The following is a 52,688-nucleotide window of genomic DNA, read 5'->3' as shown; positions in this document are numbered from 1 at the left end:
GGCCCGTCACTGCTGTCGGGGCTGCTCGGCACCGGGAACCGGATCGTCGCCGGCGGCATGGCGTTCGTCATGTTCGCCGCCGCCACCGGCGTGCACCGCGGCCAGCAGGGTGCGGAGGGACTTGTGTCTCATCGCTGGTTCTGCTCCCTGTTCGGTGATGCGGGGGTGGGACACCTGCCTGGGAGGAGCGGCAGAGGATCGGCGGCCGGCCGCCGGCGCGAGGAACCGGTCAGCGCGTCCAGACGGCCGTGTCGGGCGGCAGCAGGCCGTCCGGCAGGGGCCCGCTCGCCAGCAGGACGTCGCCGGACGGGAGCGGGACGGGAGCCGGGCCGAGGTTGACCACACAGGTCAGGCCCGAGTCGCGGGTGAAGGCGAGCACGTTCTCCTCCGACGGCAGCCACGTCATGGCGCCGTCGCCGAGGTGCTCGCGGCGGGCGGCGAGCGCGGCGCGGTACAGGTTGAGCATCGAGCCCGGGTCGGGCTCCTGCGCCTCGACGGTCAGGTCCTTCCAGTCGGCGGGCTGCGGCAGCCACGGGTCGCCGCCGAACCCGAACGGCGGCCGGTCGCCCGACCACGGCAGCGGGACGCGGCACCCGTCGCGGCCCGGGTCGGTGTGCCCGGACCGGTGCCAGATCGGGTCCTGGCGCAGCTCGTCCGGGAGGTCCTCGACCTCGGGGAGGCCGAGCTCCTCGCCCTGGTAGATGTAGACGGCGCCGGGCAGCGCCATCGCCAGCAGCGCCGCCGCCCGCGCCCGGCGGACCCCGAGCGCCCGGTCGGTGGGCGCGCCGTGCCGGCGGTCCTGCAGGTCGAACGAGGTGTCGGCGCGGCCGTAGCGGGTGACGGGCCGGACGACGTCGTGGTTCGCCAGCACCCAGGTCGGGGGCGCGCCGAGCGGGGCGTGCGTCGCGAGCGTCGTGTCGATCACCTTGCGGAGCGCGTGCGGCTCGAACGCGCAGTTCAGGAAGTCGAAGTTGAACGCGGTGTGCATCTCGTCGGGGCGCAGGTAGCGGGCGAAGCGCTCCTGGTCGGGCAGCCACACCTCGCCGACGAGCATCCGGCCCGGGTACTCGTCGGTGACCTTCCGCCAGCCCCGGTAGATGTCGTGGACGCCGTCGCGGTCGGTGTAGGGGTCGCTGCCGTCCGGTTCGGCGTCGGGGTCCTTGACCAGCAGGGCCGCCGAGTCGATCCGGATGCCGTCGACGCCGCGGTCGTACCAGAACCGCAGCACGTCGTGGAACTCGCGGACGACGTCGGGGCTGTTCCAGTTGAAGTCGGGCTGCTCGGGGGCGAACAGGTGCAGGTACCACTCGCCGTCCGGGACGCGGGTCCAGGCGGGCCCGCCGAAGATCGACTGCCAGTCGTTGGGCGGCCCGTCGCCGCGTCCGGGACGGAACCAGAAACGCTCCCGCTCGGGCGAGCCGGGCCCGGCGGCGAGCGCCTCGCGGAACCAGTCCGACCGGTCCGAGGCGTGGTTGGGCACCACGTCCAGGATGATCCGCAGGCCCGCGGCGTGCGCCTCGCCGATGAACGCCTCCGCCTCGGCGAGCGTGCCGAACACCGCCTCGACGTCGCGGTAGTCGGCGACGTCGTAGCCGCCGTCCGCCATCGGGGACGGGTACCACGGGTTCAGCCACAGCGCGTCGACGCCGAGCCCGGCGAGGTAGGGCAGCCGGTCGCGCAGGCCGGCGAGGTCGCCGACGCCGTCGCCGTTCCCGTCGGCGAAGCTGCGCGGGTACACCTGGTAGATCGCCGCGCCACGCCACCATGCTTCGGGCATGCGAGTACTCCTTGCTCGTTAAGAAGCGGATCGTGAAAAGAAGGGACGGCCGGGCCGGGTCAGCCCTTCAGGCCGCCCGCCGTGAGGCCGGCCATGATGTGCCGCTGGAAGACGAAGAAGACGACGATGGTGGGCACGCTGGCGATGACCAGCGACCCGATCAGCACGTTCTGCGGCACCTGCACCGCCAGCGAGGAGATCGCGACACTGATCGTCTTGCGCTGCGAGTCGGGCAGCACCAGCAGCGGCCAGACGAAGTCGCGCCACACGTTGACGATCGTGAAGATCGACACGACGCCGAGGATCGGCCGCGACACCGGCAGCACCACCGACCACAGGATCCGCGCGGGCGAGGCGCCGTCCACCTCCGCGGCCTGGAGCAGCTCGGTCGGGATCGAGTCGAAGAACCGCTTGAGCAGGAAGATGTTGAAGGCGTTCGCGGCGGCCGGCAGCCAGATCGCCCACGGCGTGTTCAGCAGGTTGACGTGGAAGAGCGGCAGGTCCTTCACGGTCAGGTAGGCGGGCAGCAGGATCACCATCGGCGGGATCATCAGCGTCGCCAGCATCAGCCCGAGGACGGCCCGGCCGAACATCGGCCGCAGCTTCGACAGCGCGTACGCGGCGGTGACGTCGACGCCCATCGTGAACAGCCACGCGCCGAACGCGTAGACGAGCGTGTTGCGCAGGTACAGGCCGAGGTCGAGCTGCCGCCACGCCTCCCGGTACCCGGACAGGTCGAAGTGGCGCGGGAACACGCCCGGCGGGACGTCGGCGAGCTCGTCCGGCGACTTCATCGCGCCGGTGACCATCCAGTACAGCGGGAACACGAACACGAACGTGAACACGACGACGATCGAGACGAGGGTCGTCCAGTAGATCGCCTTACCGCGCCGGGTGCCGAGCGTGTGCGGCGAGACGAGGGTGCGCGTCTCGTTCATCGGCTACCTCGCTTCCTCGCGCGAGACGCGCAGGTAGATGGCGGAGAACACCATCAGGACGAGCATCAGCATCAGCCCGAGCGCCCCGCCGCCGCCGAAGTTGGTGAAGTTGAACGCGTACTGGTACATCAGGTACGCGACGGTGACGGTGGAGCCCTCCGGGCCGCCGCCGGTCAGCAGGTACGGCTCGATGAACACCTGCATCGTCGCGATGATCTGCAGGAGCAGCATCACCAGCAGGATCAGCCGGGTCTGCGGGATCGTGATGTGCCGGATCCGGCGGAACAGCCCGGCCCCGTCCAGCTCCGCCGCCTCGTACAGCTCGCCGGGGATGGACTGCAGCGCGGCCAGGTAGATGAGCGTCCCGCTGCCGAGGTTCATCCACGTCGACACGATCACCAGCGAGATCAGCGCGGTGCTCGTCGAGTCGAGCCAGCTGAGCCCCGGCAGGCGGGCGGCGTGCAGGAGCTGGTTGAACAGGCCGGGTCCCGGGTCGTAGAACCACTTGAACAGCAGCACCGCGACCGCCGGGGGCAGCATCACCGGCAGGTACACGACGAACCGCAGGTAGGCGCGGGCGTGCTTCAGCTCGTTCAGCACGATCGCGATGGCGAACGGGATGACGTACCCGACGACGAGCGCGAGCAGCGTGAACTCCGCCGTGTTGACCCACGCGTCCGTGAATCCCGGGTCGGCGAGCACGGTGCGGAAGTTGTCGAACCCGACCCAGCGGGCCTCGCCGACGAAGTTGGTCTTCTGGAAGCTGAGCAGCACCTCGCGGACGATCGGGTACCAGGAGAAGAACGCGAAGCAGATCAGCGCCCCGCACAGGAACCCGTACGCGGTCAGGTTGCGCTTCACGGTGCGCCGGGTGCGCGACGGGCGCCGCCGCGAGCGGGCCGCGGCGGGGCGGACGAGCGTCCGCGCTGTGGTCATCTGTCACTCCAGGTGTGGGACGGCGGTTCCGGGGCGCCGGCGCGGTGCGCCGGGGCCGGCGCCCCGGAGGCGGCGGACGTCAGCTCCCCGACCGCGCGAGGGCGGCGTCGGCCTTCTTCTGCGCGTCCGCGAGCAGCTGGTCGATGTTCGCGTCGCGCCTGGTCAGCACGGCCTGGACGACCGAGTCGAGGATCGTGTACAGCTGCTGGGCCTGCGGCGGCTCCAGCTTTCCGGGCACCTTGCTGTAGGCGTCCTCGTACGGCTTGAAGTTCGCGACGGGCAGGTTCGCGGCGTCCGCGCGCAGCTGCCGGTCCTTCTCCCCCACCGCGTTCTGGCCGAACAGCTTCGGCTGCGGGATGCCGACGGGACGGCCGTCCTTGGCGGCCCGCGCGTAGTTCAGCTGCCCCTGGCCGGGGGTGAGCGCGTAGTAGTCGAGCCACATCAGCCCGGCCTTGATCTTCTCCGGGGACGCCTTCGGGCTGAACAGGTAGCCGTCGCCGCCCATCAGCGTCCCCGCCGAGCCGGGGATCGGCGCCATCCCGTAGTCCTCGTACTTGCCCTTGAACTGGTCGACCAGCGCGGTCGCGTTGTCGGGGGCGCCGAGGTACATGCCGAGCTTGCCGGCCGCCATCATCCGCTGCACGTCGGCGTCGACGAGCAGCTGCTTGCTGCCCATCGAGTCGTCGGTCCAGCGCATGTCCTTGAGGTTCTGCAGGACGGCCTTGCCCTGCGGGCTGTTGAACGCCGCCTTCTTGCCACTGGCGTCGACCATGTCGCCGCCCTGGCTGTAGATCGACGTGGCGAAGTGCCAGCCGCCCTGGTTCTTGGCGCTGAACTCGGCGTACCCGACGGTCCCGCCGCCGAGGGCGCTGATCTTCTTGGCGTCCTCGCGGACCTCGGCCCAGGTCGTGGGCGGCCGGTCGGGGTCGAGGCCGGCCTTCTTGAACAGGGTCCGGTTGTAGAACAGGCCCATCGAGTAGTTCTGCCGGGGCAGGCCGTAGACCTTCCCGCCGTCCTTGAAGACCTTCTCGACGGCCGGGTCGAGGTTCGGGTACTGCTTCGACTGCCCGATGTAGGGGGTGATGTCGGCGGCCTGGCCGTTGGCGATGATGCCGCGCACGTCGGTGAAGTAGACGTAGTAGACGTCCTCCATCTGCCCGCCCGCCAGCTTCGCCTGGAAGGTGTTCGGGTCGATGCAGGGGAAGGCGTCCTTGCCGTCGATCGTGATGTTGGGGTGCAGCTTCTGGAACGCCGCGACGTCCTCGAGCCACTCCTTGCGCTGCGCGGCCTGGCTCTTGGCCGGCATGCAGCCGACCGTGATCGACACCTTGGTGCCGGCGTCCAGGGGCGCGGTGTCCTTGCCACCGGAGCCGTCCCCGCCGCAGCCGGCGACGGTCGCGCCGAGGGCCGCGGCGAGCGCGGTGGCGAGAATCCGGGATCTCATGGGGGTTCCCTCCTGGGCCGTTGGGTCGGCCGATTGCGAGGAACATACAGAGACCAACATCACAGTGCAATAGATGAATGAATATTCGCAAGAACCCAACATTCTGGAACGTTCACGACGCAAAGCAGCACAGAACGACGAAAGCCGCCCTGCGTGAGGGCGGCTTTCGGACGGTCCGGATCGGGTGCGGATCAGGCGCGCGCGGTCCTGACCCGCGCCGTGGACGCGCGCACGACCAGCTCCGGCTCGTAGAGCAGTTCCTCGGCCGCGACCGGGCCGCCCTCCACCTGGCTCACCAGCAGCGTCACGGCGGCGCGCCCGATCGACTCGATGGGCTGCCGGACGGTGGTGAGCGGCGGGTTCACGCAATTCATGAACGCCGAGTCGTCATAGCCCACGACCGAAACGTCCTCCGGCACCGACATCCCCAGCCGCCGCACCGCGCGGATGACGCCGAGGGCGAGGGGGTCGCTGGCGCAGATGACGCCGGTGACGCCGTCGCGGATCAGCCGTCCCGTGACGGCCTGGCCGCCCTCCAGCGAGAACATGCTGCGCCGCACCCACGCGGCGGGCAGCTCGACGCCGGCGCGCTCGGCCGCGGCGCGGGCCGCGGCGAGCTTGCGGTTGGACGGCACGTGGTCCTCGGGGCCGAGGACCATGCCGATCCGCTCGTGGCCCAGCGACAGCAGGTGCGCGAACGCCTGCTCGGCGGCGACGGCGTCGTCGGTCGACGCCTGCGGGAAGCTGAGCTTCTCGCTGGCCGCGTTGACCAGCGCGACGGGCAGCCGCACGTCCCGCAGCCGGTGGTAGTGGTCGTGCGGGGCGTCCGCCTCGGCGTACAGCCCGCCCGCGAAGATCACCCCGGACGCCTGCTGCTGCAGCAGCATCTCCACGTAGTCGGCCTCCGACAGGCCGCCCGGCGTCAGCGTGCACAGCACCGGCGTGAACCCGCGCTGCGCCAGCGCGCCGCCGACCACCTCGGCCAGCGCGGGGAAGATCGGGTTGCCGAGCTCCGGCAGCACCAGGCCGACCAGCCGGGCCCGCTCGCCGCGCAGCTGGGTCGGGCGCTCGTAGCCGAGCACGTCCAGCGCGGTCAGCACGGCGGCGCGGGTCGCGTCGGAGACGCCCGGCTTGTCGTTCAGCACCCGGCTGACGGTGGCCTCGCTGACCCCGACCTTCTTGGCGACCTCGGCCAGTCGACGTGTCATGCCGCAACTATACGACGCCGCTTTGCAAACCGCTTGCGTTCCGTTGCGAAGCGGTGGGATCCGCCGGACATGGCCGTGCCCCGGCCCGTGAGATCGTCACGGCCGGGGCACGGCGAGGACGGTTCGGCGGCACGTGAGATCGTCACGGCCGGTTCGTCCGGAAGTCTCGATCCCCGCCCGGGATGGCCGGACGGCGGAACGGGTCTTTGGGGCGGCGAGCCCGAGGGCGGCACCGCCGGAGATCAGGCTCGGGCGACGCGGTTGACCGCGGAGAGCATGGCCTTCAGGGAGGCGGTGACGATGTTGCCGTCGATGCCGACGCCCCACACCGTCGTGCCGTTGACGTCGCACTCCACGTACGCGGCGGCGCGCGCGTCGCCGCCCGCGCTCATCGCGTGCTCGGCGTAGTCCAGCACCCGCACGCCGACCCCGACGGACGCGAGCGCGTCCTCGAACGCCGACACCGGGCCGTTGCCGACGCCCTCGATCTCGCGGATCTCGCCGTCCACCCGGACGTCGCAGCTGAGCACGTCCTTCTCGTGCACGCGGGACGTCGCGCGGTGCGCCAGCAGGCCGACGCGGGGGCCGTTGGCGAGGAACTCCGCCTCGAAGATCTCCCACATCCGCTCGGGCGTGACCTCGCCGCCCTGGTCGTCGGTGTGCTCCTGGACGACCCGGGAGAACTCGATCTGCAGCCGGCGCGGCAGCTCCAGGGAGTGCTCGGTCTTCATGATGTAGGCGACGCCGCCCTTGCCGGACTGGCTGTTGACCCGGATGACGGCCTCGTACGTCCGGCCGACGTCGTGCGGGTCGATCGGCAGGTACGGGACCTCCCAGGTGTAGTCGTCCACCGGCGTCCCGGCGGCCTCGGCGTCCCGCCGCAGGTGGTCGAAGCCCTTGTTGATGGCGTCCTGGTGGGAGCCGGAGAAGGCGGTGTAGACCAGGTCGCCGCCGTAGGGGTGCCGCTCGTGCACGGGCAGCTGGTTGCAGTACTCGACCGTGCGGCGGATCTCGTCGATGTCGGAGAAGTCGATCTGCGGGTCGACGCCCTGGGTGAACAGGTTCAGGCCCAGGGTGACCAGGCACACGTTGCCGGTGCGCTCGCCGTTGCCGAACAGGCAGCCCTCGATCCGGTCGGCGCCCGCCATGTAGCCGAGCTCGGCGGCGGCGACGGCGGTGCCGCGGTCGTTGTGCGGGTGCAGCGACAGCACGACCGAGTCGCGGTAGGCCAGGTTCCGGTTCATCCACTCGATCTGGTCGGCGTAGATGTTCGGGGTCGCCATCTCGACCGTCGCCGGCAGGTTGACGATGACCTTCTTCTCCGGCGTGGGCTTCCACACGTCGTTGACGGCGTTGCAGACCTCGACCGCGTACTCCAGCTCGGTGCCGGTGAACGACTCCGGCGAGTACTCGAAGAAGATCTCGGTGTCGCCCATGTCCTCGGCGAGCTTGGCGCACAGCTTCGCGCCCTCCACCGCGATCGCGGTGATGCCGTCCTTGTCCTGCCCGAACACCACGCGGCGCTGCAGCGTGCTGGTCGAGTTGTACAGGTGGACGATGGCCTGCTTCGCGCCGCGCACCGCCTCGAAGGTCTTCTCGATCAGCTCGGGACGGGCCTGCGTCAGCACCTGGATCACCACGTCGTCGGGGATCCGGCCCTCGTCGATGATCTGCCGGACGAAGTCGTAGTCGGTCTGGCTGGCCGCCGGGAAGCCGACCTCGATCTCCTTGTAGCCCATCCGTACCAGCAGCTCGAACATCTTGAGCTTGCGGTGCGCGTCCATCGGGTCGATCAGCGCCTGGTTGCCGTCCCGCAGGTCGACCGCGCACCAGCGCGGGGCCTCGGTGATGACCTTGTCGGGCCAGGTCCGGTCGGTCAGCTTGATCGGGGTGAACGGCCGGTAGCGCTCGAACGGCATGCCGGAAGACTGCTGTTGCGGATACATCCGATGTGATCTCTCTGCTCGAACCTCACGGCCGACGTCCATAACGAAGTCCCGCAGCGAGGGAGCCGACCTTGTTACAGGCCCCCGCTGCGGCCGCTAAGGAGGAGCAGCTCACGCAACACGCCTGCCAACGTAACAGACGACGTCCCAGTTACGGAAACCGACGTCCGGATACTGAGACAACAGGGGCCTCTGCCGTCTCCTCCAACGGCGTCCGGCCCGCCGCGCATTCCCGGCCCGCCGCGTCAGGGGACGAGCACGGACAGGCAGGTCACACAGCCCTCCAGGGCCTCGAACTCGCTGATGTCGACGCTGGTCACGCGCAGCCCGTCCGCGGCGAACCGCGCCGCGGTGCGCGGCGCGGACGCCGACATCAGCACGTGGTCCGGGCCGAGCAGCACCACGTGGGCGCCCGCCGGCTCCGGGACGACCCGGATGAACGGCAGCACCGCGGTGTCCACCAGCTCCGGCACCCCGACCAGGCTGCCGTCCGGCAGCGCCGTCATCGCCGACTTCAGGTGCAGGCAGCCGCGCGTGTCGACCGGCACCACCCGCCGCCCGCCCAGCAGGTGCGCGAGCTGGCAGATGCCCTCCTCGTTGGTGCGCGCGCCGCGCCCCACGTACACGGTGTCGCCGACGCACAGCACGTCCCCGCCGTCCAGGGTGCCCGGCGCCTTGATCCGCTCGACCCGCAGCCCCAGCTCGCGGACGGCCTGCTCGGTTCCGGACGTCTCGCCCCGCCGGCGCGTCTCCCCCGACCTGCCGAGCACCGCCAGGTCCCCGCACACCACCACCGTGTCCTCGACGAACACCGCGTCCGGATGGTCGTCGGCGGGCGGCACCGCCCGCACCCGCCGGCCGGACGCCCGCAGCGCCGCGACGTAGGCTTCGTGCTGCCGCGCGGCGAGCGCCGTGTCGACCGGGCGGCGCCCGATGTGGGTGACGATCCCCTCGGCGAGCCGCGGCCCCGGCGGCCGCACCAGGGCGGTGCCTGGGTCCGGACGGGCGTGGGCGGGGTCCGGGCGGGCGTGGGCGGGGTCCATGTCAGCGGGACGCCCCCTCGGTGGTGACGATCACGCCCAGCGCGTACGCGCGGGACATGCCGAGCAGCTCGGCGACGGCGTGCAGCGCCTGCCGCTCCCCCTCGTCGAGCGGGCCGTCCGCCAGCGCGATGCGGACGGCCTCGGCCAGGAACCACTCCTTGGCCTCCACGGCGAGGTGGGCGCCCGCCCGCTCGACCTCCTGGCCCAGGAACACCGGCGCCACCACCAGATCGGCGTCGATGGCGTCGTCGTCGTAGTCCGGCTCCCCGTAGCGGGTGACGGTCTCGATCGCGCGGTAGCGGGCCGCCGCGTCCTCCGGCGCGCCCGAGCGCAGCACGAGGGCCGCGGCGGCGCGCATGCCGGCCGGCAGCGCCGCCGCCATCTGCTGCGCGGTCGGCGCCCGCAGCGCCGACACCGGGAACCGGCCGCGGCACGAACGGCACTCCACCGCGTGCCCGAGCCGCCACAGCGGCACCAGCGGCACGAAGAACAGGCTGAACCAGCGCCGCGCGGCCCGCCGCCGGTAGGCGCGGTCGCCGCCGCACTGCGGGCAGTGGAACGTGCCCTCCCCGACCGTGCGGAAGACGACCGTCAGCCCGAAAACGAGCAACACCGGGGCTCTCCTCCCAAAACGGACTTCGCTCCAAAGTACCGACCCGGCGCCGCCGACGTGGCCGTCCCGGCGAACCCGGCCGCTCCGTTTACGCTGGGTCCATGACCGGTGACCTGGGTTCCGACGCCGGCCGCGCGCGGCCGCGGCCGTCCTTCCTGCCGCCCGAGGGGGCTCCGCCGGACCCGGTGCCCGCCGAGCCCGGCCCGCCGCCCGCGCCCGCGCCGGGCCCGCGCCGCGCCGGCTGGGACTTCGCCGTGATCGCCGCCTCCGCCGTGCTGGTGGTGTCGGCGTTCCTGCCGTGGGCGCACGCCCAGACCGTCCTCGACCTGTTCGGCCGGTCCCTCGTCCGCGACCAGGGCAGCGTCGCCGGCATCGACGCCGACAACATCGTCCTCGCGGTCCCCGTGCTGGCGGTGGTGGCGATCGTCATGGCGTTCTGGAACCTCGTCGCCCGCGACCCCCGGATCGGCGCGCTCGCCGCCGTCCCGGCCATCCTGTCACTGGTGACCTGCGGCATCTTCGTGCTGCGGCTCGGCGACGTGCCGAACCGCCTGCCGGACTACGGGCTGAACCTCACCTACCAGGTCAGCCTCCGGTACGGCTGGTTCCTGGCGGTCGCGATGAGCCTGCTGCTGGCCGTGTTCAGCCTCGTCCGCCCCATCTCCGACCGGCTGGCGGCCAAGGACGGGGGACGGCCGGGCACCGAGGAGGAGTACGCCGCCCAGCAGTACGCGGCGGCGCAGCAGTACGCGGAGCAGCAGCGCTACTGGGCCGAGCAGGGCGCCGCGTGGCCCGAGGAGGCGCAGGCGTGGGGCCAAGCGCCCGAGCAGGCGCAGGCCTGGGGCCAGGCCCCTGAGCAGGCGCAATCCTGGAGCCGGACTCCTGAGCGGGCGGAGGCCGCGAGCAACGGCCCCGAGGAGCCGCAGTCCGGGGAACGCGGTGCCGAGGAGGCGCAGGCCTCGGAGCGCGGCGCCGAGGAGCCGCACGCCGACCAGCGGGCCTCCGGCGGGCCCGTCCGCCCGTCACCGCAGCCGGAACAGGAGTGATCCACCGCCCGGGCCGGTCGCTGGAACGGCCGGTCGCGGGAACGGTCAGTCGTAGAAGCCGAGCCGCCGCAGCTGCTTCGGGTCGCGCTGCCAGTCCTTCAGGACGCTGACCCGCAGGTCGAGGAAGACCTTGGTGCCGAGCAGCGCCTCGATCTGCCGCCGCGCCGCCGCGCCCACCTCGCGCAGCCGCGCGCCCTTGTGACCGATGATGATGCCCTTCTGGCTGGGCCGCTCCACGAACAGGTGCGCGTAGACGTCGATCAGGTCGTCGCGGCCCTCGCGCGGGTTCATCTCGTCCACGACGACGGCGATCGAGTGCGGCAGCTCGTCGCGGACGCCCTCCAGCGCGGCCTCGCGGATCAGCTCGCCGATGAGGACCTGCTCGGGCTCGTCGGTGAGGTCGCCCTCCGGATACAGCGGCATGCCCTCGGGCAGCCGCGAGATCAGCAGGTCGCCGACGAGGCCGACCTGGAAGCCGTCCGCCGCCGAGCACGGCACGATGTCGGCGAACTCGCCGAGCCGCCCCACCGCGAGCAGCTGCTCGGCGACCTGCTCCGGCGCGGCCAGGTCGGTCTTGGTGACGATCGCCACGACCGGCGTCCGCTTCACCGCCGCCAGCTCCCGCGCGATGTACTTGTCGCCGGGCCCGACGGGCTGGTCCGCCGGGACGCAGAACCCGATCACGTCGACCTCGGTGAGGGTGGAGCGGACGAGGCTGTCCAGCCGCTCCCCCAGCAGCGTGCGGGGCTTGTGCAGGCCGGGCGTGTCGACGACGACGAGCTGCGCGTCCGGCCGGTGCACGATCCCGCGGATCGCCCGCCGGGTCGTCTGCGGCCGGCTGCTGGTGATCGCCACCTTGGTGCCGACCAGCGCGTTCATCAGGGTGGACTTCCCCACGTTGGGCCGCCCGATGAAGCAGGCGAACCCCGCCCGGTACCCCTCAGGCACGGCCCCCATCACATCTCCGCTCGTCACCTGCCAATTGTCGCCCACCCCGAGACGCCCCACGACCACCCGCCCCCGCCGCGCCAGCCACGCGCAAGCCCCGAACCCAACCCCGCGCAAGTCCGAACCTCAGCCCCGGCAGGTCGAACCTCAGCCCCGGCAGGTCGAACCTCAGCCGCCGGCCACGGGCGGGAACGCGGAGCGAGCGCCAGCGAGCGGGAAACAGCCGCCGACCGTGACGGGGGTTCCAGGGGGTCGCCCCCTGGGTCAACGCTGCGGGGGTTCCAGGGGGTCGTCCCCCTGGGTGAGAACCGCTGTGACCTCGGCGGCCTTGCGGGCGTGGGCGGCGGCGGTCTCGTCGGGGAGGCCGAGGAAGCGGGCGAGGTCGGCGAGGACGGCGGCCACGGGGCCGATGGTGGCGACGGCGGTGGCGCCGCCGGTGACGTGGCCCTCGTACGGGAGCAGCGCCTCGTAGGCGCGGGCGGCGAGGCCGGGCTCGCCGAGCGCGATGGCGCGGCGCCCGCGGATCGCCATGACGAGGTCGTAGAAGTAGTCGCGGCGGACGGGTCCGGCGTCGGCCGGGACGGCGCGGCGGGCCTCGTCGACGCGGCCGGCGGAGGCGAGCGCCAGGGCGTGGATGTCGGCGGTCGCGGCGACGTGCGGCCACCGCTCGCGCAGCCAGGCGGTCTCGCCGACCAGGTCGCCGGCGCGGCCCTGGACGTACCGCAGGCAGAACGCGCCGACGAGCATCATGCCGCGCTCGCTGCTCCAGATGCCGGTCCGGCCGATGGCGCCGCCGACCTGGGTGTAGACCCGTTCGGCCTCGTCGTAGCGGGCGCGGAAGGTGTGCGCGAGGCCGCCGTACCATTCGGCGATCATGGCGAGCAGCGGGAGGCCGTACTGCTCGGCGAGGCGGTGGCCCTCGTCCAGGTGGCGGCGGGCGGCGGCGAGGTCGAGGGAGGCGACCTCGGTCTGCTGGAGTTGCAGGTGGGCGAGGACGAGGTAGCCGGGGAGGTCGTGCTCGGTCGCGAGGGCGAGGAGTTCGGCGGCGATGCGGCGGCGGTCGTGCAGGCCGCCGGCGGAGCGGTACCCGTTGAGGTAGGCGCCGTTGAGCGCGGCGGCCAGCAGGGCGGGGTCGCCGAGGCCGCGGGCGGTCTCGACGGCCTCGCGGGCCGCCGTGGCGCCGCGGTCGTCCTGCTCGCCCTCCAGTTCGATCGCCAGGGTCGTCAGGAGGCGGGCGCGGAGGGCGGGGTCGTCGCCGGGCGGGCCGGCGAGTGCGTGCTCGGTCGCCTCGATGACGTCCCGGTCGAGGATCCCGTACTCGCGGCTGGTCCACAGGGTCGGCACGTCGAAGGCGGCGATGATCCGCGCGAGGAGGCGGACGTCGCCGAGCGCGCGGGCGTCGGCGATGGCGCGGCGGCGCCGGTCGCGGGCGTCGACGACCTGCCCGGCCAGCGCGGTCGCGCGGATCGCGGCGACCTCGGTCTCCAGCCGTTCGCGGTCGGCGGCGCCGCCCTGGGCGCGCAGCGTGTCGGCGGCGCGGACCCACAGGTCGGCGGCGACGCGGTGGGCGTAGCGGGCCTCGGCCGCGGCCGCCGCGAGCCGCGCGTACCGGACGGCCCGGTCGGGCGCCGTGCCGGACTCGAGGTAGTGGTGCGCGATGGCGGCGACCTCGTCGGGGCCGCGCCGTTCGAGGGAGGCGGCGACGCGGCCGTGCAGGCGGGCGCGGCGGGCGCTCGACAGGCCGGTGTAGAGGGTGTCGCGGACGAGGGCGTGCGCGAACCGCAGGCGTCCGGGCGCGGGCTCGGTGACCAGTCCGGCGGCGAGGGCGGCCTCGACGGCGTCGAGCACGGCGTCCTCGTCGCCGGACAGGTCGGCGAGCACGTCGAGGCGGGCGTCGCGGCCGGCGACGGCGGCGTCCCGCAGGACGGCCCGGGCGGGTTCGGGGAGCCGGGCGATGCGGCGGCGCAGCACGTCGCCGACGCCGGCGGGCACCCGGCGGGTGGCGGCGGGCAGGCCCTCGGCGGCGAGGAGCCGCGCCGTCTCGCGGGTGAAGAACGGGTTCCCGCCGGTCCGCTCGGCGATGGCGGTCAGCTCCGCGTCGCCGAGCCCGGTGGCGCAGACGGCCCGGACGAGCGCGGCGACCTCGGCGGCCGACAGCCCGGGCAGCTCGATCCGGGCGGGCTCGTGCCGGGCCAGGGTGGCGAGCGCGGCGGCGAGCGCGCCCGGGACCTCGGTCTGCCGGAACGTCGCGGCGAGCAGGACGCGGTGGTCGCGGAGCCGCCCGGCGAGGCGGGTGAGCAGCGCGAGGGTCTCCTCGTCGGCCCAGTGCAGGTCTTCGAGGACGAGCAGGAGCGGCGTCGCTTCGGCGAGCCCGGCGAGGTAGTCGCCGGCGGCGAGGTGCAGGCGGAACCGGCCGGCGCTGACGTCGGTGCCGGCGTCCCCGGTCGCGGCGTCGTCGAGGAGAGGGGCGAGGCGGCCGGCCAGTCCGGGGGGCGGCGGGGCGGTGGCGGCGAGGTCGCGGAGCAGCTCTGCCCAGGGCCAAGCGGCGGGCGCTCCTCCGGTCTCCGGCGCGCGCCCCCAGGCGCACGTCCAGCCGCGTCCGGCGAGGAGGCGGGCGAACCGTTCGGTGAGGGCGGTCTTGCCCATGCCGGCGTCACCGCTGATGAGGACGGTGGTGCCGCGCCCCGCGCCGGCTTGGCGGGCCGCCTCGTCCAGCATGGCCAGTTCCCGTTCCCGGCCGACGAACGCGGCGCCGGACGGCTCGGCGGGCGCCGTCCGCACGACGGACGGGGCGGGCCGTTCCGCGGCGCCGCCGAGGTCGGGGGCCTGGGCGAGGATGCCGGCCTCCAGGTCGCGCAGGGCCGGGCCGGGGTCGACGCCGAGCTCGTCGATCAGGGCGGCGCGGGCGCGGCGGAGCGCGGCGAGCGCGTCGCCCTGCCGTCCCGCCCGGTACAGGGCGAGGGCCAGCAGCCGCCACGCCTCCTCGCGCAGCGGGTGGCCGGCGGCGTGCGCCTCCAGGTCGGGGACGGCCTCGGCGGCGGCGCCGAGCGCGAGCATCGCCTCGGCGCGGCGCTCGACGGCGAGCCGGCGCCGCTCGTCCAGCCGGGCGGCCTCCGCGGCGGCCCACGGCAGCGCGGCGAACTCGGCGTAGGCGGGGCCGCGCCACTCGGCCAGCGCCGCCTCGGCGTCGCGGCGCGCCCCGGCCGGGTCGCCGGCGGCGAGGAGCCGCGCGGCCCCGTCGATCAGGGCGTCGAACCGCCAGGCGTCGACGGCGCCGTCCGGCAGCCGCAGGGCGTATCCGGGCGGCTCGGTGACCAGGATCCGGGCGGGCGTGCGGGGCGGGCGGCCGGGTTCGAGGACGCGCCGCAGGTGCGACACGAACGACTGGAGGCCGGCGGCGGCGCGCGGCGGGGCGGTGCCCGCCCAGAGGTCCTCGACGAGCCGGTCCGCGGGGACCATCCGGCCGTGCGCGGCGGCGAGCCGCGCGAGCACCGAGCGCCGGCGGGGGCCGCCCAGGTCGGCGGGCGCGCCCGCGACGTGCACGGCGAACGCCCCGAGGACGCGGACGGCGGTGGTCATGGCCCGATCAGCCTAACCGGGCCGTGACCGCCGCCGTGATCCCCTACCGCTCCGGTGGGATCACCACCTCGGCGGTGCTAGCGCGCCGGGGCGGGCTCCCGCTGGCGCCCGGCGTCCGCCGTGTCCGTGGAGCCGTGCGGGCCGATCTCGGGCAGGACGCGGGCGAGCGGTTTCGGCAGCCACCAGTTCGCCCGTCCGAGCAGCGCCATCGCGGCGGGCACCAGCACCAGCCGGACGACCGTCGCGTCCAGCGCGACCGCGACGGCGAGCCCCACTCCCATCTGCTTGATGACCAGGCCCGGGTCGGCGGCGAAGCCGAGGAAGACCGCGACCATGATCAGCGCGGCGCTGCTGATCACCCGGCCCGTGGCGGCCAGCCCGGACGACACCGAACCGCGCGCGTCGCCGTGCCGCAGCCACTCCTCCCGGACCCGCGACAGCAGGAACACCTCGTAGTCCATGGACACCCCGAACAGCACCGCGAACATCGGCAGCAGGATGAGCGACGACACGGGCACGCCGTGCGGGAGCCCGAGCAGGCCCGCTCCCCAGCCCCACTGGAACACCGCCGTGAGCACGCCGTAGGCGGCGCCGATCGACAGCAGGTTCATCGCGGCGGCCTTCAGCGGCGCGACCAGCGACCGGAAGACGAGCATCAGCATCACGAACGAGGTGGCGACGACGGCGCCGATCATCGGCCAGAGCCGGTCCGACAGCGAGCGCGACAGGTCCACGTACGCGGCGGTGAGGCCGGTGATCTCCGCGCCGGGCGGCAGGTCGTGCGCGCGGATCCGGTCGACGACCGCGGGCGCGTGCTCGTCCTGCGGCCCGTACCGCGGCGTCGCGACGAGGACGGCGGCGTCACGTCCCGGCGACAGCTGCGGCGGCGTCACGCTCACCACGCCGTCGGTGCGGGCGATCCGGTCCCGCAGGGCGGGCAGCGTGCCCGCGCCGGTCTTCCGCAGGTCGACGGCGACGATCAGCGGGCCGTTGGCGCCGGGGCCGAAGCCGTCGGCGACCAGGTCGTACGCGCGCCGGACGGTGTTGGACTCCGGTTCGCTGCTGGCGTCGCTCGGCCACGTGCGCATCCCGAGCGCGGGCGCCGCCAGCGTGATCATCAGGACGAGCCCGGCGAGCAGCCACGCCCACGGGCGGCGCCCGACGTGCTCGGCCCAGCGCCGCACGCGCGGCGAGTCCGCGTGGACCGTCGCGCCGGGGGCCCGGTCGCGGCGGCGCAGCACCCGGCGTCCGGCGAGGCCCAGCACCGCGGGCAGCAGCGTGACGGCGCTCGCGACGGTGAACGCCACGACGAGCCCGGTCGCGAACCCCATCGTCATGTAGACCGGGTTCCGCGACAGCACCAGCCCGCACAGCGCCAGCAGCACGGTGAACCCGGCGAAGATCACCGACTGGCCGGCGGTCGCGATCGCGCGTCCCGCCGCCTCGGGCACGTCCAGGCCCTCGGCCAGCCCCTCCCGGTGCCGGGTGAGGATGAACAGCGCGTAGTCGATCCCGACGCCGAGGCCCACCATGACCGCCAGCGTGGGCGCGGTCGTCGACACGTCGGTGAACGCGGCGAGCAGCGTCACCCCGGACACGCCGGCCCCGAGCCCGGCGAGCGCGACCGCGAGCGGCAGCCCCGCCGCCACCACCGACCCGAACGCCAGGAACAGGACCACGAGCGCGGCCACTATCCCGACGCCCTCGGCGACGCCGCCCGGCGCGGTCACGTTCTCCGGTACCTGGCCGCCGAACTCGATCTGGTAGCCGGCGGCGTCCAGGTTCCGCGTCGCCGACCTCAGCCGGTCCACGGTCTCCTTGGGCGCGAGGTCGGTGACCTGCACCGAGTACCGGACGGTGAGCAGCGCGGTCCGCCCGTCCGGGCTCGGCAGCGCCGGATCCACCGCGCTGACGTGCGGGAGCGTGCGGAGCCGCGCCCCCGCGGCGGCCAGCGCCCCCGGATCGACCCGGCCGGTCCTCGCGTGCACGACGACCCGCGCGTCCGCGCCCGACAGCGCGGGGAACCGCTCCTCCAGCAGGTCCCTCGCCTTCTGCGAGCCGCTCCCGGACTGCGTGTAGTCGTCGTGCAGCGCGCCCCCGGCGACGCCCGCGAGACCGGCCATCGCGCCGACGAGGACCAGCCAGACGACGACGGACCGCCACGGCCGCATGGCCGCTGCCTTGCCGAGGCGGTAGAGCAGGCGGGACATGGCCCTCCCCCAGAACGGTGTGAATCCGACACCGCCCAGGCTCGCCCGGCCCGCTTGCCGCCCGGTTGCCGGTGACTTGCGGTCACCGGCGAGCCCGTACGCTGGGGGCGTGAGCGAGCTGAACGCCGAGGACGCGAAGATCATCACCCTGGCCCGGTCCGCCCGGGCGCGCGCGGGCGCCGCCGAGGGCGCCGCCGTGCGGGACGAGACGGGCCGCACCTACTCCGCCACGAGCGTGGACCTGCCGTCGCTGAAGCTGTCGGCCCTCAAGGTCGCCGTCGCGATGGCCGTGTCCAGCGGCGCCGAGGACCTCGAGGCCGCCGCCGTCGTCACCGCCGCCGGCACCGCCGACCCGGCCGACGTCGCCGCCGTCCGCGACCTCGGCCCGAAGGCCCCCGTCCTCGTGGCCGCCCCCAACGGCGACCTGCGCACCACCGTCTGAACGCGCCCGGCGCGGCGGGTGCGGCCCCGGCGGGTGCGGCGAGTAAGGCCGCTAGCGGGAGAAGTCGAACTCCCAGTCCAGTTCCCACACGCGGACGACGCCGTTGTGGTCCAGCGAGGTCACGACGCGGCCGTTCCCGCTGAGGCCGAGGCCCGCCACGGAGGCGTCGTGGCGGCCCAGCACGCGCAGGCACTCGCCGGTACGGAGGTCCCACACCCTCACCTGGTCGTCCCGGCCGTCGGTGACGGCGAAGCGGCCGTCGGCGGCGATCGCGGCGAACCAGGCGTCCACGCCTTCGGCGCCGGGGACGGGCAGGCCCTCGCCCGAGCGCAGGTCCCAGATCCGCGCCGTCGCGTCGGCGCCCAGCGAGAGGCCCCGCGTGCCGTCGGCGCAGACCGCGACCTTCCGCACGGAGCCGCCGTGGCCGGTCATCGTGTGGAGCGCCTTGCCGTTCCGGACGTCCCACGCGCCCACGGTCCCGTCCTGATGGCCCGACAGCAGCACGTCCCCGCGGCCGCTCAGCGCCAGCGCGTCGGCGCCCCATCCGCTGCCGTGATCGTGCGGCAGGACGTGCAGGCGGTTTCCGGTCCGGGCGTCCCAGATGTGCGGGGCCCAGTGGTCGCCCGACGCGGTCGACACGACGCGGCTTCCGTCGCCGTTCAACAGGAGCCGGCTGATCCCGGTGCTGTGCCGTTCAGCGAGCCGGCAGACGATTTCGCCGGTCTCCGGGTTCCATACGCGGACGGCGCCGTCCTCCCCGCCTGAAGCGGCGACCCGGCCGTCGGCGCTCACCGCCACGGTGACCTCGCCGCGATGGCCGTCGAGCACGTGCAGGGCGGCACCCGACTCCACGTCCCAGACGCGGACGGTGCCGTCCCGGCCGCCCGACAGCGCCAGCGGCCCATCGCCCACGAGAGCGAGGCTGTGGACCGGACCCTCGTGTCCCGCCAGCGCGTGGCGCCGCTCGCCCCGCGCCAGGTCCCAGACCTGCACCGTCCCGTCCTCGCCGCCGGTCAGCACCAGGAGGCCGCCGTGACCCGTCACGGGCGGGACGCGGCGTTCGCCCACGATCGCCGGGGCGTCGCGGGCCCACGCGTCCGACAGCGCGGCGCGCCGCCCGTCCCGCGCCACGTCCTGCCAGCGATCGAGCAGCACGCGGTGCCGCCGGTAACCGGGAACAGCCCGGGCCCGGCGGATCTCATCGGCGGCCGCGGCGGACCGCCCCTCGGCCATCAACTCCGCCGTCCGGTCGAGCGCCCGGTCCACGACCTCGTCCTCGCGGAGCCGGTCGGCGGCCTCGCGCGGGAGCGGGTAGCTCCAGGGCGCCGCGGGTCCCGGCACCGGCATGTCCCACAGGGCGACCTCGCCCTCGTCGTCGCCGATGAGGGCGCGGCGCCCGTCGGGGCTCAGCGCCGCCACCATCGCCCGCTCCGATGTCGGCCAGGAGCGCAGGCGCCGCTTCGTGCCGAGCTCCCACAGCTCCATGGCGTTCTGGTCGCAGCAGATCGCGTAACGCCCGTCGCCGCTCACGGCGAACTCGTCCCCGAGGCCGCCCGGACGGTTCACGCTGCGGACCTCCCGGCCCGACTCCCCATCCCAGATCCGCACCCGCGCCCGGTGGTCAGCTCCCTCCTGCGTGACGACCGTCCCGCCATCGGCGCTCATCGCGGCCATGAAGGACGCTTCGCCGAACGTGCGCAGCACCCCACCCGTCCGGGTGTCCCACGCGTGCGCGACACCGGTCTCCGCGTCGCGTCCGAAGGCGACCTCGCCGTCCCGGTCGACGTGCACCGAGGCGAAGTGGGCGTAGGACGTGCCGTGCCCGTCCGCCAGCCGCCGCAGGCACCGTCCGGTGGACGCGTCCCACACCCGGACGGCCCCGTCGCCGTGCACGGTCGCCACGAGGCGCGCGTCCGCGCTCATCGCCACGTCCACGGTCGGGAGGTACGGCAGGGAGCCGCCGATGAGCGCCCCGATGAGCCCTCCGGGGCCGCTGACGTCCATTCCCGGACCGGCGGTCAGCTCGTGGGAGAGCCGTCCGGCGCGCAGGTCCCAGATCTGCGCGGGGCCGTCGTGCCCGCCGAACACCGCGCGTTCGCCCTGCGCGTCGACCGAGATCGCCCGCACACCGTACTCGGCTCCCGGCGTCCTCAGGGTCCGGACGCGGCGCGGCCCGCCCCGGCCCGGCATCCGGAACCGGCGCCGGGCGAGGTCCCACACGTGCACCTTCTCGTCCTCGCCCGCCGACAGGCCGAACCGGCCGTCGCCGCTGAACGCCACGGCGTTCACAGGCCCGCCGTGCCGCTTCAGGACCCGGGGCGCGCCGAGCCGGGGCACGGCGCCCGCCCGCTCCAGCGCGACGGTGACCTCCGGGACGTCCGGGGCGGCCCGTCCGGCGGCCAGCAGCGCCTCCTCGGCGGCCTCCGGATCACCGCGCTCCAGATGCAGCAGGCCCAGCAGATAGGCCGGCTCCCATTCCCCGGGATGCGCCGCGCGGACCTCCTCCAGATCGGCGACCACCTCCGCGTCGGTCCGCTCGCCGGTGCGCCAGAGATGCAGGCCCCGGTTGTAGGCGACGTGCGGGTTGCGCGGGTCGGCCTCGGCGGCGCGCCGCCACAGCGCCTCGGCCTCGTCGCCGCGTCCCAGGTCCAGCATCGACAGGGCCTGGTTCGACAGCTCGTCGGCCAGCCGTACGGCCGTCAGCGGCTCCGGCCGGGGGTAGGGCTCGCCGACGGCCTCGGCGTAGACCTCCGCGACGGCGTCGGCGATCCGGCCCATGTCCCTGGGCCGATCCCCCGGCGCCGGGGCCAGGCAGTCCCGCAGCAGGGCGACCAGGCCGCTGGGCATCGCGGGGATGGCGTCGAGCCGTTCGTCGGTCTCCCCCGCGAACGCCGCGGCCTCGGCGCCGGCCTCGGCGAACGCGGCGAACACCTCGGCGCCGACCTGCCCGGCCGGGCACGGGGGATGCCCGACGAACATCTCCAGCACCGTCAGCGCCCACGACCACGTGTCGGTCGCCCGCGTCAGCTTCGGCCGGGGCCCGCCGGACTCCCGCATCCGCTCGGCCGCCTCGGCCTGCTCCGGCGAGCAGTACGCCGGGGTCATCCCCCCGTACCCGGCCAGCAAGCTCGCGCCGGGCGGAACGGTGACGTCCTCCCCCGCGGCGGCACGCGCCCCGGCCAGCCCGAAGTCGGTGACCTTGGCCGTCCCGTCCCCGTCCAGCAGCACGTTCGCGGGCTTGACGTCCTGGTGGACGTGCCCGGCCCGGTGCGCGTGCTCGAGCCCCCGCGCGGTCTGGGCCGCGACGTCCAGGACGCGGCGCAGGGCCGCCCGCCTGCCGCCGGCGTACAGGCGCCCGTCCCGCACCGCGTCGGCGAGGCTGCCCCCGTCCAGCCACTCGGCGAACACCCGCGGAACGCCTCCGAGGGTCCGCACGTAGACGCATTTCACCGTGTTCGGATGCGCGCCGAGGCCCACCCACGTCGCCGCCTCGGCTTCGAACTCCCGCAGCCCCCGTCCCGCCGCCACGAGATCGGGCCGGGGCACCTTCACCGCCAGCTCGACGTTCCACCCGCGGTGCAGGACCCGGTAGACCACCCCCATCCCGCCGCTGGTGATCACGTCGCGGACCTCGTACAGCCCCAGGATCACCTCACCGGGCCGCCAGACCAGCGCAACGTCCTCATCCGCCACCGGACCGCACCCCTCCCACCGAAGCCGTCACCCGACCACCCAACAGCCTGCACCCCCACCGATTCCAGGAAAAAGCACACTGACCGGTCACCCAAAACGAGATTCAGACGTCAGCCCCAGCAGCTCGAACCTCAGCCACAGGTCACGGGCCTGGCCGTCGCGCGGTGGGTTCCGGAGGTCAAACCCCAGCAGTTCGAAGCCCAGCCCCCGTCACGGGCGGGCACGCGGAGCGAGTGCAGCGAGCGCAGCGGGCCCGCCCGCCGGTCGGCAGGCTGTTTCGCGCGGAGCGCCAGCGGAGCGGGAAACGGCCTGCCGACCGTGACGGGGGTTCCAGGGGGTCGCCCCCCTGGATCAACGCAGCCGGCGGACGAGGACGGTGCCGACGCGGTTGCGGCGGCCGGCGATCGTCTCGGCCTTCAGGGACAGGACGGGGGGCTCGCCGTCCGCGGGGCCGACCTCGGCGGTGGAGCCCTCGATCGGGACGCGGCCGAGGGCGTGCGCGAGCAGGCCGCCGACGGTCTCGACCTCCTCGGCGTCCAGCTCGACGTCGAACAGCTCGGCGAGGTCCTCCACGGGGAGCCGGGCGGTGACGCGGGCGGCGCCGTCGTCGAGCCAGGACACCGGCGGGATCTCCCGGTCGTACTCGTCGGTGATCTCGCCGACGATCTCCTCCAGGATGTCCTCGATGGTGACGAGGCCGGCGGTGCCGCCGTACTCGTCGATCACCACGGCGAGGTGGATCTGGCGGGCCTGCATCTCGCGCAGCAGCTCGTCGATCGGTTTGCTGTCCGGGACGTACGTCGCATCGCGCATGACCGAGCCGACGGTCTCGACCGCCTCGCCGGCCGGGTTCTCCTGGCTGCGGCGGACGACGTCCTTCAGGTAGGCGATGCCGACGACGTCGTCCTCGTTCTCGCCGACGACGGGGATGCGGGAGAAGCCGCTGCGCAGGGCGAGGGACATCGCCTGCCGCAGGGTCTTGCCGCGCTCGATGAACACGATGTCGGTGCGGGGCACCATCACCTCGCGGACGAGGGTGTCGCCCAGCTCGAACACCGAGTGGATCATCTGCCGCTCGTCGGGCTCGATCAGGCTGCGCTGCTCGGCGAGGTCGACGAGGTCGCGCAGCTCGGCCTCGGACGCGAACGGCCCCTCGCGGAAGCCGCGGCCCGGGGTGAGGGCGTTGCCGAGGGCGATCAGCAGCCGCGGCAGCGGCCCGAGCACCCGGGTGACCGGGTGGATCACGGCGGCGCCGGCCAGCGCGATCCGGCCGGCGTGCTGGATGCCGAGCGTGCGGGGCCCCACCCCGATCACGACGTAGCTGACCACGATCATGATCGCGGCGGCGACGACGTAGGCGCGCCACGTCTCGTCCAGCCAGGAGATGCACAGGTCCGCGACGATCACGGTGGCGACCAGCTCGCAGCCGATCCGCAGCAGCAGGACCATGTTGACGTAGCGGGCCGGGTCGGCGACGACCTCGGCGAGCTTGCCGGCGCCGCGCCGGTTCTCCCGGACGAGCTCCTCGACGGTGACCCGCGAGACGCGGGCGAGCGCGGTCTCCGCGCCGGCCAGCAGGCCCGCCATCAGGACCAGGCCCACCGCCAGGGCGGACAGCCACCCCTGGGCGGTGCTCATCGGCGGCCGCGTTCCTCCCGCCAGGAGGCGAGCAGGCCGGCCTGCAGGCCGAACATCTCCTTGTGCTCCTCCGGCTCGGCGTGGTCGTAGCCGAGGAGGTGCAGGATGCCGTGCGTGCACAGCAGTTCCAGCTCGTCCTCGGTGGCGTGCCCCGCCTCCTTCGCCTGCTTCTCGGCGACGGACGGGCACAGCACGACGTCGCCGAGCAGGCCCGGGTCGGTCTCGCCGTCCTCGTCTGCGCCGCCGGACATGTGGCCGGGGCGCAGCTCGTCCATCGGGAACGACAGCACGTCGGTGGGGCCGGGCTCGTCCATCCACTTCTCGTGCAGCTCGGTCATCGCGGCCTCGTCGACGAAGAGGATCGACAGCTCGGCGAGGGGGTGGACGCGCATGCCGTCGAGGACGTGCCGGGCGAGGGCGGCGATGCCCTTCTCGTCGACCGCGGCGCCCGACTCGTTCAGCACCTCGATGCTCACTGCCGCCCCCGCTTGCGCGGCGCGCCGCGGCCGTTCGCGCCCTGCTTGAACTCCGGCACCCGGGTCTCGTCGTACCGGTTGTAGGCGTCGACGATGTCGGTGACCAGCTTGTGCCGGACGACGTCGCGGCTGTCCAGCCGGGAGAAGTGGATGTCCTCGACGCCCTCCAGGATGTCCTGAACGACGCGGAGCCCGCTCAGCTGCCCGTTCGGCAGGTCGACCTGGGTGACGTCGCCGGTCACGACGACCTTCGACCCGAACCCGAGCCGGGTGAGGAACATCTTCATCTGCTCGGGCGAGGTGTTCTGCGCCTCGTCGAGGATGATGAACGAGTCGTTGAGGGTGCGGCCCCGCATGTAGGCGAGGGGCGCGACCTCGATGGTGCCGGCGGCCATCAGGCGCGGGATCGAGTCGGGGTCGACCATGTCGTGCAGCGCGTCGTACAGCGGCCGCAGGTACGGGTCGATCTTCTCGTAGAGCGTGCCGGGCAGGAAGCCGAGCCGCTCGCCCGCCTCGACCGCCGGGCGCGTCAGGATGATCCGGTTGACCTTCTTGTCCTGCAGCGCGCGGACGGCCTTGGCCATCGCCAGGTAGGTCTTGCCGGTGCCCGCCGGGCCGATGCCGAACACGATCGTGTGCTTGTCGATCGCGTCGACGTAGCGGCGCTGGTTCAGCGTCTTCGGCCGGATGGTGCGGCCCCGGCTGGACAGCACGTCCAGGGTGAGGACCTCCGCCGGGCGCTCGCCGCCCTCACCGCGCAGCATCGCGAGGCTGCGCTCGACCGCGTCGGGCGTGAGCTGGGTGCCGTTCTTGAGCAGCTCCAGCATCTCGGTGAACAGCCGGGACGCGAGGTCGGTCTCGCCCTCCGGGCCGGTCACGGTGATCTCGTTGCCGCGGACGTGCACGTCGACGGCGCTGCCGAACGCGCGCTCGACGGCGTGCAGCAGCTCGTCCCGGGAGCCGAGCAGGCTCACCATCGAATGGTCGTCCGGCACCACGATCTTGATCTGGGAGCGCGCGCCGTCGTCACGCCCCGTCCGAGTTGACCTCGTGTGAGTTGATTCGACCATCAGCCGGGCCTTGCGGCCTCTCCGACCTGCCTTCTGTTCGCTCCGGGTGTCCTGGGTTGCGTTTCCATGGTACTGGGCGGCCCCGACGGAACGCCGCCGCTTTTCCCCGCACCCGGTCTCCGCGTCTCTTCCCCGCACCCGGTCTCCGCGTCGCCGGGACGGCCCGGGCGGCCGCCCCTCGGCGGGACCCCCTCGGCCGGGCGGCGTCCGGCGGCGTCCGGCGGCGTCCGGTCCGGTCAGCCGGGCGGCCAGTTCAGGCCACGCCCGCCCAGCACGTGTGCGTGCACGTGGAAGACCGTCTGGCCGGCCTGGGCGCCGGTGTTGAAGACGATCCGGTAGCCGGTGCCGTCGATGCCCTCGTCCACGGCGACCCGGTGCGCCTCGCCGAGCACCTCGGCCAGCAGTTCCGGGTCGGCGGCGGCGAGCTCGGCGGCCGTGGGGTGGTGGTCCTTGGGGATGACCAGCACGTGCGTGGGCGCCTGCGGGTTGATGTCGCGGAACGCCAGGACGCGCGCGGAGTCCCGGACGACCTTGGCGGGCACGTCCCCGGAAACGATCTTGCAGAACAGGCAGTCGGTCATCTGTCTCCCCTCACGGCGGCCGCGGCCGCGTTCCGAGATCCTATCGAGACCGGTGCGGGGATGGTCCGCGACGCCCCAAGATCGCTAATGTTTCCGGCGTCGATCTCCGGTTGTCGAGCCGCATTCCGACCGGCCACTGGTTAAGGTTGTCAACTCAGGGCGTACCCCCCGGTCCGAGGGCGTTGCCGCGTCTTCGCGCGGGTGGGGGACACCCGATTCGATGCCGGTCCGCAAGGCCCGTCCGAAAGGCGGCCGGGGGACGGTGAAGGCGGCGGATAGGTGACCGAGGTCCTCAAGAACATGCCCTTTCGTAAACCCAACGGCGAGGGTGCGCGTCCCACTGACGTGACCGAGACCCTCGTGGCCAGGGGAACGGCGGGGGCCGTGGCCGTCGCCTGGGACGCCGATCAGGCGGTGACCGCGCTCTACAGCGCCAACTACCGCTCGCTCGTGCGTCTCGCCGCCATGCTCGTGCGCGACTCCGGGACCGCCGAAGAGGTCGTCCAGGACGCGTTCGTGGCGATGCACGGCGGCTGGCGCCGCCTGCGCGACCCCGACAAGGCCCTGTCGTACCTGCGCCAGTCCGTGGTCAACCGGTCGCGATCGGTGCTGCGGCACCGCGCCGTCGTGGAGAAGTACGCCCCGAAGGGGCTGCCGGACGCGCCGAGCGCGGAGGCCGGGGCGATCGGCGAACTGGAACGCTCGGCGGTGATCGACGCGCTCTCCCGGCTCCCCGCACGCCAGCGGGAGGCGCTCGTCCTGCGCTACTACGCCGATCTGTCCGAAGCGGAGATCGCCAACGCGATGGGGATCTCCCGAGGCGCCGTGAAGAGCCATACGGCGCGCGGCATGACCGCGCTACGCAACGTCCTGGAGCAGTTCTCATGACCACCGACCCCCACGACGAGCACGGCGAGATCCTCCGCCGCGCCCTGCACGCGGAGGCGGACTCGGTCACACCCGCCGACGACGGCCTGGAGCGCATCCGGGCCCGGATCGCCGATCCGCGCCGCCGGCGCTGGTTCGGCCTGGAACGGTTCGGCACCGCCTGGTACGGGCTGGACCGGTTCGCCCTCACCTGGGCGCGGCCCGCGCTCGCCGTGGCCGCGGCCGTGGCGATCGCCGGGCTCGGCGTGACCGCGCCGCAGACGATCGACCTCATCCAGCACTCGGTCGGCAACAACGGGCCGTCCGGGAGCGACCACGACGATCACACCGGCGACCACGTCGACTCGCAGGGCCGCCCGCTGCAGCCCGGGGCGCCGACGCCGTCGCAGCTCGGCACGTCCGGTTCGGCGTCCGCGTCGGCGTCGTCGTCCCCGTCGGCCTCGTCCAGCCCCACCCCGTGCGGGTCCGTCGGCGCCGGCGGCGCGAAGACGTCCACGTCGTCCGGGGCGTCGAAGAAGCCGGCGAAGGCGTCCGCCTCGCCGTGCCCGAGCGGCAGCCCCACGACGAGCCCGACGCCGACGCAGACCCCGACGACGCCGCCGCCGACGACGCCCACGCAGCCGACCGAGCAGCCGACGCCGCCGGCCACGAGCGCTCCCGCCACCACCGCCGACCAGGGCGCCGGCGCCTCCGCGCCCTAGCCCGCCCGGCCCGCCGCCCGGTCCCGCCGGCGGCGGGTCACCAGCGGCCGGTGGCGGCCAGCAGCACGGACGCGGCGGCCACCCCGGCCGTCGAGGTCCGCAGCACGGTCGGGCCGAGCCGGGTGAGGCGCCCGCCCGCCGCGGCGAACCGCTCCAGCTCCTCGTCGGCGATCCCGCCCTCCGGGCCGACCACCAGGACGATGTCCCCGGCTCCGGGCGGCCGCACGCCGCTCAGCGGCTCCTCGGCGTCCTCGTGCAGGACGAGCGCGAGCGACGCGGCGGCGATCCGGGCGGCGACGTCGGCGGTGGACGCGAGGTCCGGCACGTCCGGCAGCCGGCTGCGGCGCGCCTGCTTCGCCGCCTCGCGGGCGGCGTTGCGCCACCGCCCGAGGGCCTTCTCCCGGCGCTCCGGGCGCCACTGCGTCACGCACCGGGCCGCCGCCCACGGGACGATCTCGTCGACGCCGGCCTCGGTCATGGTCTCCACGGCCAGCTCGCCGCGGTCACCCTTCGGCAGCGCCTGCACGACCACGAGCCGCGGCGCGGGCGCCGGGTCCGTGCGGCGGGACAGCACGTCCAGGGTCAGGGACGCCTTGTCGGCCGCCGCGACGACGCATTCGGCGAGCAGCCCGGCGCCGTCGGTCAGGTCGACCCGCTCACCGGGCCGCAGCCGCCGCACGGTCGCCGCGTGCCGCCCCTCGGCGCCGTCCAGGACGACCCGGTCGGCGCGCAGCCGGCCCGGGTCGGCGAGGAACACCGGCGGACTCATGGCCCTCCCCCCGGACCACCCGCGGCGGGCCCGCCCGGGGCCGGCGGCGTGCCGTCGCGGCCCTCGCGGTAGGCCGCCGCGGTGGCTCTTCAGTGCTGGTTGAAAACGTCCCGGAGGCGGGAGAACATGCCGCGCTGGCCCGGCGCGAACTTGCCGGGCGGGCGCTCCTCGCCGCGCAGCGCGGCGAGCCGCCGCAGCAGCTCCTCCTGCTCCTCGTCGAGCCTGCCCGGCGTCTCCACGTTCACGTGGATCATCAGGTCGCCGCGGCCGCTCTCGTTGAGGTGCCGCACGCCCCGGTTGTAGAGCGTGATCACCTGGCCGGACTGGGTGCCGGGCTTGATGTCGACCTCCTCGGCGGCGTCCAGCGTCTCGATCGTGACGCTGGTGCCGAGCGCGGCGGCGGTCATCGGGATCTCGACCGTGCAGTGCAGGTCGTCGCCCTCCCGCTCGAAGATCGGGTGCGGCTTCTCGGCGATCTCCAGGAACAGGTCGCCGGGCGGGCCGCCGCCCGGGCCGACCTCGCCCTCGCCGGCGAGCTGGATGTGGATGCCGTTCTCCACGCCCGCCGGGATCTTGACCTTGACGGTGCGCCGGGTGCGGACCCGGCCGTCGCCCGAGCACTCGGTGCACGGGTGCCGGATCACCGAGCCGAACCCGCCGCAGGCGGGGCACGGCCGGGCCGTCATGACCTGGCCGAGGAACGAGCGCTGCACCTGCTGCACCTCGCCGCGGCCGTGGCAGGTCTCGCAGGTCTCCGGGTGGGTGCCGGGCGCGCAGCCCGTCCCCTCGCAGGTCGTGCAGGCGACCGCGGTGTCGATGGACAGCTCGCGGGTCGTGCCGAACGCGGTCTCCGCCAGGTCCAGCTCGACGCGCAGCGTCGCGTTCCGGCCCCGGCGCGCGCGCGAGCGGGGGCCCCGGGACGTCGCGGTGCCGAAGAAGGCGTCCATGATGTCGCTGAACGGGAACCCGGCGCCGCCGAACCCGCCGGCGCCCGCGCCCGCGCCGCCCGGCGCGAACGGATCCGCGCCGAGGTCGTACATCTCGCGCTTCTTCGGGTCGGAGAGCACCTCGTAGGCCTGGGTGATCTCCTTGAACTTCTCCTGCGTCTCCGGGTCCGGGTTGACGTCCGGGTGCAGCTCGCGCGCGAGCCGCCGGTACGCCTTCTTGACCTCGTCGGCGCTGGCGTCCCGGCGGACGCCGAGGGTCGCGTAGTAGTCGTTGGCCACTTACGACCCCGCCAGGATCTGTCCCACGTAGCGTGCCACTGCCCGTACCGCTCCCATCGTGCCGGGGTAATCCATGCGTGTCGGCCCGAGTACGCCCAGCCGGGCCAGCGTGAGGTCGCCGACGCCGTAGTCGGCTGCGACGACCGAGGTCGAACGGAGCCCCTCATCGGGGTTCTCGGTGCCGATCCGCACCGTAAGAGTAGAGGAGTCGCCGGTCTCGCCGAGCAGCCGCATGAGGACCACCTGTTCCTCCAGGGCCACCAGCACCTCCCGCAGGCTCGGCGAGAAGTCGACGGCGGCCAGGTTCGCCGCGCCGGCGAAGACGATCTTCTCCTCGTGGTTCTCGACGAGGGTCTCCAGCAGGACGGACAGGACCGCGGCGGCCACCGGCCGCTCGTCCGGGCCCACCTTGTCCGGCAGGTCCGCGACGGCGGACGGCACGTCGCCGAAGCCCAGCCCGTCCAGGCATGTATTGAGCAACGCCCGCAGGTGCCCGACGGATTCCTCGGAGATCTTCCCCGTCTCGATGACGCGCTGCTCCACCCGCCCGGTGTTGGTGATCAGCACCAGCAGCAGCCGGCCCTCGGCGACCGGGACCAGCTCCACGTGCCGCACCGACGAGCGGGTCAGCGACGGGTACTGCACCACCGCGACCTGGCGGGTCAGCTGCGCGAGCAGCCGGACGGTGCGGCCGACGATGTCGTCGAGGTCGTACGCGCCGGACAGGAACGTCTCGATCGCCCGGCGCTCGGCGACCGACAGCGGCTTGATCGTCGACAGCCGGTCGACGAACAGCCGGTACCCCTTGTCGGTGGGGACCCGCCCGGCGCTGGTGTGCGGCTGGGCGATGTAGCCCTGCTCCTCCAGCACCGCCATGTCGTTGCGGATGGTGGCCGAGGACACTTCGAGGTTGTGCCGGTCCACGAGCGCCTTGGAGCCCACCGGCTCGTTCGTGGAGACGTAGTCCTCGACTATGGCGCGCAGCACCGCGAGCTTCCGGTCGTCCAGCACCCGGTCACCTCCTTCTGCACCTTCCACAGGTCCTCACGTCCAGATATACCGCCGACAGGGCCTTGCTGGCACTCCGTACTTCCGAGTGCCAAGTGTACGGCCCCGAGGGGACGTTCCGGGGGCCGCGGCAGGCCGCCGGGCCGCGCGCGGCTGCGCGATCTTATCCCGGCCGTTAGTGTGCGGAACCGTGCGGAGCAAGAACTACGGAGACGACGTCCTCGCCGGCGACTGGCGCCGCCCCCGCAAGGGGCAGATCCCGGAGATCCCGGCCGAGCCGGGCCTGGTCGCCGAGGATCCCGACAGCGGCTTCTGCGGCGCCGTGGTGGCCTGCGACAAGTTCGGCGTGACGCTGGAGGACCGGTTCGGCAAGCGCCGCGTGTTCCCCCTCACCAAGGCCGGGTTCCTGATCGACGGCAAGCCGGTCACGCTCGTCCGGCCCGCCGCGGCGCCCGCCGCGCCGGCCCGCTCGGCGTCCGGGTCCATCGCGGTGCGGGGGCTGCGCGCCCAGGTCGCCAAGGAGAGCCGCATCTACGTGGAGGGCCTCCACGACGCCGAGCTGGTCGAGAAGATCTGGGGGCACGACCTGCGCGTCGAGGGCGTCGTCGTCGAGTACCTCGAGGGCGTGGACGACCTGCCCGCGATCGTCGAGGAGTTCGCGCCCGAGGAGGGCCGCCGCCTCGGCGTGCTGGTCGACCACCTCGTGGAGGGCTCCAAGGAGAGCCGGATCGCCGCGCGGGTCTCGTCCCCGCACGTGCTCGTGACGGGCCACCCGTTCATCGACATCTGGGAGGCCGTCAAGCCCGCCGCCGTCGGCATCCCCGCCTGGCCCCGCGTCCCCCGCGGCCTCCCGTGGAAGGAGGGCGTCGTCGAAGCGCTCGGCTGGAACTGCGAGACGGGCGCGGCCTGGAAGCGCATCCTCGGCTCCGTCACCACCTACACCGACCTCGAACCGGCCCTCCTCGGCCGCGTCGAGGAGCTGATCGACTTCGTGACCGCGCCGGCACAGTCCTGATCAGGTCAGGTCGCGGGTGACGGCGTCGGCGAGGAGGCGGCCTTGGCGGGTGAGGACGGCGCGGCCCCGCTCGTACGCGGCAGGGTCGACGAGGCCGTCGGCGATGGCGCGGCGGACGGCGGCGTCGTCCAGGAGATCGGCCGGGCAGCCGTCCGCGAGGCGGAGCTCGAGCATGATCCGCTCGATGCGGCGGTCGCCGGCGTCGAGGACCTCGCGCGCGTACGCGGGCGTGGTGCCCTCGGCGAGGCGCGCGGCGTAGGCGGCGGGGTGCTTGACGTTCCACCAGCGGGTCCCGCCGACGTGGCTGTGGGCGCCGGGGCCGACGCCCCACCAGTCCGCGCCCGTCCAGTACAGGAGGTTGTGGCGGCAGGCGGCCTCCGGGGACGAGGCCCAGTTCGAGATCTCGTACCAGCGCAGGCCGTGCGCGCCGAGGAGCTCGTCGGCGATCAGGTAGCGGTCGGCCATGGCGTCGTCGTCGGGGGCGGCGAGCTCACCGCGGCGCACCTGCGCCGCCAGGCGGGTGCCCTCCTCGACGATCAGCGCGTACGCGGACACGTGGTCGGGCTCGCAGGCGAGGGCCGCCTCCAGGGACGCGCGCCAGTCGTCGTCGGTCTCCCCCGGCGTCCCGTAGATGAGGTCGAGGTTGACGTGCTCGAAGCCCGCCTTGCGCGTCCACTCGACGACCTGGGGAACGCGGCCCGGCGTATGCGACCGCTCAAGGACGGCTAGGACGTGCTCGCGCGCGCTCTGCATGCCGTAGGAGACCCGCGTGAAACCGACCTCGCGGAGCTTCGCCACGTAGGCCTCGTCCACCGATTCGGGATTGGCCTCCGTCGTGACCTCGGCGCCCGGCGCGAGCCCGAACTCGGCGTCGATGGCCGCGAGGACGCGTCCGAGATCGTCGGGCGCGAGGAGGGTCGGTGTACCGCCGCCCACGAAGACCGTCTGGACGGGAAGGTCCGCGTCACCGAGCACCTTGCGGGCCATCCGGACCTCGGCGATCGCGGTGTCCGCGTAGGAGTCGCGGCTCGCGCCCGGGCCGAGCTCGGTGGCCGTGTAGGTGTTGAAGTCGCAGTACCCGCACCGGGTCACGCAGAAGGGCACGTGCACGTAGAACGCGAACGGCCGCGCGCCCAGGCCCTCCAGCGCGCTGCCGGGCAGCGCACCGTCGGCGGGTACGGGGTCACCATCGGGCAGCGTAGAGGGCACCCCCACAGTCTGCCGCCCGCAACGGGATGGTCCGCACCTCTGTGGGGGAACGCCCCGGTCGGGCGTCAGGCCTCGTCGAGCTTGCGGCGGAGCCAGGCGGGGATGTGCGCGTCGGTGCGGGGGAAGCGGTCGAGGTCCAGCGCGTAGGCGGACGGCGTCAGCGGCGGCGTGAACTCGGGCTCGCCGTCGTAGTCGAACTCGGCGCTGAACCGGCCGGAGCGCTCGATCTCCAGCCGGGCGGTGAACCACGCGCCCTTGCCGCGCCGGTACATCACGCGGCGCAGCTCGTCCATCTTGCCGACGGCCTGGCCCGGCGGCGTCGCCTTGCGGCGCTCGCCGGCGGCGTCCTCCACCTCGAAGGACGCGCTGTCGATGCCGACGGTGGCGCGGAACTCGAAGCCGAGCCGCTCCCAGCCCAGGGGCGCGGCCGAGCGCAGGGCGCGCACGGCGCCGTTCACGGTCTCGCGCTCCCGCGGGGAGCGCAGGACCTGCTCGGAGTGGGTCACGCTGGAACCTCCGGTACCGTCGACGCACTGCCCCCGACCGTACCGACATCCGGGCCCGGATCGAGGAGCGCCGGCCGTGTCGCGGCGAAACCGCCGGCCGCGATCGGCGCCCAGCCGGGACGATCTTGGTCGAGCCGGGCGGAAGGCGGGCGGCACGGGCCGCAATGATGCGTGCCGCCCCTCTTGGGCGGATAGGGTCGTCCGAATGCGGAACGAGGGGCCGGTGGACTGGGGGCGTGTGCCCGCGCGCGTGCTGCTGCGCGGCGGCCCCGGCGGTTGGCACTACGTCGTCGTCGACGACAAGGGCGCGGAGCGGCGCACCGCGTTCGACGGTCCCGGCACCCTCTGGCAGACCGGCGGGCGCTCCGACCCGGAGCCGCCGTGGTGGCGGCGCAGGCTCGGCGAGACCGCCGAGGGGCTGCGCGCCGTGATCGGCGAGCGGCTCACCGACGCGACCTTCGGCGACCTCGGCGCGGAGGCCGCGATCACCTGGTTCGCGGTGGACGACCCGGTGGAGTGGGAGGGCCTCGTCACGCTGCGGGAGGCGGATCCGGCGCGGTTCCCCGGCCGGGTCGCGCCGTTCGTGGTCACGCTGGAGCCGGGGCGCGGCGCGCTGCTCCCGGACGCCCACCTGCTGTTCAGCACGCCGGCGTCGGACGCCTGGGCGACGCTCGCCGCGGTCGCGGAGCGGTGCGGGACGCCGCCGCCGAGGGCGCAGTTCCTGTGCGGGTGGGCCGATCACCGCAGCGTCCAGGTCGGACGCGGGGTGCTGTCGCTGTCGACGGACCGGTCCGGGACGGGCGCGGAGCGGGTCGCGGAGATCTGCGGGACGCGGCGGCCCGGCTGGAGCGGCAACCCGGAGATGCGGTTCCGGCTCGACGGGATCGACCTGCTGGACGAGCCGGCCCGCGACGTGACCGCGCTCCTCACCGAGCTGGGTCACGAGGTCGTGCGGCGGGGACGGGCGGTGCGGCTGCCCGCGCTGGGCCTCACCCTGTACGAGCCGGACGGCCGGTCGCCAGCCCCCGCGCGGCACTCCCACGGCGGGGAGGAGCGGTTCGCGGCGGTGTCGATGCAGCCTCCGGCGCCGTCCGTCCCGCACCGGACCAACGCCTGACCCCCCGCGGTCACCGGGCGTCCGGGGATCCGGAAGATCGTCCTGGCGGCAACGATCCCGACACCCACCGGGGACCGGCCCGTCACCGGCGCGCAATCCGGCCGCCCTAGGTTTCCCGATCATGAGAAGCCGTGCGCGTCACACAGCACTCGCCCTGTCCGCCGCCGCCCTCGCCGCCGCTCCCCTCGCCCTCGCCGCCGCCCCCGCCGACGCCGCTCCCGCCCAAGCCGCTCCCTCCGAAGCCTCCACCGCCGGGCGGACGATCAACGTCCACCGCGGCGGCCCCGCCCGCACGCTCACCTTCACCGCCGGCCGCGCCGGGGAGGCGCTGATCGGCTTCACCGCGTCCGCGCCCGGCGTGTCGTGGGCGGAGAAGGGCGCCGAGTCCGCCGTGGTGTCCATCGCGGTGGACGGCCGGCACGTCACCGACCTCGTCGTCCCGTCGTCCGACCCGACGCCCCGCAGCCTCGCCCTCGGCCGCGTCGACCGGGGCCGCCACAAGGTCACCTTCCGGTTCGCCAAGGGCAGCGCCCCCGCCGCCCAGCGCGTGCGGCTGGCGCGGACCGGCGTCCGGATGCCGTCCGCCGACCAGCTCGTCCTGCGCTACGCGCCCGTCGTGGTGGGACGGACCCTCCCGGTGACCGGCGACGCGTACCAGAACGCCACGACCGACACCCCGCTGATCGCCTGGCACGAGACCAAGCCCGCCGCCACCCCCGGCCACCAGATCCTCGAATACTCGGTCGTCTGGAGCAACGAGGACGGCGGGACGGACACGCCCGCCCTCATGGCCCGCTGGGGCCGCACCACCGACATCGAGTGGATCTACCGCGTCGAGGTCGACGCCAAGGGGAACCGGGTCGACGGCACCGGCGTCTACCAGGCGCCCAACCACGCGACGCTGCAGTTCACCGGCAAGTACGAGGCCGACCACCCGGTGCTGCAGACATGCACGGTGAACAACAACATGTGCGACACCGTCACGCCCCCTGACTCGCCGCTGCGGTTCATGCCGGACGTCACCGCCACGCGCCCGCAGGACCGCACCCGCGAGTACGTCATGGACCAGCAGCCGTGGACGTACCGGGTCATGGCGCAGGAGATGCTCCGCGAAGGCAAGATCGAGAGCCCGTCCGATCCCGCGACGACGGCGGTCGGCGACCAGCGCACCTACCTGTTCGTCGAGTTCGCGAAGACCACCGGCGCCGCCACCGGGACGGGGTCCGTGCCGGGCGTGGCGCTCGGCGTCCGGCTGAAGTCCGACCCGTCGCGGCTCTACCGGTCCGACCACGACCAGCCGACCTGGTCCATCGACCGGGACGGGCCCGTCGCGACGACGGTCGAGCTGCCCGCCGGCACGCAGGCGTCCGACATCGCGAGCGTCGAGGCGATCCGGCGTCCCATCGGGCTCGGCGACAACGGCGCGCCCGCCACCGTCACCTCGCTCAACCGGGGCTTCTTCCTGGACGGCGCGTACCTGCCGCAGCAGTCGTTCCTGACCTGGAAGGGGTCGGTCACGCTCACGCCGGGCGCCCCGTCGGGCGTCCTCTGGCGTCCCTGACGCCCCTGACGGTCCGTACCGGCCGCATGCCGGGCGGCGCGGGAAGGAAAGGCGGGAAACCGGGCGAACTCCGGGTGCGTCCTAGGAGTCGTACACTTCGCCAAAGCTCGCTCAGCGAACCCGGAGAGGACACCCGCCATGGCCTACGGGCCTCCCCCGTCGCCCGGCCAGGGACAGCAGCCCGGATGGCAGCAGCAGCCGCCCCAGCAGCAGAGCCCGTGGCAGCAGCCCGGTTCGGCCTGGCAGCAGCCGCAGCAGCCCGGTGGCGCGTGGCAGCAGCCGCCCCAGCAGGACGGCCCGGGCCAGGCCTGGCAGCAGCCGGCCCAGGGACGCGGCACCACGCCGATGCCCGGCCATTACGGCCCCGTCAGCGACGACGAGAAGACGTGGTCGCTCATGGCCTACCTCGGCCAGTTCCTCGTCGGCGCCATCGCGCCCGCCATCGTCTACCTCGGCAAGGCGCGCTCGCCGTTCGTCCGCCGGCACGCCGCGCAGGGCCTGAACATGGGCCTCGCGGCGATCGCCGTCTGGATCGTCGGGGGCCTGCTCGCACTCGCCGTCGACGTCCTGATCTGGGTGCCGCTTCTGTTCACCGCGGCCGTGCTGTTCTTCCTCGTCTACGCGGCGCGGGCCGCGAACCGCGGCGAGTTCCGCACGGTCCCGGTCGTCGTCGCCTGGCCGATCGTCAAATAGCCCGGCCGGGCGGCGTGCCCGCCCGGCCCAGCGCGCGCCCGGCTCCGGTGCGCGCCCGGCCTCAGCGCGCGCCCGGCTCCGGTGTCGCTACTTGCGGCCCTTGTCGGTGGACTCGCCGCCGGTGGACAGCGCGGCGACGAACGCCTCCTGCGGGACGTCGACCCGCCCGATCGTCTTCATCCGCTTCTTGCCCTCCTTCTGCTTCTCCAGCAGCTTGCGCTTGCGGGAGATGTCGCCGCCGTAGCACTTGGCGAGGACGTCCTTGCGGATGGCGCGGATGTTCTCGCGCGCGATGATGCGCGCCCCGATCGCGGCCTGGATGGGCACCTCGTACTGCTGCCGCGGGATCAGTTCCTTGAGCTTCGCGGTCATCATCAGCCCGTACTCGCGCGACTTGTCCTTGTGGACGATCTGGCTGAACGCGTCCACCGACTCGCCCTGCAGCAGGATGTCGACCTTCACCAGGTCGGACTCCTGCTCGCCGCTCGGCTCGTAGTCCAGCGACGCGTACCCGCGGGTCCGCGACTTCAGCTGGTCGAAGAAGTCGAAGATGATCTCGGCGAGGGGCAGCGTGTAGCGGATCTCGACCCGGTCCTCCGACAGGTAGTCCATGCCGAGCAGCACCCCGCGGCGCCCCTGGCACAGCTCCATGATCGCGCCGATGTGGTCGGCCGGCGACAGCAGCGTCGCCTTCACGACCGGCTCGTACACCGCGCCGATCTTGCCCTCGGGGAACTCGCTCGGGTTGGTGACGGTGTGCTCCGACCCGTCCTCCATGACCACCCGGTACACCACGTTCGGCGCCGTCGAGATCAGCGACAGGCCGAACTCGCGCTCCAGCCGCTCCCGGACGATCTCCATATGCAGCAGGCCGAGGAACCCGCAGCGGAACCCGAACCCGAGCGCCGCGGACGTCTCCGGCTCGTAGATCAGCGCCGCGTCGTTCAGCCGCAGCTTGTCGAGCGCGTCGCGCAGCTCCGGGTACTCGTCGCCGTCCACCGGGTACAGGCCGGAGAACACCATCGGCTTCGGGTCCTGGTAGCCGCCGAGCGCCTCGGGCGCCGGGCGTCCCGCACCGGTCACCGTGTCGCCGACCCGGGCCTGCCGGACGTCCTTCACCCCGGTGATCAGGTAGCCGACCTCGCCGACGCCGAGCCCCTGGACGGGCTTCGGCTCCGGGGAGATGACGCCGACCTCCAGGGTGTCGTGCGCGGCGCCCGTCGACATCATCAGGCTCTTCTCGCGGCGCGACAGGTGCCCGTCCACGATCCGGACGTAGGTGACCACGCCGCGGTAGGTGTCGTACACCGAGTCGAAGATCAGCGCGCGCGCCGGGCCGTCCGGGTCGCCGACCGGCGCCGGGACGTCCCGCACGATCTTGTCGAGCAGCTCGCGCACGCCCTCGCCGGTCTTGCCGGACACCCGCAGCACCTCGGACGGGTCGCAGCCGATGATCCCGGCGAGCTCCTCGGCGTACTTCTCCGGCTGCGCCGCGGGCAGGTCGATCTTGTTCAGCACCGGGATCAGGTGCAGGTCCGCCTCGAGCGCCAGGTACAGGTTCGCGAGCGTCTGCGCCTCGATGCCCTGCGCCGCGTCCACCAGCAGCACCGCGCCCTCGCACGCCGCCAGCGACCGCGACACCTCGTAGGAGAAGTCGACGTGGCCGGGGGTGTCGATCAGGTTCAGGACGTAGTCCGTGCCATCCGAGCTCCAGGGCAGCCGGACCGCCTGGCTCTTGATCGTGATGCCGCGCTCGCGCTCGATGTCCATCCGGTCGAGGTACTGGGCGCGCATCTGGCGCTCCTCGACCACGCCGGTCAGCTGCAGCATGCGGTCCGCGAGCGTCGACTTGCCATGGTCGATGTGCGCGATGATGCAGAAGTTGCGGATGATCGCGGGATCGGTCTTGTCAGGCTCAGGCGCTGGCACCGGGGTCCGTTCGCAAACTCACAGGTGGACAATGGATCTGTACGTCCCATAGTCCCATGCCGGACGCGATGCTCCGTGCAAGCCCTCCGGCGCGGGCCCGCACCCGCCCGGCACCAGGCCGGTTCGCGGCGGACGGGCCCGATTGGTAGGCTGTGCGACTGCGTGTGGCGTAGCGTCGTGCCCCGGGGGCACCGTCCGCCCCCGTCAGACATCCTGTTCGCGCCTGCCGGCTCGGCAGGCCATGATCGCAACCAAGGCTGAGGCACTACGACGTGGCTAACATCAAGTCCCAGATCAAGCGGAACAAGCAGAACGAGAAGGCGCGGCTGCGCAACAAGGCCGTCAAGTCGGAGCTGAAGACCGCGATCCGCAAGTTCCGCGAGGCCGCGGAGTCCGGCGAGGTCGAGGCCGCCGTCGCGGCGCAGCAGGCCGCCGCCCGCAAGCTGGACAAGGCCGTCAGCAAGGGCGTCATCCACAAGAACCAGGCCGCCAACCGCAAGTCGGCCATCGCCAAGCAGGCCGCCGCGCTGCAGGCCAAGTGAGCACGGCGCTCAGCTAGACGCGCACGCCCGGGGCCGGTCCATCGCGACCGGCCCTGACGCATGCCCGGGCGGGGAAGGCGGTCGGGGGTCCATGGACGCACGGCGCACGGTGAAGATCTCCAAGTACCTCGCCAAGCACCTGCGGCACCGCCCCGAGCGCATCGGCCTCACCCTCGACGCCGGCGGCTGGGCCCGCGTCGACGACCTGCTCGACGCCGCCGCCCGGCACGGCTTCCCCATCACGCGCGCCGAGCTGGAGCACGTCGTCGCCGTCAACGACAAGCGGCGCTACGCCCTCGACGGCGACCGGATCCGCGCCGTCCAGGGCCACAGCATCGACGTCGACCTCGGCCTGCCCGCCGTCCCGCCGCCGGAGCTGCTGTACCACGGCACCACCGAGGCCACCGCACCCGCGATCCGCCGCGAGGGCCTGCTGCGCATGGACCGGCACGCCGTCCACCTGTCCGCCGACCCGGAGACGGCGCGGCGCGTCGGCGCCCGCCGCGGCCGGCCCGTCGTCCTCGTCGTCGAGGCGGGGCGGATGGCCGCCGACGGCCACGCGTTCCGCGTCAGCGCGAACGGCGTGTGGCTGGCGGACGCCGTCCCGCCGGAATATCTGCGCTGATCACGGCGGCGTCCGCCCACGTCGGGACGTGCCGCACCCAGTCCGGGACCTCGCCCTTCTGCGGGCCGAACAGGTACCGGTACGGGACGACGTCGCGGATCGCCCGGTGCACGTCCAAGCGGTCGTCGATCATGTGCGTGATCCCGAGCTCCGCGCAGTGCAGCGCCTTCTCCGGCCGCTTCCGGCAGAACCGCACGTTCCCCCTGGCCAGCCCGGTCCGGTCGTAGAAGTCGTGGTGGTCGAGCCACGCCAGCGTCCGCTCGCGGACCCGCTCCCCGCACTTGGAGATGATCCACGCGCGGCCGCCGAACGCCTCCACCAGCCCGGGCAGCACGTCGTACACGCCGTCCGCCGCCGGCGACGCCAGCGCCTCAGCGAACGAGCCGCCGAGGAACGCCGTGTCCGCCGTCCCCGGAGCCGAGACGCCCTGGATGACGCGGCCGAAATCGATGCCGAGACGAGGTTCCATGCCTCTGAGCCTGACCGCACCACGGCTAGAACTGAACTATCGATCGATCGGCGGTATATAGTTTCAGATTATGGAGTTGAGCCGCCTGTCCACCGACGCGCTCGCCTCCTTCGCCGCGTTCGCGGACCACCTCAACTTCACCCGCGCCGCCGAGGACCTGCACATCTCCCAGCCGGCCCTGCACGTCAAGATCCGCAAGCTCGCCGAGACCCTCGGCCGCCCCCTCTACACCCGGCACGGCCGCCGCATCGCCCTCACCCCCGCGGGCGAGGCCGTCGCCCGCCTCGCCCGCGACCTCGACGCCCGCGTCGCCGCCTTCCTCGCCGACCTCGACGGCACCGCCCCGGCCCGCCTGCCCGTCCTCGCCGCCGGCGAGGGCGCCTACCTGTACCTGCTCGGCGACGCCGTCCGGCACGGCGTCCGGCTCGTCAACGGCGACCGCGCCCGCACCCTCACCGCCGTCCGCACCGGCCGCGCCGACCTCGGTGTCGCCGTCCTCGACGTGCTGCCCGCCGACCTCGCGACCGTCCCGCTGGCCGCGTACCCGCAGGCTCTCGCCGTCCCGGACGACCACCCGCTCGCCGCCCGCCGGTCCCTGACGCTCGCCGACCTCGCCGGCGCGTCCCTGGTCGTCCCGCCGCCCGCCGGCCCGCACCGCGTCGCCCTCGAACGCGCCCTCCGCGCCGCCGACGTGCCGTGGACCGCCGCCGTCGAGGCGGAGGGCTGGCCGCTGCTGCTGCACTTCGTGTCCCTCCGCGCCGGGCTCGCCGTCGTGAACGGCTGCGTCGTCCCGCCGCCGGGGGTCGTCCTCCGCGAGATCACCGACCTGCCCGCCGTCCCCTACTACGCCGTCCACCTGCCGGGCCGCGGCACCGACCCCCTCGTCGCCGGCCTGCTGACCAGGATCCGCACCGCCCTGACCACCGGGAGCCCACCGTGCACTTCGAGATCACCGTCGACATCGACGCCGCCCCCGACACCGTCTGGAACCTGCTGAAGGACGTCGAGCACTGGCCGGACATGACCGCCTCGATCAACCGCGTCGAGCTGCTCGACGGCCCCCTCCGCGAGGGCGCCCGCGCCCGCGTCCACCAGCCCGGCATGCCCGCCGCGGTCTGGACGGTCACCGCGTTCACCGAGAACGAGAACTTCACCTGGCGGTCCCGCTCCCCCGGCGTCACCACGACGGGCGGCCACGAGGTCCGCCCCGGCACGTCGGGCGGCAGCACCGTCCGCCTCACCCTCGACCAGACCGGCCCCCTCGCCCCGCTGATCGCCCTCCTCATGGGCTCCCGGACCCGCCGCTACGTCACCATGGAGGCCAACGGCCTGAAAACCAAAGCCGAATCCCCCTGACCCACCCCAGCAACACGCCACGCCCCCCAACCCCAAAGGCCGCCACCCCCAAACACAGCACACCACCAACCGCAACCCAGCCCCCAAGCACAGGCCCCGCCAAGCACGGGACAGCCTCCAAGACCCCGGACGCCCGCCCAGCACGGCGCGGCGGCCGCTCAGGAGGCGGCCGCCGAGCACTGGACGGCCGAACACGGGCGCGCCGAGCATGGGGGTGGTGCCGCGCACGGCACGACGGCCAGCAGGGGATCGCGTCCAAGCACGGGCCGCCCGCCGGACAGGGGCGCCGGCCGAACACGGCGCGGCTAAGCACTGGGCGGCCGCGCAGGGGGCAGCCGACGAGCAGTGGACGCCAGCCGGACAAGGGGTGGCGGCCGAACACAGCGCGGTCGAACACGGGGGCGCCGAGCATGGGGCGGTGCCGTGCACGGAACGACGGCCGCGCAGAGGATCGCGTCCAAGCACAGGACCCCGCCCGGACTGGGGGCGGCGGCCGAGCGCGGGACAGCGGCCAAGCACGGGACGCCCGCCCGCGCATAGGACGCCCGCCGAGCACCAGGACAGCGGCCAAGCACAGGGCGGCGGTTGAGCGCGGGGCAGCGTTGAGCGCGGGGCGGCGGTTGGGCGCGGGGCGGCGGTTGGGCGCGGGGCGCGTGGGGCGGTTGGGCGCGGGGCGCGTGGGGCGGTTGGGCGCCGGGCGCGTGGGGCGGTTGGGCGGGGGTCAGCGGCGGGCGGCGACGATGTCGGCGACGGTCTTCTCCAGTGCGTAGGCGGGGTCGGCCGCGCCGCCCTTGACCTGCGCGTCGGCCTCCGCCACCGCGGTGAGGGCGCGCGCCACCCCGTCGCCCGACCAGCCGCGCAGCTGCTTCTGCACGCGCTCGATCTTCCACGGCGGCATCCCCAGGTCCTTGGCGAGCGCGGCGCCGCGGGCTCCGCGCGGTGCGCCGCCGACCTTGGCCAGTCCGCGGACGCCCTGGGCCAGCGCGCTCACGATGAGCACCGGCGCCACGCCGGTCGCGAGGGCCCACCGCAACTGCTCCAACGCCTCCGCGAGCTGCCCGTCGATCGCCTTGTCCGCGACGGTGAACCCGCTGACCTCGGCGCGGCCGCGGTAATAGCGGGCGACGGCCGCGTCGTCGACCTTCCCGCCGGTGTCGGCGACGAGCTGGCTGCACGCGGCCGCCAGCTCGCGCAGGTCGTTGCCGACCGCGTCCAGCAGCCCGCGCGCCGCGTCCGGCGAGATCTTCCCGCCGGACCGGCGGATCTCGGCGCGCACGAAGTCGACGCGCTCCCCCATCTTGGTCACCTTGGGGCAGGCGATCTTGCGCGCCTTCAGCTTGGTCAGCCCGTCCACGAGCGCCTTGCCCTTGGCGCCGCCGTGGTGGACGGCCACGAGGACCACGTCGTCCGCCGGGTCCTTGGCGTACTTGAGCACCTCGGCGGTGAGGTCCTTGCCGAGGTCCTGCGCGGACCGGATCACGAGCACCTTCCCGCCGCCGAACAGCGACGGCGACGTCAGCTCCGAGATCCGCCCGGGCTCCAGCCCGCCCGGCGCGAGGTCGATCACCTCGGCGTTCGGGTCCCGCGCGCGCACGGAGGCGGCGACCTCGCCGATCGCCCGCTCCACGAGCAGCTCTTCGTCTCCCACGATCAGGGTGATGGCCTCGGACACCCTTGCAGCATGCCACGCCCGACCCCGTCCCCGCGCCACGTCGGCAGCGTCCGGGCGGCGTCAATGGCGCGGGACGGCGGCGATGCCGGTTCTGGTGCGGACAATGGCGATGTCTCCGTCCTGATCGGTGCGGTGGACCTGGGTGTGGAGGCGGCGCAGCAGGCCGAGGGTGGACGGGGCCGGGTGGCCGTAGTCGTTCTCCCGGCCGACGGAGACCAGGGAGATCGACGCGTGGGCGGCGGCCAGGAAGCGAGGGTCCTGGCTGCGGGAGCCGTGATGCGGGACCTTGAGGACCTGGACGCGCGGGACGCTCGTCTCGAGGGCGCGCTGCGCGTCGGTCTCGACGTCGCCGGCGAGCAGGGCGCTGAATCCGGGTCGGCGGGCCACGAGGACGACGCTGGCGTTGTTGATCGTGGTGCCGTCGTCCCGCGGTGACAGGGCGGGGCCGGTGCCGAGGGGCGCGAGGATCGCGAGGGTCAGGCCGCCGACGCGCCATTCCCGTCCGGCGAGCGCGGGACGCGACGGAAGCCCGGCGATGAAGCGGTTCTCGGCGCCGTCGGTGAGGGGCGTCCTCACGACCTCGTGGACGGTGCGTCCGTGCCGGACACCGGACGTCCCGCCGATGTGGTCGGCGTGCGGGTGGGTCAGGACGAGCAGCGGCACGTCCGTCACGCGCAGGCGGGAGAGGCAGCGGTCGACCGGGGCGGGGGTGGGGCCGGTGTCCACGACGACGGCACGGCCGGGTCCGGCGGCGAGCGCGAGCGCGTCGCCCTGGCCGACGTCGCAGGCGACCAGTTGCCAGCCCGGCGGCGGCCAGCCCGGGGCCGTGACCCGCAGTACGACGACGGCGATCAGCACGCCGGCCATGGCCGCAACCGCCGCCATGCGCAGCCCGGGGTGACGCAGGATCAGGACGGCGACACCGCCTGCCAGCAGCAGGGTCACCGCGCCGAGCCCGCCGCCCGTCCACGGGATGGTGGCGTACGGAAGCGCGGCGGCCGTGCGGGCGATCCAGATGATCCAGCCCACGGCGAAGCCGGCGGGACGGACCGTCAGGCGGGCGAGCGGCAGCGACACGGGCGCGATCGCGGTGGCGAGCGCGCCGAGCAGCGTCGCGGGCGCCACCGCCGGCGCGGCGAGCAGGTTCGCTAGTAGCGACACCACACCGACCTCTCCGGAAAGCATCACGAGGACCGGGGCGACGGCGACCTCGGCGGCGGCCGCGACGGCGAGGGCGTCGGCGAGCGGGCCGGGCAGGCGGCGCGCGAGCCGCTCCCGCCAGGGCGGCGCGAGGACGAGCAGGCCCGCCGTCGCCAGCACGGAGAGCGCGAAGCCGTACGAGCGCGCCAGTTCCGGGTCGATCAGGACGAGCAGGAGCACCGCAGCGCACAGCGCGGGCACGCCCTGCCGGGAGCGTCCGGTGAACAGCGCGAGCAGCGCCACCAGGCCCATGACGGTGGCCCGCAGGACGCTCGGGTCCGGCCGGGCGACCAGCACGAACGCGACCACCGCGACGGCGGCGACGGGCGGGGCTCGGCGGCGGCCGAGCCCGGCGACGCGGCACAGCCACAGGACCGCGCCGATCACGATCGCGAGATTGGCGCCGGAGACGACCAGCAGGTGGCTGAGGCCCGCGGTGCGGAAGTCGTCGGCGAGGGCCGGGTCGAGCCGGGAGGTGTCGCCGTCGACCATGCCGGGCAGGACACCTCGCTGGTCGGGCGGCAGCCGGTCGACCGCCGCGCGCAGCCGCGCACGCACGGCCTCGGCGGCCCGCTGGACGTCGGACGGGCCGCCGAGGAGCGCGGGCGGGCCCCGGACGATCACGACGGCGGCGAGCAGTTCGGCGCCGCGCGGCTTCTCGAACCGGCCGCGCAGCCGCACCCGCTGGCTCGGCAGCAGCCCGAGCCACCGCGGGTCGTGCGCGATCAGCAGTACCGGCACGCGCACCCGGGCCCGCGCGACCGCCTCGACCCGCGCCCGCACGATCACCAGGGGCCGCCCGCCGGCCTTCCTGGCCTGCGGGTCCCCGGTCAGCACCGCCTCGGCCGACGACGCCCCTCCCGTACGGGCGAGCGCTCGCACCGGCCCCGTGCCGACGGCGGTCGCCCGGAACGCCACCGCGGTCGCGGACGCGGCCACGCAGACCAGCACCATCCCCAGCAACCGCCGATTGACCGTCCCCGAGAGCCCACGTGCGCCGCCCCTCTCCCGGAACGCGGCCAGGCGGGGGATGGCGAGCCGTCCATCCCCCACGAGCGCCCCCGCCAACCCACGCCGCTCGGCCGCCCGTCTGAGCAACGTCCGCCACGCACCCGTCCCGCCCTCGGGCGTCCGCCACACAACCGCCCGTCCCGCCGAAGCGCGCCGCCCGTCACCACCAGACTCCAAACCGGCCCCGGCTGGAGGCCCGCTGACCCCGGCGGCCTGCCTCGTTCTCCACGCCGCCGCGTCCGACAGCAAGGGTTCATCCCGGGCAGCGGTCGAACGCCCGCGCCTCAACCCCGGCCCCGGCGGCGCCCACTGCACTCCCCCGACTTGCCCCTGGCAGGTCCCAAGCGAAGACCCGGCGGCCTCGTCCCCTAACCGCTCTCGCCCCGGTGCCGCATCAGATAGCAGAGGGGTGTCCCGGGTGGTCGGTTCTCGGCTTCCGAGCACTGCGGGCGCGGCTTCGGGGGTGGGTGGGGTGCGGCGGGCGGTGGTGAGGAGGTAGAGGGCGGTGATGGTCGTGATGACGGCTACGGTCCAGGTGAGGACGGGCGGGAAGCCGATCGTCAGGGCGGCGGTGATCCAGGCGGCGAGGGCCGGGGCGGCGAGGCGGAGGTCGGGGGTCATACGCGCACCATCGGCTTCAGGTCGGCGAAGCGGCGGGCACCGATGCCGTCGACGTCCTGTAGCTGGTCGACGGAGCGGAAGCCGCCGTGCTGCGTGCGGTAGTCGACGATGCGCTGGGCGAGGACGGGGCCGACGCCGGGGAGCTGGTCGAGCTGGTCGGCGGTCGCGGTGTTGAGGTCGACGGGCGTGCCGGGCGCCCCGGAGGCCGCGGGCCCGGGCGGGGGCTGGCCTGGTGGCGGCTCGCCGGGCGCGGGCGAGGGCAGGCGGACGCCGACCGGGATCTGCTCGCCGTCGACGAGCTTGCGGGCGAGGTTGAGCGTGCCGGTCCCGGCGCCGGGACGCACGCCGCCCGCGGCCTTGATGGCCTCCTCGACGCGGGAGCCGGACGGCAGGGTGACCACGCCGGGGCGCTTGACCTTGCCGAGGACGTGGACGACCACGGACGCCGGCCCGGAGGCTCCGGCGGGCACGGCGGCGGGTGACGGCCCGGACGGCGCGGAAGGGGCCGGGACCTCGGTCGCGGCGGCGTCGGCGGTGGCGGGCGCCGGGTCGGGGCGGGGGCGGGCGAGCCAGAGGTAGCCGCCGGCGACCAGCGCGGCGATCACCGCGATGACGGCCAGGACGCGGACGTTCGCCCTCTCGGGCACGGAGCGCAGCCGCGCGGAGGGCGGCTGAGCGGACGGCGGCTGCGCGGGCGGCTTGAGCCGGTCGGCGAGGGAGTGGAGGCGGTCGTCGGCTGTCATGACGCCGACGTTAGGCGCGCCACCGAGCCCCGAGCAGGGCCTGCGGAAAATGTGGATAACTCGCGCCGCACCCCCTCTGACCAGGGGATACGCATCAGAGTTGCGGGGCGATCACCACGCCGAGCATCCCGGGGCCGACGTGCGCGCCGATGACCGGGCCGACCTCGCCGACGTAGACGTCCTCGACGTGCGGGATGCGGTCGCGGAGCCGGGCGGCGAGGGCGTCGGCGCCGGACGCGGCGGCGAGGTGCTGGACGCCGAGGTCGACGCGGCGGGAGCCCGCCTGCTCAACGGCGATCTCCTCCAGCCGGGCCAGGGCCCGCGCGGACGTGCGGACCTTCTCCAGCGGGACGATCCGGCCGCCGGCGATGTCCAGGAGGGGTTTGACCATGAGGGCGGAGCCGAGGAGCGCCCCGGCGGCGCCGATCCGGCCGCCGCGCCGCAGGTGCTCGAGGGTGTCGACGTAGAGCAGGGACCGGGACATTCCGGCGCGGCGTGCCGCGGCGCGCGCGACGGTCTCGGCGTCCCCGCCCGCCATCGCGGCGGCGGCCGCGGAGAGGGCGGCGAGGCCGAGGCCCATGCCGATGGTCCCGCTGTCGACGACGCGGACCGGTACGGGCGCGTCCGCGGCGGCGAGGCGGGCGGCGGCGAGCGTCCCGGACATGGCCGCGGACAGATGCACGGACACCACGGCGTCGGCGCCGGCCTCCGCGGCGCTCTCGTAGGCCTGGGCGAACCGTCCGGGCGAGGGGCGGGACGTCCTGACGGGCCGCCGGTCCCGGAGCGCCCGGACGGCTTCGTCGCCGCTGATGTCTCCTTCGTCGCGCATGGCGCCGCCGAGGGAGATCTGCAGGGGGACGACGGTCAGCCCGTGCCGTTCGGCGAGCCCCGGCGGGAGGTAGGCGGTGGAATCCGTGACGACCGCGACGGCGCTGCCCATGAACGGGACATTACCCCCCGATCTCCGCTCGGGGATGTCCGCGACATATCAGCTTGTAAAGAAGACGCCCGTTCGGCTTGTAAAGAAGACGCTCCGTCAGGGCTGGACCGGGACGCCGCCGCGCCACACGCGCAGCGCGCGCAGGCCGAACGCCCACGCGAACGCGCCTTCGTGGTCGGCGTCCCACAGCACGATGTCGGCGAGCATGCCCGGGGCGAGGGAGCCGCGGTCGCCGACGCGCAGTGCGGCGGCCCCGCCGAGGGTGGCGGCCCGCAGCGCCTCGGTGACGCTCAGCCCGAACATGGCCACGGACAGGCCGATGACCAGCGGCATCGAGGTGATGCCGCACTGGCCGGGGTTGTGGTCGGTGCCGAGCGCGACGGTGACGCCGCGGTCGAGCATCTGCCGGACGGGCGCCGGGGCGCGGCTGCTGTTGAGGGCGCTGCCGGGGCAGACGGTGGCGGTGACGCCGGCGTGCGCGAGGGCCTTGATGTCGTCGTCGTTGGCCTGGGTGAGCAGGTCGGCGGACGCGCAGCCGACCTCGGCGGCGACCTGCGCGGCGCCGATGCGCTCGTTGGCGCAGGCGTGCATGCGGGCCTTCAGCCCGGCGCGCTTGCCGGTGAGCAGCAGGGCGCGGGCCTCTTCGGCGGTGAAGTGGCCTTCGTCGCAGTAGACGTCGATGGAGTCGGCGCCGGCCACGGCGGCGTCGCCGGCCCACAGGCGGACGGCCTCGATGTAGTCGCGGCGGCGGCCGAAGAACTCCGGCGGGAGGATGTGGGCGGCGAGGAACGTCGCGTGGATGCGCGGCATCGACGGCTCGCCCTCCAGCGAGCGCAGCATCCGGATGTCGGCGAGCTCGCCGTCGCGGGTGAGGTGGTAGCCGGTCTTGGCCTCGACGGTGGTGGTGCCGGCGAGGATCCACTGGCGGAGCCGCTCGCGGACGCCGTTGCACAGCGTCCAGGGGTCGGTGCCGCGGGTCACGGTGACGGTGGAGTTGACGCCGCCGCCCGCCGCCGCGATGGCCGAGTGCGAGGAGCCGCTGGTGCGCATCGCGAGTTCGGCCCAGCGGTTGCCCGCGTAGACGGGGTGGGAGTGCGCGTCGATGAGGCCGGGGGTGACGAGGCCGCCGCCGAGGTTCTCCACGTGGTCGACGTCGACGATGTCGTCGATGATCCCGGGGACGCTCTGCGGGAGGTCCGAGGCGGGGCCGGCCCACACGATGCGGTCGTCGTGGATCAGCACGGCGGCGTTGCTGCAGACGTCGGTGCCCGTCCAGAGCCTGCCGATGTTCGTCAACAGCCGTACCGTCATAGGGTCACCGACCTGCTTGGGACGACGCGCCGCGCGGCGCGGTACCGGACGCTGTGTGGGAGAGGAGCAGGGAGGGATGGAGCGGGCCGCCTGCGCGCCGTCCGGTGTTCGCACCTGCCATCGATGGGGCCACCTGCTCTCGATCCGAAACGCCGACTGGGTGCCGGCGATTCACCGTTGGAGGGCCGGGTGATCGGGCGACCACCACTGGCAACGAGACCGGAGATATCGGTTTCGTCACGGTAGTGCACTGAAGGCCCGGCCGACAAGCTCTGCGCGGCGCCGGCCGGCCGACCCGGCACGGCCCGCACGCTCGTCCGCGCACTCCGTGGTGTGCGTTCGCAGCCCATCGACAGCCATCACCCGCCCCCTAGCCCTTCGACCGTACGGATTTCAACCGAACCGTCAAGCCGATTGGGGAAGCTGTCACCGTTCGGCGACCAGGATCCGCCCGGGACCGGTATTCGGACGGGCTCGGACCGTCCTTTTCGGACGGCCCGAGCCCGGGCGATCGTGGGTCGCGGTCCGCAGACCGGGACGGTCAGACGATCTGTGCCGCGATCTCGTACCGGGCCAGCTCGCCGGCGACGTCCTCGGGGACGCGCGCGTGCAGCAGCGTGCCCTCGGCGACGTGCTCCTGCTTGAGCACCTCGCCGCGGTCGTGCACCCGCGCGACCAGGTCGCCGCGCTCGTAGGGGACGAGCGCGCGCAGCTCGGCGTCCAGGCCCGGCAGGTCGGCCTCGATGGCCTCCCGCAGGTCCTCCATGCCGAACCCGGTGCGGGCGGAGACGACGACGCTGTGCGGCTCGCGCCGCTGGAGGCGGGCGATGGCCAGGTCGTCGGCGGCGTCCGCCTTGTTGATGACGATGATCTCCGGGATCGCGTCGGCGCCGATCTCGCGGAGCACCTCGCGGACGGCGTCGATCTGCGCCTCGGGGTCGGCGTCGGAGCCGTCCACGACGTGCAGGATCAGCCCGGCGTCGGTGACCTCCTCCAGCGTCGAGCGGAACGCCTCGACGAGCTGGTGCGGCAGGTGCCGGACGAACCCGACGGTGTCGGCGAGGGTGTAGGCGCGGCCGCCGGGCGTCTCGGCGCGCCGGACGGTGGGGTCGAGGGTGGCGAACAGCGCGTTCTCCACCAGCACCCCGGCGCCGGTGAGCGCGTTGAGCAGGGACGACTTGCCGGCGTTGGTGTAGCCGGCGATGGCGACGGCGGGCACCTCGTTGCGGCGCCGCTCGCCGCGCTTGGTGTCGCGGGCCTTGGACATCTCGGCGATCTGCCGGCGCAGCTTGGCCATCCGGGTGCGGATCCGCCGCCGGTCCAGCTCGATCTTGGTCTCGCCGGGGCCGCGGCCGCCGATGCCGACGCCGCCGGCGGCGCGCCCGCCGACCTGCCGGGACAGGTTGCCGCCCCAGCCGCGCAGGCGCGGCAGCAGGTAGTTGAGCTGCGCGAGCTCGACCTGCGCCTTGCCCTCGCGGCTCTTGGCGTGCTGGGCGAAGATGTCGAGGATCAGCGCGGTCCGGTCGATGACCTTGACCTGGACGGTCTCCTCCAGGTGCCGCAGCTGGCTCGGGGCCAGCTCGCCGTCGCAGATGACGGTGTCAGCGCCGGTGGAGATGACGACGTCGCGCAGCTCGGCGGCCTTGCCGGAGCCGATGTAGGTGGCCGGGTCGGGCCGGGATCGGCGCTGGACGAGCCCCTCGAGCACCTGGGAGCCCGCGGTCTCGGCGAGCAGCGCCAGCTCGCGCAGGGAGTTCTCGGCGTCGGCCGCGGTGCCCTCGGTCCACACGCCGACGAGGACGACCCGCTCCAGCCGCAGGGCGCGGTACTCGACCTCGGTGACGTCGGTGAGCTCGGTGGACAGTCCCGCGACCCGGCGCAGTGCCCGCCGGTCCTCGAGGTCGAGCTCGCCGGTCATGGGCTCGGCGTCGATCTCGTCGTAGGTCCGGTCCTCGTGGGTCTGGTCTGCAGAGAAAGGAAGAGTCATATGTCCTCGGTAGAACGCCGCGGCGCGGCCGTATCTTCCCCGGGATCGTCTCACGGGCCGTCGTCGCGGGTCACGTGGTTATAGGGACGCCAAGACAGTGCGTACCCGCCGCGCGCGCGGGGAGGTCAACGGCACGGCGGGCGGGCGGCCCCGCTTTGACCGGGCTCTGTACCGCCGAGTAGCGTTACTCCATAAGACAGAAGTGGAATTTCACCAGACGAAAGGGCGAGCAGATGGCCGAACTGGAAGGTGTCGAGGTCGCCGGACCTCTCGGGGAGCGGTACGAGGAGATCCTGACGCCCGAGGCGCTCGGCCTGCTCGCCGCCCTGCAGCGCGAGCTGGGCGGACGCCGCAAGGAGCTGCTGGCGGCCCGCGCGGAGCGCCAGCGCAGGCTGTCCGAGGGCGGGACGCTGGACTTCCTGCCCGAGACCGCGTCCGTCCGCGAGGACGCGACCTGGCGGGTCGCCGACCCGGCGCCGGGCCTGGAGGACCGCCGCGTCGAGATCACCGGCCCGACCGACCGGAAGATGACCATCAACGCGCTGAACTCGGGCGCGAAGGTGTGGCTGGCGGACTTCGAGGACGCCAACACCCCGCTGTGGAACAACATGATCGAGGGGCAGCTGAACCTGCGCGACGCCCTCGACCGCACCATCGACTTCACCGACGCCAAGTCCGGCAAGACCTACGCGCTCAAGGACGACGCCGAGCTGGCCACCATCGTCGTGCGCCCCCGCGGCTGGCACATGGAGGAGAAGCACCTCCTCGTCGACGGCGAGCCGATGTCGGGGTCGCTGTTCGACTTCGGGCTGTACCTCTTCCACAGCGCGCGCCGGCAGCTGGACAAGGGCAAGGGCCCCTACTTCTACCTGCCGAAGATGGAGAGCCACCTGGAGGCGCGGCTCTGGAACGACGCCTTCAACCTCGCCCAGGACGCCCTGGAGATCCCGCGCGGCACCATCCGCGCGACCGTGCTGATCGAGACGATCCCGGCCGCGTTCGAGATGGAGGAGATCCTCTACGAGCTGCGCGACCACTCCGCCGGCCTGAACGCCGGCCGCTGGGACTACCTGTTCTCGGTGATCAAGAAGTTCCGCGACCGCGGCGCCGACTTCGTGCTGCCCGAGCGCAACGCGATCACCATGACCGCGCCGTTCATGCGCGCCTACACCGAGCTGCTCGTCCGCACCTGCCACAAGCGCGGCGCGCACGCGATCGGCGGCATGGCCGCGTTCATCCCGTCCCGCAAGGACGAGGAGGTCAACAAGGTCGCGCTGGAGAAGGTCCGGGCCGACAAGACCCGCGAGTCCGGCGACGGCTTCGACGGCTCCTGGGTCGCCCACCCCGACCTCGTCCCGGTCTGCCGCGAGGTCTTCGACGGCGTGCTGGGCGACAAGCCCAACCAGCGCGACCGGCTCCGCGAGGACGTCAGCGTCTCCGCCGCCGACCTGCTCAACGTCAAGGCCACCCCCGGCGACATCACCGAGGCGGGCCTGCGGGGCAACGTCGACGTCGCGCTGCGCTACCTCGCCACCTGGCTGAACGGCTCCGGCGCCGTCGCCATCCACAACCTCATGGAGGACGCCGCCACCGCGGAGATCTCCCGCTCGCAGGTGTGGCAGTGGATCTACAACGGCGTCTCCACCGCCGAGGGCAAGAAGATCACCAAGGAGTGGGTCGAGCAGCTCCTGGACGAGGAGCTGGCCAAGATCCGCGCCGAGCTCGGCGACGCCTACAACGAGCCGCGCTACGAGCAGGCGGTGACCCTCTTCAAGGAGGTCACGCTCGCGGACGAGTACTCCGAGTTCCTCACCACCCCCGCCTACCAGCAGTTCCCGTAACACCCAGGGGGGCGACCCCCTGGAACCCCCGTCACGGTCGGCAGGCCGTTTCCCGCTCCGCCGGAGCTCCGCGCGAAACAGCCCGCCGACCGGCGGGCGGGCCCGCTCCGCTCGCTGCACTCGCTCCGCGTGCCCGCCCGTGACGGGGGCTGGACCGGGC

The 52,688-nt window shown here is 73.9% G+C and carries 43 protein-coding genes; 13 read left to right on the top strand and 30 right to left on the bottom strand.

Annotation, left to right across the window (positions count from 1 at the left end):
* Positions 1 to 6: 6 nt before the first annotated feature.
* The 9 genes from AB0C78_RS40480 to AB0C78_RS40440 form a co-directional block, all read right to left on the bottom strand.
* On the bottom strand, positions 7 to 132 hold the full coding sequence (locus tag AB0C78_RS40480) for a hypothetical protein (RefSeq protein WP_360758798.1): 126 nt from the start codon (positions 130 to 132) through the stop codon (positions 7 to 9).
* Between the two features lie 97 nt (positions 133 to 229).
* Complete coding sequence (locus AB0C78_RS40475; RefSeq protein ID WP_360758796.1) at positions 230 to 1,777, bottom strand: glycoside hydrolase family 13 protein; 1,548 nt, start codon at positions 1,775 to 1,777, stop codon at positions 230 to 232.
* A 59-nt stretch (positions 1,778 to 1,836) separates the two neighbouring features.
* Complete coding sequence (locus AB0C78_RS40470) at positions 1,837 to 2,715, bottom strand: carbohydrate ABC transporter permease (protein ID WP_360758794.1); 879 nt, start codon at positions 2,713 to 2,715, stop codon at positions 1,837 to 1,839.
* 3 nt (positions 2,716 to 2,718) lie between these two features.
* On the bottom strand, positions 2,719 to 3,651 hold the full coding sequence (locus tag AB0C78_RS40465) for a sugar ABC transporter permease (protein ID WP_360758792.1): 933 nt from the start codon (positions 3,649 to 3,651) through the stop codon (positions 2,719 to 2,721).
* Between the two features lie 79 nt (positions 3,652 to 3,730).
* Positions 3,731 to 5,095: a sugar ABC transporter substrate-binding protein gene (locus tag AB0C78_RS40460; protein ID WP_360758790.1), complete on the bottom strand. Its 1,365-nt coding sequence runs from the start codon at positions 5,093 to 5,095 to the stop codon at positions 3,731 to 3,733.
* Between the two features lie 191 nt (positions 5,096 to 5,286).
* Positions 5,287 to 6,303 carry a LacI family DNA-binding transcriptional regulator gene (locus AB0C78_RS40455; RefSeq protein ID WP_360758788.1) on the bottom strand — a complete coding sequence of 339 codons (1,017 nt, stop codon included), beginning with the start codon at positions 6,301 to 6,303 and terminating at the stop codon, positions 5,287 to 5,289.
* A gap of 242 nt (positions 6,304 to 6,545) precedes the next feature.
* A complete protein-coding gene (gene leuA / locus AB0C78_RS40450; RefSeq protein ID WP_360758786.1) occupies positions 6,546 to 8,249 on the bottom strand; it encodes a 2-isopropylmalate synthase in 1,704 nt (567 codons plus the stop codon).
* Positions 8,250 to 8,494: 245 nt separating this feature from the next.
* Entirely contained in the window at positions 8,495 to 9,292 is a 798-nt protein-coding gene (gene ddaH / locus AB0C78_RS40445; RefSeq protein ID WP_360758784.1) for a dimethylargininase, read from the bottom strand.
* Position 9,293: 1 nt separating this feature from the next.
* Positions 9,294 to 9,905 carry a TerB family tellurite resistance protein gene (locus AB0C78_RS40440; protein ID WP_360758782.1) on the bottom strand — a complete coding sequence of 204 codons (612 nt, stop codon included), beginning with the start codon at positions 9,903 to 9,905 and terminating at the stop codon, positions 9,294 to 9,296.
* Positions 9,906 to 10,006: 101 nt separating this feature from the next.
* Here AB0C78_RS40440 and AB0C78_RS40435 point away from each other — a divergent pair, with 101 nt between their 5' ends.
* Positions 10,007 to 10,951 carry a hypothetical protein gene (locus tag AB0C78_RS40435; protein ID WP_360758780.1) on the top strand — a complete coding sequence of 315 codons (945 nt, stop codon included), beginning with the start codon at positions 10,007 to 10,009 and terminating at the stop codon, positions 10,949 to 10,951.
* 45 nt (positions 10,952 to 10,996) lie between these two features.
* On the opposite strand, the gene era is transcribed toward AB0C78_RS40435, so the two are convergent.
* The 3 genes from era to AB0C78_RS40420 all read right to left on the bottom strand — a co-directional run bounded on the left by era (position 10,997) and on the right by AB0C78_RS40420 (position 17,688).
* Positions 10,997 to 11,908: a GTPase Era gene (gene era, locus AB0C78_RS40430; RefSeq protein ID WP_360758778.1), complete on the bottom strand. Its 912-nt coding sequence runs from the start codon at positions 11,906 to 11,908 to the stop codon at positions 10,997 to 10,999.
* A gap of 255 nt (positions 11,909 to 12,163) precedes the next feature.
* Positions 12,164 to 15,478, bottom strand: coding sequence for a BTAD domain-containing putative transcriptional regulator (locus AB0C78_RS40425; RefSeq protein WP_360758776.1), 3,315 nt, complete (start codon positions 15,476 to 15,478; stop codon positions 12,164 to 12,166).
* Between the two features lie 77 nt (positions 15,479 to 15,555).
* The gene (locus tag AB0C78_RS40420) at positions 15,556 to 17,688 is read right to left on the bottom strand and encodes an MMPL family transporter (RefSeq protein ID WP_360758774.1); all 2,133 of its coding nucleotides are present in this window, start codon (positions 17,686 to 17,688) and stop codon (positions 15,556 to 15,558) included.
* 109 nt (positions 17,689 to 17,797) lie between these two features.
* Here AB0C78_RS40420 and AB0C78_RS40415 point away from each other — a divergent pair, with 109 nt between their 5' ends.
* Positions 17,798 to 18,130, top strand: coding sequence for a cytidine deaminase (locus AB0C78_RS40415; protein ID WP_360758772.1), 333 nt, complete (start codon positions 17,798 to 17,800; stop codon positions 18,128 to 18,130).
* 51 nt (positions 18,131 to 18,181) lie between these two features.
* Here AB0C78_RS40415 and AB0C78_RS40410 read toward each other — a convergent pair whose 3' ends face one another.
* The 5 genes from AB0C78_RS40410 to AB0C78_RS40390 all read right to left on the bottom strand — a co-directional run bounded on the left by AB0C78_RS40410 (position 18,182) and on the right by AB0C78_RS40390 (position 25,588).
* On the bottom strand, positions 18,182 to 21,823 hold the full coding sequence (locus AB0C78_RS40410) for a protein kinase (protein ID WP_360758770.1): 3,642 nt from the start codon (positions 21,821 to 21,823) through the stop codon (positions 18,182 to 18,184).
* A 351-nt stretch (positions 21,824 to 22,174) separates the two neighbouring features.
* Entirely contained in the window at positions 22,175 to 23,461 is a 1,287-nt protein-coding gene (locus tag AB0C78_RS40405; RefSeq protein ID WP_360758768.1) for a hemolysin family protein, read from the bottom strand.
* On the bottom strand, positions 23,458 to 23,937 hold the full coding sequence (gene ybeY, locus AB0C78_RS40400; RefSeq protein ID WP_151538411.1) for an rRNA maturation RNase YbeY: 480 nt from the start codon (positions 23,935 to 23,937) through the stop codon (positions 23,458 to 23,460). The genes AB0C78_RS40405 and ybeY overlap by 4 nt, the downstream gene beginning before the upstream one ends.
* Complete coding sequence (locus AB0C78_RS40395) at positions 23,934 to 25,007, bottom strand: PhoH family protein (protein WP_360758766.1); 1,074 nt, start codon at positions 25,005 to 25,007, stop codon at positions 23,934 to 23,936. Before AB0C78_RS40395 ends, ybeY begins: the two co-directional genes overlap by 4 nt.
* 236 nt (positions 25,008 to 25,243) lie before the next feature.
* A complete protein-coding gene (locus tag AB0C78_RS40390) occupies positions 25,244 to 25,588 on the bottom strand; it encodes a histidine triad nucleotide-binding protein (RefSeq protein ID WP_360758764.1) in 345 nt (114 codons plus the stop codon).
* A gap of 345 nt (positions 25,589 to 25,933) precedes the next feature.
* On the opposite strand from AB0C78_RS40390, the gene AB0C78_RS40385 reads away from it, so the two are divergent.
* Positions 25,934 to 26,476 (top strand): SigE family RNA polymerase sigma factor, encoded by a 543-nt coding sequence (locus AB0C78_RS40385; RefSeq protein ID WP_225991330.1) that lies wholly within the window; start codon positions 25,934 to 25,936, stop codon positions 26,474 to 26,476.
* Positions 26,473 to 27,177: a hypothetical protein gene (locus AB0C78_RS40380; RefSeq protein WP_360758762.1), complete on the top strand. Its 705-nt coding sequence runs from the start codon at positions 26,473 to 26,475 to the stop codon at positions 27,175 to 27,177. The genes AB0C78_RS40385 and AB0C78_RS40380 overlap by 4 nt, the downstream gene beginning before the upstream one ends.
* A gap of 37 nt (positions 27,178 to 27,214) precedes the next feature.
* On the opposite strand, the gene AB0C78_RS40375 is transcribed toward AB0C78_RS40380, so the two are convergent.
* The 3 genes from AB0C78_RS40375 to hrcA form a co-directional block, all read right to left on the bottom strand.
* Entirely contained in the window at positions 27,215 to 27,946 is a 732-nt protein-coding gene (locus AB0C78_RS40375; protein WP_360758760.1) for a 16S rRNA (uracil(1498)-N(3))-methyltransferase, read from the bottom strand.
* Positions 27,947 to 28,035: 89 nt separating this feature from the next.
* Positions 28,036 to 29,172, bottom strand: a complete 1,137-nt coding sequence (gene dnaJ, locus AB0C78_RS40370) for a molecular chaperone DnaJ (RefSeq protein WP_151538406.1) — start codon at positions 29,170 to 29,172, stop codon at positions 28,036 to 28,038.
* Positions 29,173 to 30,183 (bottom strand): heat-inducible transcriptional repressor HrcA, encoded by a 1,011-nt coding sequence (hrcA, locus tag AB0C78_RS40365; RefSeq protein ID WP_360758758.1) that lies wholly within the window; start codon positions 30,181 to 30,183, stop codon positions 29,173 to 29,175.
* Between the two features lie 187 nt (positions 30,184 to 30,370).
* On the opposite strand from hrcA, the gene AB0C78_RS40360 reads away from it, so the two are divergent.
* Complete coding sequence (locus AB0C78_RS40360; RefSeq protein ID WP_360758756.1) at positions 30,371 to 31,195, top strand: DUF3097 domain-containing protein; 825 nt, start codon at positions 30,371 to 30,373, stop codon at positions 31,193 to 31,195.
* On the opposite strand, the gene hemW is transcribed toward AB0C78_RS40360, so the two are convergent.
* Both hemW and AB0C78_RS40350 read right to left on the bottom strand, forming a co-directional pair.
* Positions 31,196 to 32,404: a radical SAM family heme chaperone HemW gene (gene hemW / locus AB0C78_RS40355; protein WP_360758753.1), complete on the bottom strand. Its 1,209-nt coding sequence runs from the start codon at positions 32,402 to 32,404 to the stop codon at positions 31,196 to 31,198.
* 65 nt (positions 32,405 to 32,469) lie between these two features.
* Positions 32,470 to 32,910, bottom strand: a complete 441-nt coding sequence (locus AB0C78_RS40350) for a hypothetical protein (RefSeq protein ID WP_151538402.1) — start codon at positions 32,908 to 32,910, stop codon at positions 32,470 to 32,472.
* Positions 32,911 to 33,115: 205 nt separating this feature from the next.
* Between AB0C78_RS40350 and AB0C78_RS40345 the strand changes: the two genes are divergently transcribed.
* The 3 genes from AB0C78_RS40345 (at position 33,116) to AB0C78_RS40335 (ending at position 36,281) form a co-directional block, all read left to right on the top strand.
* Entirely contained in the window at positions 33,116 to 34,027 is a 912-nt protein-coding gene (locus AB0C78_RS40345) for a hypothetical protein (RefSeq protein ID WP_360758751.1), read from the top strand.
* 121 nt (positions 34,028 to 34,148) lie between these two features.
* The gene (locus AB0C78_RS40340) at positions 34,149 to 35,588 is read left to right on the top strand and encodes a hypothetical protein (protein WP_360758749.1); all 1,440 of its coding nucleotides are present in this window, start codon (positions 34,149 to 34,151) and stop codon (positions 35,586 to 35,588) included.
* Between the two features lie 138 nt (positions 35,589 to 35,726).
* Entirely contained in the window at positions 35,727 to 36,281 is a 555-nt protein-coding gene (locus AB0C78_RS40335; RefSeq protein ID WP_360758747.1) for a DUF4870 domain-containing protein, read from the top strand.
* Positions 36,282 to 36,368: 87 nt separating this feature from the next.
* Here AB0C78_RS40335 and lepA read toward each other — a convergent pair whose 3' ends face one another.
* Entirely contained in the window at positions 36,369 to 38,210 is a 1,842-nt protein-coding gene (gene lepA / locus AB0C78_RS40330; RefSeq protein WP_360758745.1) for a translation elongation factor 4, read from the bottom strand.
* A 272-nt stretch (positions 38,211 to 38,482) separates the two neighbouring features.
* Between lepA and rpsT the strand changes: the two genes are divergently transcribed.
* The gene (gene rpsT / locus AB0C78_RS40325) at positions 38,483 to 38,752 is read left to right on the top strand and encodes a 30S ribosomal protein S20 (protein ID WP_151538397.1); all 270 of its coding nucleotides are present in this window, start codon (positions 38,483 to 38,485) and stop codon (positions 38,750 to 38,752) included.
* A 91-nt stretch (positions 38,753 to 38,843) separates the two neighbouring features.
* Positions 38,844 to 39,377 carry an RNA 2'-phosphotransferase gene (locus AB0C78_RS40320; RefSeq protein ID WP_151538396.1) on the top strand — a complete coding sequence of 178 codons (534 nt, stop codon included), beginning with the start codon at positions 38,844 to 38,846 and terminating at the stop codon, positions 39,375 to 39,377.
* Here AB0C78_RS40320 and AB0C78_RS40315 read toward each other — a convergent pair.
* Complete coding sequence (locus tag AB0C78_RS40315) at positions 39,322 to 39,846, bottom strand: hypothetical protein (RefSeq protein ID WP_360758742.1); 525 nt, start codon at positions 39,844 to 39,846, stop codon at positions 39,322 to 39,324. The genes AB0C78_RS40320 and AB0C78_RS40315 overlap by 56 nt on opposite strands.
* Positions 39,847 to 39,916: 70 nt before the next feature.
* Between AB0C78_RS40315 and AB0C78_RS40310 the strand changes: the two genes are divergently transcribed.
* Together AB0C78_RS40310 and AB0C78_RS40305 are read left to right on the top strand one after the other, a co-directional pair.
* A complete protein-coding gene (locus AB0C78_RS40310) occupies positions 39,917 to 40,843 on the top strand; it encodes a LysR family transcriptional regulator (protein WP_360758740.1) in 927 nt (308 codons plus the stop codon).
* Positions 40,783 to 41,202, top strand: a complete 420-nt coding sequence (locus AB0C78_RS40305; RefSeq protein WP_360758738.1) for an SRPBCC family protein — start codon at positions 40,783 to 40,785, stop codon at positions 41,200 to 41,202. The genes AB0C78_RS40310 and AB0C78_RS40305 overlap by 61 nt, the downstream gene beginning before the upstream one ends.
* 721 nt (positions 41,203 to 41,923) lie before the next feature.
* Here AB0C78_RS40305 and holA read toward each other — a convergent pair.
* The 6 genes from holA to hflX all read right to left on the bottom strand — a co-directional run bounded on the left by holA (position 41,924) and on the right by hflX (position 50,618).
* The gene (holA, locus tag AB0C78_RS40300; RefSeq protein ID WP_360758736.1) at positions 41,924 to 42,874 is read right to left on the bottom strand and encodes a DNA polymerase III subunit delta; all 951 of its coding nucleotides are present in this window, start codon (positions 42,872 to 42,874) and stop codon (positions 41,924 to 41,926) included.
* A 60-nt stretch (positions 42,875 to 42,934) separates the two neighbouring features.
* Complete coding sequence (locus tag AB0C78_RS40295; protein ID WP_360758802.1) at positions 42,935 to 45,028, bottom strand: ComEC/Rec2 family competence protein; 2,094 nt, start codon at positions 45,026 to 45,028, stop codon at positions 42,935 to 42,937.
* 674 nt (positions 45,029 to 45,702) lie between these two features.
* Positions 45,703 to 46,449: a ComEA family DNA-binding protein gene (locus tag AB0C78_RS40290; RefSeq protein ID WP_360758734.1), complete on the bottom strand. Its 747-nt coding sequence runs from the start codon at positions 46,447 to 46,449 to the stop codon at positions 45,703 to 45,705.
* A 94-nt stretch (positions 46,450 to 46,543) separates the two neighbouring features.
* Complete coding sequence (locus tag AB0C78_RS40285; protein ID WP_360758732.1) at positions 46,544 to 47,389, bottom strand: DegV family protein; 846 nt, start codon at positions 47,387 to 47,389, stop codon at positions 46,544 to 46,546.
* 96 nt (positions 47,390 to 47,485) lie between these two features.
* The gene (gene hutI, locus AB0C78_RS40280) at positions 47,486 to 48,700 is read right to left on the bottom strand and encodes an imidazolonepropionase (protein WP_173099701.1); all 1,215 of its coding nucleotides are present in this window, start codon (positions 48,698 to 48,700) and stop codon (positions 47,486 to 47,488) included.
* 541 nt (positions 48,701 to 49,241) lie between these two features.
* Entirely contained in the window at positions 49,242 to 50,618 is a 1,377-nt protein-coding gene (hflX, locus tag AB0C78_RS40275) for a GTPase HflX (protein ID WP_360758800.1), read from the bottom strand.
* Between the two features lie 302 nt (positions 50,619 to 50,920).
* Between hflX and aceB the strand changes: the two genes are divergently transcribed.
* Complete coding sequence (gene aceB, locus AB0C78_RS40270) at positions 50,921 to 52,528, top strand: malate synthase A (protein WP_360758729.1); 1,608 nt, start codon at positions 50,921 to 50,923, stop codon at positions 52,526 to 52,528.
* The last annotated feature ends 160 nt before the right edge of the window (positions 52,529 to 52,688 follow it).

This window comes from Actinomadura sp. NPDC048394, from assembly GCF_040651755.1.
GTDB classification, from domain to species: domain Bacteria; phylum Actinomycetota; class Actinomycetes; order Streptosporangiales; family Streptosporangiaceae; genus Spirillospora; species Spirillospora montaniterrae.
Note: the sequence above shows the minus strand (reverse complement) of the source record. Positions and strands in the feature narration are given on the sequence as shown.

Excerpts from the sequence above, each read along its gene's own strand:
- AB0C78_RS40480 (WP_360758798.1), bottom strand. The coding sequence starts at position 132 with ATGAGACACAAGTCCCTCCGCACCCTGCTGGCCGCGGTGCACGCCGGT.
- AB0C78_RS40475 (WP_360758796.1), bottom strand. The coding sequence starts at position 1,777 with ATGCCCGAAGCATGGTGGCGTGGCGCGGCGATCTACCAGGTGTACCCG.
- AB0C78_RS40470 (WP_360758794.1), bottom strand. The coding sequence starts at position 2,715 with ATGAACGAGACGCGCACCCTCGTCTCGCCGCACACGCTCGGCACCCGG.
- AB0C78_RS40465 (WP_360758792.1), bottom strand. The coding sequence starts at position 3,651 with ATGACCACAGCGCGGACGCTCGTCCGCCCCGCCGCGGCCCGCTCGCGG.
- AB0C78_RS40460 (WP_360758790.1), bottom strand. The coding sequence starts at position 5,095 with ATGAGATCCCGGATTCTCGCCACCGCGCTCGCCGCGGCCCTCGGCGCG.
- AB0C78_RS40455 (WP_360758788.1), bottom strand. The coding sequence starts at position 6,303 with ATGACACGTCGACTGGCCGAGGTCGCCAAGAAGGTCGGGGTCAGCGAG.
- leuA (WP_360758786.1), bottom strand. The coding sequence starts at position 8,249 with ATGTATCCGCAACAGCAGTCTTCCGGCATGCCGTTCGAGCGCTACCGG.
- ddaH (WP_360758784.1), bottom strand. The coding sequence starts at position 9,292 with ATGGACCCCGCCCACGCCCGCCCGGACCCCGCCCACGCCCGTCCGGAC.
- AB0C78_RS40435 (WP_360758780.1), top strand. The coding sequence starts at position 10,007 with ATGACCGGTGACCTGGGTTCCGACGCCGGCCGCGCGCGGCCGCGGCCG.
- era (WP_360758778.1), bottom strand. The coding sequence starts at position 11,908 with ATGGGGGCCGTGCCTGAGGGGTACCGGGCGGGGTTCGCCTGCTTCATC.
- AB0C78_RS40425 (WP_360758776.1), bottom strand. The coding sequence starts at position 15,478 with ATGACCACCGCCGTCCGCGTCCTCGGGGCGTTCGCCGTGCACGTCGCG.
- AB0C78_RS40420 (WP_360758774.1), bottom strand. The coding sequence starts at position 17,688 with ATGTCCCGCCTGCTCTACCGCCTCGGCAAGGCAGCGGCCATGCGGCCG.
- AB0C78_RS40405 (WP_360758768.1), bottom strand. The coding sequence starts at position 23,461 with ATGAGCACCGCCCAGGGGTGGCTGTCCGCCCTGGCGGTGGGCCTGGTC.
- AB0C78_RS40395 (WP_360758766.1), bottom strand. The coding sequence starts at position 25,007 with ATGGTCGAATCAACTCACACGAGGTCAACTCGGACGGGGCGTGACGAC.
- AB0C78_RS40390 (WP_360758764.1), bottom strand. The coding sequence starts at position 25,588 with ATGACCGACTGCCTGTTCTGCAAGATCGTTTCCGGGGACGTGCCCGCC.
- AB0C78_RS40380 (WP_360758762.1), top strand. The coding sequence starts at position 26,473 with ATGACCACCGACCCCCACGACGAGCACGGCGAGATCCTCCGCCGCGCC.
- AB0C78_RS40375 (WP_360758760.1), bottom strand. The coding sequence starts at position 27,946 with ATGAGTCCGCCGGTGTTCCTCGCCGACCCGGGCCGGCTGCGCGCCGAC.
- AB0C78_RS40345 (WP_360758751.1), top strand. The coding sequence starts at position 33,116 with ATGCGGAACGAGGGGCCGGTGGACTGGGGGCGTGTGCCCGCGCGCGTG.
- AB0C78_RS40340 (WP_360758749.1), top strand. The coding sequence starts at position 34,149 with ATGAGAAGCCGTGCGCGTCACACAGCACTCGCCCTGTCCGCCGCCGCC.
- AB0C78_RS40335 (WP_360758747.1), top strand. The coding sequence starts at position 35,727 with ATGGCCTACGGGCCTCCCCCGTCGCCCGGCCAGGGACAGCAGCCCGGA.
- AB0C78_RS40320 (WP_151538396.1), top strand. The coding sequence starts at position 38,844 with ATGGACGCACGGCGCACGGTGAAGATCTCCAAGTACCTCGCCAAGCAC.
- AB0C78_RS40315 (WP_360758742.1), bottom strand. The coding sequence starts at position 39,846 with ATGGAACCTCGTCTCGGCATCGATTTCGGCCGCGTCATCCAGGGCGTC.
- AB0C78_RS40310 (WP_360758740.1), top strand. The coding sequence starts at position 39,917 with ATGGAGTTGAGCCGCCTGTCCACCGACGCGCTCGCCTCCTTCGCCGCG.
- AB0C78_RS40295 (WP_360758802.1), bottom strand. The coding sequence starts at position 45,028 with ATGGTGCTGGTCTGCGTGGCCGCGTCCGCGACCGCGGTGGCGTTCCGG.
- AB0C78_RS40290 (WP_360758734.1), bottom strand. The coding sequence starts at position 46,449 with ATGACAGCCGACGACCGCCTCCACTCCCTCGCCGACCGGCTCAAGCCG.
- AB0C78_RS40285 (WP_360758732.1), bottom strand. The coding sequence starts at position 47,389 with ATGGGCAGCGCCGTCGCGGTCGTCACGGATTCCACCGCCTACCTCCCG.
- hutI (WP_173099701.1), bottom strand. The coding sequence starts at position 48,700 with ATGACGGTACGGCTGTTGACGAACATCGGCAGGCTCTGGACGGGCACC.
- hflX (WP_360758800.1), bottom strand. The coding sequence starts at position 50,618 with ATGACCGGCGAGCTCGACCTCGAGGACCGGCGGGCACTGCGCCGGGTC.
- aceB (WP_360758729.1), top strand. The coding sequence starts at position 50,921 with ATGGCCGAACTGGAAGGTGTCGAGGTCGCCGGACCTCTCGGGGAGCGG.